Origin of the sequence: Pseudomonas sp. ICMP 460, from assembly GCF_002723595.1 — a bacterium.
GTDB classification, from domain to species: Bacteria; Pseudomonadota; Gammaproteobacteria; order Pseudomonadales; family Pseudomonadaceae; genus Aquipseudomonas; species Aquipseudomonas kitaguniensis.
Genome location: NZ_LKBR01000021.1, coordinates 1 through 57671 on the forward strand (window position 1 = coordinate 1; position 57671 = coordinate 57671).

Here is a 57671-nt window from a genome sequence, read left to right on the forward strand (position 1 = left end):
TCGCCTGCAGGATCAGGCCGACTGTCCAGCGCGCGGATCAATAACCTGCGCAGTTCACTGTGGGCACCGGGCTTGTGTGGGAGTGGGCTTGTGTGGGAGCCGGGCTTGCTCGCGATGGCCTCAACCCGGTGTAACTGATGGTCCGAGGTGCCTGCATCGCGAGCAAGCCCGCTCCCACAGTTGAGCGGGTTTGGCTTGGGGAGCTGGGGCTGCGCAGCGGCCCCAACGCCTGGCACCGTGGCGCGCCAGGCAAAACCAGGGCGGCTCACGCCACCCGGTTGCGGCCCGTTCCCTTGGCTTCGTATAGCTGCAAATCCGCACGTTTGAGCAGCGCCAGTGAATCCCGATCCGACGGCGTGGCCACGCCCACACCAATGCTCACGGTGACTTGGCCCACGCTTGGGAACATCGCCGCCGCGACTGCCGCGCGGATCTTCTCGGCAACTACGTCGGGGCTGTCAGGTTCTTCGACTTCGGGCAATAACACAGCGAATTCTTCACCGCCATAACGCGCGACGAAGTCGGTGGCGCGGGTGGCACTTTCGATCACGGCGGCGAGTTGGCACAGCACGTCATCACCGACGGCGTGGCCGTAGGTGTCGTTGACGCGCTTGAAGTAGTCGGCGTCGATCAGCAGCAGCGCGAAGGTGCGGCCGGTGCGCTGGAACAGCAGGCTGTACTCGGCGAGCTTTTCGTCGAAGCGACGGCGGTTGTACACGCCGGTCAGCGCGTCGTGAGTCGCCAGGCTCAAGAGGTCGGCGTTGGCCTGCGTCAGGTCGGCAGTGCGTTGCGCCACGGTGGCTTCCAGGGACGCGTTGGCCTCCTGCAACTCGCGCTCCTTGCTGAGCAACGATTGGGTCATGCTACTGATGGACTGGCCGAGTTGGGCGATTTCGAGCACCGCATGCTCTTGCGCGAACACCGCGCCGGGCTTCTGCTCCTGCACCTGTTTGGCGGATTTGGCCAACTGCTCGATAGGTCGGCTCAAAGTCGACGCCAGGTAGTACGCCACGATGGCGAACACGATGGCGGCAAGCATGCCCAACACCAACAATTTGTACAGCAGCTCGCGGGCTGGGTGCAGCGCTATTGCCAACGGCTGGCGCACCACGATGTACCACGACAGGTTGGCGTTGGAAGGGCTCGGCAGTGCGACCGCCGCAGTGACGTAACCATTGCTGGTGCTCCAGCCCGGCGGCGCGTGCAGGTTAATCTGCGGCATTTGCTCGCCCGCGAGCAGCTCGGGGTAAAGCACCTTGCCGTCGGCGTCGATGATCAGTGCTTCAAGTTTGAGCGCAGGGTTCTTTTGCATCACCGCCGAATCGACGATCTGGGTCACCCAGCGCCAGTGCGCGTGGGCGCCGAGTACACCAATCGTCTCGCCCTTGGCATTGCGAATCGGCGCGGCAAAGTCGATAAAGCGCAGCGGCTCGCCAGTGCTGGCACTCGGCAGCAGCTTGGCGAGCAACACCGCTTCATGTGGATCGCCGGTGTACTCGTTGCGCATGCCGGCCTGAAACCAGGGCCGCTGTTGCACCGATTGGTTGACCAGCATGCCATTGACTGCCTGGCGCACACGGCCCTCGGCGTCGGCCACGCCCATCCACGCATATTCGGCGCGCGATTGGGTGCGCAGCTCCATCAACGTCAGGATGTCCGGTGCATCCAGGTCGCCTTGGCGAAACCGCGGTGCCTTGCTCAGCAGCGACACTTCAAGCTGACGCTCACGCAACTCCACGGCCAATAACGCCGCGCTGGAGCGCGCGGTGTTGAGCAATGCGTTACCGCTGGCCTGCTTGACCTGCTCAGTGGCGATATGCCCGATGTAAAAGCCCACGATCAATAACGTCAGTAGTGATAAACCGGCAAACCATAAAGTGAGGTGGGTACGCAGGCTGGCTTTGATCATGGGTCACTGTCTAGGGCAGTTAAGTCTTTGCATGGTAGGCGTTATGGCAGGCAAAGTGCTAGCAGCGGTTATTACAAACGTTCAAGCATCGGCTTGATTTTGCTCAGTAGGCTTGGCCGACTTCTTTTTAATGCAGGTCGCTACAACATGAGCAGAACTCGTGGTCATCTAGAGTAAAATGAGTTTGTTTCACTATCGTTGCTTGCAGACAATGGCCGTCATCAAATATCGGCATTGGAGTTGTAAGTCATGGCAGTCGCTCATTCCCTCGGATTTCCGCGCATTGGACGCGATCGTGAACTGAAAAAAGCGCAGGAAGCGTTTTGGAAGGGTGAGCTCGACGAAGCCGGCCTGCGCGCCGTTGGCCGTGACCTGCGCAAAGCGCACTGGGCGCTGCAACAGCAAGCCGGCATCGAACTGCTGCCCGCCGGTGATTTTGCCTGGTACGACCAAGTGCTGACGCACTCGCTGATGTTCGGTGTGGTGCCTGAACGTTTTCGCCCAGCGGATGGCAAGGCCACGTTGCACACCCTGTTCGGCATGGCGCGTGGCGTCAGCGACAGTTGCTGCGGCGGTGCCCATGCGCAGGAAATGACCAAGTGGTTCGACACCAACTACCACTACCTGGTGCCTGAGTTCAGTGCCGACCAGCACTTCCACCTGGGCTGGGATCAACTCTTCGAAGAGGTGCAAGAAGCCCGCGACCTCGGCCACACCGTCAAGCCGGTGGTGATCGGCCCGCTGACCTACCTGTGGCTGGGCAAGGCCAAGGGCGGCGACTTCGACAAGCTCGACCTGCTCGACCGTTTGCTGCCGCTGTACGGTCAGATCTTCCAGCGCCTGGCCGAGCTGGGCGTTGAGTGGGTGCAGATCGACGAGCCGATCCTCGCGCTGGACCTGCCACAAACCTGGAAAAACGCGTTTGAGCGTGCCTATAACCAGATCCAGCGTGACCCGCTGAAAAAACTCGTGGCCACCTACTTCGGCGGTCTCGAAGAAAATCTCGGCCTGGCCGCCAACCTGCCGGTGGATGGCCTGCACATCGACCTGGTGCGTGCGCCGGAGCAGTACCCGACTATTCTTGACCGCCTGCCGGCGTACAAAGTGTTGTCGCTGGGCGTGGTCAACGGGCGCAACGTTTGGCGTTGCGACCTGGAAAACGCCCTGGCCACACTGCAACACGCGCATCAAAAGTTGGGTGAGCGCCTGTGGGTTGCGCCGTCCTGCTCGCTGCTGCACAGCCCGGTAGACCTGGGCCGTGAAGACTCGCTGGATACCGAGCTGAAAAGCTGGCTGGCGTTTGCCGTACAGAAGTGCGAAGAAGTGGCGCTACTGGCCAAGGCCGTGGGCCAGCCCGAAGCGCCTGAGGTACTTGCGGCGCTGGCGCAAAGCCGCGCCGTGCACGCCGCGCGCGCCGCTTCGCCACGTATCCACAAGCCTGCGGTGCAAGCCCGCGTGGCGGCGATCAGCGCCGAGCACAGCCAACGCCAATCGCCGTTTGCCCAGCGTATCCAGAAGCAGCGCGCCGGCCTTAAGTTGCCGCTGTTCCCGACCACCACCATCGGCTCGTTCCCGCAAACCGCGTCGATCCGTCTGGCGCGCCAATCGTACAAGGCCGGCAAGTTGAGCCAGGCCGACTACGTTGACGCCATGCACAGCGAGATCAAACACGCCGTCGAAGTGCAGGAAAACCTCGGCCTGGACGTGCTGGTACACGGTGAAGCCGAGCGCAACGACATGGTTGAGTACTTCGCCGAGCAACTCGACGGCTACGTATTCACCCGCTTCGGCTGGGTGCAGAGCTACGGTTCGCGGTGCGTAAAACCAGCGGTTATTTTTGGCGACTTGAGCCGCCCGCACGCCATGACTGTGGCGTGGACGCGCTACGCCCAGAGCCTCACGCACAAGGTGATGAAGGGCATGCTGACCGGCCCGGTAACGATGCTGATGTGGTCGTTCCCGCGTGAAGACGTGAGCCGTGAAGTGCAGGCCCGCCAGTTGGCCTTGGCGATTCGTGACGAGGTACTCGACCTGGAAGCAGCGGGCATCAAGATCGTGCAAATCGACGAAGCGGCTTTTCGCGAAGGCTTGCCGCTGCGCCAGGCGCAGTGGCAGCACTACCTGGAGTGGGCCACCGAAGTGTTTCGCTTGTGCGCTTCGGGTGTGCGCGATGAAACCCAGATTCATACGCACATGTGCTACAGCGAGTTTAACGATGTGATCGAATCCATCGCGGCGATGGACGCCGATGTGATTACCATCGAAACCTCGCGTTCGGACATGCAGTTGCTGGAGGCGTTTGAGGTGTTTGCTTACCCGAATGATATTGGGCCAGGCGTGTATGACATTCACTCGCCACGGGTGCCCGAGGTTTCGCAGATGGTTAACTTGCTGCGCAAAGCGGTCAAGCGGATTCCGGCGGAGCGGTTGTGGGTGAATCCGGATTGCGGGTTGAAAACCCGGGGTTGGTTGGAGACTGAAGCGGCGTTGGTTCACATGGTGGCCGCGGCGCGTCAATTGCGGGCTGAGGTGGCTGAGTAGATTGAGTGGTTGAAGCAGATCAAAGGCGGCTTTTGCCTACACAGCAGATCTGCTTCTGCTTTTTGTGGGAGCGGGCTTGCTCGCGATAGCAGTTTTACAGTTGATACATGAGTTGACTGACCACCGCCATCGGGAGCAAGCCCCCTCCCACAGTTTGACCGAGTTCGGCGTGTGATTTTGATCTGAGAGGCGCCCCGCAACGGGTAGACACCCAAAAGCCCAAACCCCATCAGGTCACAGGTATTTAAGCCAAGCAAGATCCCGCCGCCGCGCTTTGAGGGTGGCAAACCAGCGTACTGGCAAGTACAGCGCCAGCGGCAGTAACAGCGCGACCACCCACACCCCGCCAATGCCGTCGAATCCGAAATAGTCACCCTGGTTCAGCCCGAACACCGCCACGCACGCCACATACAGCACTTTAAGCACATACAGGTGCAGCAGATAAAAGAACATCGGCGCTGCCCCGAATACGCTCAATACCGCGATCCAGCGTCGATCTCCGGCGCGCTCAAACGCGCGTAACACCAGCAACCCAATCCCCAGCGTCAATGCCAGAAACAGCAGCGAAGGCGGGTATTTGGTCACGTTGAAAAAGCTCATCACTGTGTGCACGGCGCTTTCAGACGCCTGCCAGGGTTTTTCGCCATACCCATTGAGCGCGCGCAACAGCACGAACCCGAGCATTGCCCCCGCACCGGCCAACCACAGATAACGCTGACGCAACGCCGGCTGCACGCCATTGGCAAACCACGGGCCTATGCCGTAGCCCAAGGCAATCACGCCAATCCACGGCAGCACCGGGTAGGTGGTGCGCAGGCGCAGCGTGTCTGAGACGCTGATCCAGCTGCGTTCATGCAGGATCGCCCACCCATTTTGCGCCAGCGAACCCGGCGCAAAGTGCACGCCGTCCAGCAGGTTGTGCCCGCCGATGATCACCGCCGCGATGGCCAGCAGCAGCGGGCGCGGCAACCACACCAGCAGGGCGAGGGCGAGCATGCTGACGCCGATGGCCCAGATCACTTGCATATAGATCACGCTGGGCGGCATCTGGAAGGTCCAGGCGAAGTTGACCAGGGTGAACTCAAGCACCACCAGGAACAGCCCGCGTTTGAACAGAAACGCCGACACATCGCGGCGGCCCTGGTATTTCTGGCCGTAAAGCCAGGCGGACAAACCCGTTAGCAACACAAACACTGGCGCGCACAGATGGGCGAGGGTGCGGCTGATAAACAGCGCGGGCTCGGTGTCCTGAATGCTCATCGGGTCACTGACCTGGCGGTGCATCAAGAAGGTTTCGCGCACGTGGTCAAGCAACATAAACAGAATCACTAAACCGCGCAGGGCGTCGATGCAGAGCAGGCGTTGGCGTAAGGGAACAGCGTCATTCATGGGCAAGCACCATCGGCAAGGGCGAAAATTTGACGTTATTCTATAACATTAGGCGCCGCGATGCGTGCCACGCTATTCCCGCAAGGAATGCCCCCATAAAAACCCGGCATTGTCTTTATCGCGCCACATCTAATAGCGTGGGTTTTCACCCAGGGAGACCCGCCATGCGCCAGCAACCGATACGCCTTTATGTGGATACGCAGTTCACCAGCCCGTATGCGATGTCTGTGTTTGTCACCCTGCGCGAAAAAGGCCTGGCGTTCGACACGCATACACTCGACCTGGAAGCCGCGCAAAACCAGGCTGCGGACTTTGCCCAATTGTCGCTGACCCAACGTGTGCCGACGTTGGTTGAAGGCGAGTTTGCCTTGTCGGAATCTTCCGCGATCAGCGAATACCTGGAGCAGGCCTACCCCGCAACGCCGGTGTACCCGGCCGATCCCAAGCTGCGGGCGAGGGCGCGGCAGGTTCAGGCGTGGCTGCGCAGCGACTTGCTGCCGATTCGCCAGGAGCGTTCGACGCGGGTGGTGTTTTACGGGCAACAGGTGCCACCGTTGTCGCCGGTGGCTGAGGTGGCCGCGCGCAAGTTGATCAGTGCCGCGCAGGCGCTGTTGGTGGGCAACCCGGCATCCCTGTTCGGCGCGTGGTCGATTGCCGATGTGGACTTGGCGCTGATGCTCAATCGCTTGATTCTGGGCGGCGACAGCGTGCCCGCAGCATTGCTCGACTACGCCCGGCGCCAGTGGCAACGGCCGTCGGTGCAGGCGTGGGTCAACCTGCAGCGCCCGCCGCTCTAACGGTTTACAGCCATTCTTGAGAGACGCGCCGGTCGAGGTCTTCCCAATCGGCCATGCCCAGCACCCGTGTGGTGTTCAAGCCGCGCAGGTAACCGCGCAACTGCTGGGCGCTGGCGCTGCGCCTGGCGGCATCGGCGGCGACGTCCTGTAACACACTTTCATAGTCGACCAGGTAATCGGCGACCCGCTCACGAAACTCCGGCAATACAGCTTCGCGGATGCGGTCGAAGGTTTTCTGGTGGGGCTTCATGGCGTGGTCCTTATAGGTTTTATGGTGTCAGGCGGCGCAACACTATCGCTTCAGATAATAGTCACCATCATGCAACGCAAGTTCTGTTTTTACGCCAAAAGCGGAGAATCGCCACATCAAGACACGCTTCAAGGAAATGCGCGATGAGGATGATTATCCAGTTGGGTTTAATGCTGCTGATGCTTGGCACGTCGATGCTGGCCACCCCGGCAATTGCGGATGAACTGCGCACGGGCCATTTTCTGCCACTCACCGGTAGCGTAGACTCCCTGCGGCGCGAGCAGTCGGTGGGGGTGTTGTACAGCGAAAATACCCGCGAAAACCTCAGTTACCTTGAGCGCTACCACGCGATGGCCATGCAGGGCGCCAAGGGTGCCCTCGATGGGCGCATCCGCGATGCGTTCGTCAACAGCTCCGACCCGGAACTGGCAATTGATTGGTTAATGAGCTCGCTGCAGAGCAGTTTTCGCAGCGTGACGTTCTATCACAGCCTGGACGAGCTGATGCAGGCGCATCCCGATGTGGTGGTCATGCTCGATGCGCATAACCAATTGCTCACCCAGCGTAACGACCAGGTGGATGCGCGGTTTGTTGCGCGTTTCTATGACGCGAACCTGCACTATATCGCCAAGGCCGAAGGCTCGGTGCACAAGCAAGTGCCGTCGGTGTGGGTGCATGGCAAGGCGGCGCCCGAGATTGCCGCGCAGATTGAACAGCAGCGTGATGTACAGCAAGGCGCCTTGAAGCAGTTTGATGCGTCGCTCAAGGCGCTTGTCCGCGCAGGATGACGCGCGGATTGATGTGAACCCTATTGGTTATTTTCAGGAATGTGTATGCGCTCTTTTTTCGTCCCGGCCCTGGCGTTTGCCAGTGTGTTGCTGACCGGTTGTATGACAGCTCCCAATGCTCCGACCTTGACCCTGCTCACTGACAAAACCCCTGAAGGCTATGTGCAATGCATCGTGCCCAAGCTCGAAAAGCACCGCATCAGCTCGACCGTGACGCAGAACTCGCGCCACGCCAAGGTGCTGTTGACCAGCAAGATTGCGGCTGATGATGTGCTGGAGGCTTATAAGTCGCAGGACGGCACCAAGGTCTTTGTGTATGAGCGCAAGCCGTTGGCTTCGGCGCTCAAGCCGTCGCGGCTTGAGCAAGCAGCGCAGGATTGCAAGTAGGCTTGGGTGACACGGCTTAAAGTGCGGGCTTGCTCGCGATAGCGGTAGATCAGTCTGTAAATATATCAACTGATACACCGTTATCGCGAGCAAGCCCGCTCCCACATTTGGACAGGTGCAGGGCTTAACGTGTTGGCTCGTTGCTGAAGCTGTTCACGCTCTTGACCAGCCCTTTGGCCGCCAACGCTACCATTTCACCGCCTTTTTCCACCGTCGCCAGGGCCGGGTCCGACCCCATGCGCCCATCGGGGAAGCGTGCGCGAAAATCCAGCGCTTCACGGATCGGCCCGGTGTTGGCAATTTGTGGCGAATAGTCGGCTGACTTGATCGCGTGCGGATACGCCCACTGCGTCACCGCGATTTCCGACGGTGTGGCATGGCTGCCATGGCCAACCGGGAATTGACGGTGGGCCAGGTCGGTGACGCCTTCCAGGTCCCACCAGTTCATCAGCTTCAGCGCGAACCCGGCCGGGCGGCGGGCGAAGCTGGCCTCGGCGTACAGTTCGGAAAACGCCGCTTCAATGGTCGCAATGTTGCCGCCGTGGCCATTCAGAAACAGGATTTTCTCGAAACCGTGCCCGGCCAACGAGCGCACCCAGTCGCCAATCGCGGCGATGAAGGTGGAAGGGCGCAACGAAATGGTGCCGGGAAAACCCAAGTGGTGCTGGGCCATGCCGATATTGAAGGTTGGGCCGATCAGGATGTCGGCGTTCTTCTGCGCCTCATGGGCGATGATCTCCGGGCACATCCAGTCGGTGCCCAACAGGCCGGTGGGGCCGTGTTGTTCGTTGGAACCGATGGGAATCACCACCGTGCGGCTGCGTTCCAGAAACTGCCCGATCTCGATCCAGGTGGAGGTGTGTAAAAGCATGCGGCGCTCTCTTTTATCTGTGGGGACAGGCTAACCACCACGGAGTGTACGACTAGTTGCCACCTGTTGGGGTTTGCAGTTGAGGTACGTCGATGACTTCAACCAGCGCTGGTCCGGGTACCAGGAAAACATGAATTGCCCATCCTTGAGTTTATCCACCACCTGGCGCGCCACCTGCGGGCGTACGGCCGGGCAACCCTGGCTGCGGCCGATACGGCCTTCGCGCTTGCTCCAGGCGGAGTTGACGTAGTCGGCGGCGTGAATCACCAACGCGCGGTCGCGGGCCAGGTCGTTGAAGCCGGGTTCCAGGCCGTCCATGCGCAATGAATAGCCGTGGGTGCCGAGGTAACTTTCCTGGGTGCGGAACAGGCCGAGGCTGGATTGGTGGCTGCCTTCGAGGTTGGAGAACTGGGTGGCGAAGTTTTCCCCGGAGTTTGCGCCGTGCGCCACCAGGTCGCGCAATACCAGGGTCTGTTTGCGCAAATCGAAAATCCACAGCCGACGGGCGGTCGAGGGCTGCGAGTAGTCAATAACCGCTAGGCGATCGGAACGTTCCTCGCCGTTATTCACCGCGCACTGCACCGCGCTCAGGGCGCTTTTAAGTACAGTGGGATTGAGTTCTGGAGCCGAGCGCGCCAGGCTGCTATATAAGTTAGGCGTATTCCGATTGGCGGCGAGCGCAAGATTGCTCAACATCGCCAGGGTCAAGGTGATCAAGCCGAGACGGCGCATTAAAGTCAGCATCTACGGTACTTCCCCCGGCCGTGGATTGGAGCCAAGTCAATTGTTCAAAAAACACGCATGTTACTTGAGCCTTTGCCTGCTCGTTGCACCACTGGTCGCCACAGCGGATGAGTTGCCGCTGGGCGAGGTTGCGGTTATTCCTGCCAGCCCTGTGCAACAGGCGCTCGCGCAGTTGGCCAGCGTTTGCCCCGGCCTTGCCCCGCCTATCGATGCGGCGGCGCAATTGCGTTTGCAAGCGCTGTACCAGCAGCAGGGTGATGTGCCGCTGTGGTCTGACGAAGATCGGCGCCAGGCATTGCAGGCGCAGTTGCTGATGCTGGCCGACGATGGCCTGGACCCCGCGAGTTACAGCCTGCCCACCACCGGCGCCACGGGCAACGTGCTGTGCGACGATATCAGCACCAGCCAGCACTACCTGCAAGCCTTGCAAGACCTGCATTACGGGCGTTTGCAGCAATCGCGTTTCGAGCCACTGTGGCATTCGCAGCCGCCCGTGCGCGACTCGAATACCGAGGTGCTGGCCTTTGCCGCGAGCGGCTTGCACAACATGGCCCAGGCCTTCGATCAGGCGCGCCCCAGCGCCGATCTTTACCGTAGTTTGCGCAACGCCTATTCCAGCGTGCGCCTGCAACCGTTGCCGCATTGGGGGGCCGTCGCCGCTGGCCCGTTGTTGCGCCCTGGCATGGAAGACCCGCGCGTGCCGGAGCTGGCGCAGCGTTTGTACAGCGGCGGCTATTTGGCCAAGGCGCCCACCGGCAACGGCAAGCAGTATCAGGATGAACTGGTCAAGGCGGTCAAGGCCTTCCAGCTCAGCCACTCGTTGCAAGCCGACGGCGTGATCGGTGTGGGCACGGTGGCCGAGCTCAACATCAGCCCGGCGATGCGCCGCGACCAGTTGCGCATCAACCTTGAGCGGTTCCGTTGGCTGGCCCAGGACCTGGAGCCCGAAGGCGTGCTGGTCAACGTCGCCGCCGCGCAACTCAGCGTTTACCAGAGCGGCATTCCGGTGTGGCAAACGCGCCTGCAAGTCGGGCGTGCCGAACGCCAGACGCCGTTGCTTAAATCACGCATCACGCGGCTGACGCTCAACCCCACGTGGACGATCCCGCCGACGATCATGCGCGAGGATAAACTGCCGGCCATCCGTTTGAACCCGGAATACCTGCGCCAGCAGAACCTGCAGGTGCTTGACGCCGAAGGCAATGCGCTGGCGCCGGAGCAGATCGACTGGGCGCGCCCCGGCAACATTCTGTTGCGCCAGGAAGCTGGCCCGCGCAACCCGCTGGGCAAGATCGTGATGCGCTTTCCCAACCCGTACTCGGTGTACTTGCACGACACGCCGAGCCAGCCGCTGTTTACCAAGGGGCCGCGTGCGTTCAGTTCAGGCTGCGTGCGGGTTGAGCAGCCATTGCTGTTGCGCGACCTGCTGGTGACCCCGGCCGAACGCGCGCGCACCGATGAGCTGTTGGCCACGGGCGTGACCCACGAATTCAGGCTGGCAACGCCCGTACCGGTGCTGTTGGGCTACTGGACGGTGGAAGTCGATCGTCAGGGCGAGTTGGTGTATGCGCCGGATATTTATGGGCGCGACCTGGTGTTGATGAAGGCCATGGGCACAGTGCTTTGAAGCGTCAGCCGTAATCTGTGGTGTGGCGAGCGGGCTGTCGTGGCGAGCAGGCCTGTTGTGGCGAGCGGGCTTGTTGTGGCGAGCAGGCCTGTTGTGGCGAGCGGGCTTGCTCGCGTTGGGCTGCGTAGCGGCCCCTGTCATGAGGCACGCGATTTGTCAGGTAATCCTTAGCGTCTGGTTTGGGGCCGCTACGCAGCCCAACGCGAGCAAGCCCGCTCGCCACAGAATGCCTGCCACTCACAGAAAGCCCGCCATCCACAGAAACCCAGCACTTTACCCAGGGCTAACCCGCGCCAAAATCAGTGCAACAGCCTCTTGCGCCGTCAACAGCGCCGTATCAACCGTCAACGGCGTCTCATCCCAAGCCTCATAGTCATGCGCTGCTACTGATTGCCAACTCGGCGGCACCAGCCCGGGAATATCACTCGCGCGGCTTTCCACGCGGCGTTGGTGTTCTTGCCGATCAGAGCAAATCACCTGGATACCCAGCAACTCGACACCCGCCTGCCGGGCGACCACTGCCCACGCCTCGCGGCTTTCCCTTACAGGGTTCACACAATCGGCAATCACCGCGCGGCCCAAGCGCAAATTGCTCAGCCCCAACGCATTCGCCACGTCGTAGCCGCTGGCGCCGACATCACCGGCCAACACACCCGAACCGCGCAGCGCCTGCTCTATCACATCAATGCGCAGATAAACCGCACCCGTTCGGCGCGCCAGTTCGCTGGCAATCGTGGTCTTGCCGGTGCCGGGCAGGCCGCTGAATACAATAAGCATCATTAATCCTTTAAGACGAGGCCGGTCAGTCTAGCCGTGCTGACTTCAAATAGCAGGCGCTGATCCAATCCGCTGGCTGGGCCGCCAATTGCTTGGCCACCGGCAAATAACGCGGGTTCAACTGCGCCGCCAGCCAAAACAGCGTCGCGCCGCTTTTTGGCTCCCACGTACCGCTGTAGCCGGCTTCGCCAACGCCTGCACGGGCTTGGTCGAATGGCACGTGGGTGTGCACGAATTCCTGGTGGCTGCGTTGCCCATTGGCATACGGCACCAGCCAATCGAGGGCGGCGCCCAACGAGGCGCCATTTGCAGTGATGTTCAGCCAGTCGCCGCCGATGCCGTAGGGTTTGGCCGCCAAGGCCGCTTCCACCAGCGGCTCCAGGTCGTACACCACGTAATGCAGGGCATCGCGGTCGTGGAAGTCCGTCACCGAGCCGTCGGCCAGGATGTTATCGGCGACCTGCTGTTTAAACAGCTGGTGCGCCTGCTCCAGCATGGCCCGATCGCCCAATGCGGCAGCAGCCACGCTGATCAACTTGACGCGATGGCTCTGCCAATTATTGGTTTGAGTGGTTTTTTTTGGCCCCTGCACTTGCTGAATATGCGCGATGTAGCCGTTGCCCAGCGTGCTGATCAAGCGCCGGCTGGCGTCGCGGGTTTGCGCGCGCAAACTGTCGGCCGTGAGTGCATAGGCCGTGATCAGCATGTCGAGGTTGGTTTCGTCGATCGGGTTGAAGTCCGGCTGATACACCTCGGCCCACGCGGCGAGGTAGTCGTCAACTTGCTTGAGGTAACGCGGGTCACCATTCAAGCGCCAGGCCAGCGCCGCCTGACGCATCAGCGGCCAGTCCTTTTCGGCGGCAATGCTGGCGTCACGAATGCCCTGGTGAGGCAGCGTGCCTTCGGTGTGCACATGCGGCAGCGGCGCCGGCTGATCGGCCACATGCCGTTGGGCGGCGGCCAGAAAGGCTGTGGCCGCCGGGTTCGATGCAGCCGGTTGGCACAGGCTGGGCGGTTGCGCAGCCGCTGTGGTCGCGTGGTAAAACGCAGCCAGCAGTGCGGCCAGCGCGAGGTTGGTTTTTTTCATCGCAAGGTCTGCCAAACGAGGTCGCGCCCACGCTAGCACAGGGCCGAATCGGCGTTGATGAAACTGCCGTAAGCTCGGCGTTCCATTCAGCTCGCCGCCGCGCGCATCAAGTTCTAGAATTTCACGCTAAACGTGGTGCCGTTGGTCGCGCAGGAACTCACCGCCACATCGCCGCCATGCACCCTGGCCAGCTCGCGCACGATATACAAACCCAAGCCCACGCTGCGCACATCGCTGCCTTGGTCGGTGCCACGTGTCATCGGCTCGAACAGCACCGCTATCAGCGCTGCGGGGATCACCGCGCCATGGTTGTGCACCGAGATTTCGCAGCCGCCAGCGCCCAGACGCGAGGTGATGGTGATGGGCCTGTGCAGGTCGCCATACGCCACGCTGTTGGCCACCAGGTTGCCGATAATCTGCTGCACACGGTCGGCGTCCAGGCAGGCCTGGCCAGTGCCTTCGGCTTGATGCTCAAGCGTGGCCTTGGGAAACGCCACGCGCAGTTCGTCTACAGCGCGCTGAATCACCTCGTGCAAGTCCAGCGCCGCCGCCTTGATCGTGATGCCGTGGCCAACCCGCGCCTGGGTGAAGTCCAACAGGTCGGCGATCATGCGCTGGGCGCGTTCGGAGGATTGGGCGATATGGCCGAGTAATTGGCTCTCTTTGGGCGTGCGTTGGTCACGGCTGAGAAAGTCCGACGCCATGCGGATGGCCGTGAGCGGATTCTTCAAGTCGTGGCTGACGATTGCCACCATCTGCTCGGCAAACAACGCGCGGCGCTGGGCGATGGCATACGCCTCGCTCAACTCGGCCTGGGCCTGTTGCAAGGCGATTTCGGTGGCGGTGCGTTCCTGCAAGCGTGCTTCGGCCAGGTTGCGCGCGTTAAGCAACTCGCGTTCGTACTTGTCGCGGTCGGTGGTGCCGAACAGCGCCAGGTCGTAGACCACGGCGCCAGCCTGTTCGCGCTTGTTGCCATTGAGCAGCACGGTCACCTTGCGCCCGTCGCTGTGCAGCATGTCGAGCTTGACTTCGCTGACGCCGCCGCGCAGGCGCAGCATCGGCGCCAGGTGGGTCTGGTGGAAAATCCGCCCGCCCATCGTCAACAGGTCCTGAAAGCGCCGCCCACACAGCTCGGCCGTGCTGAACCCGAACCATTCGCTGAACCGCGCATTGGCTTGCAGGATCGTGCCGTCTTCGGCCGTGACGGCGAGGGCACAGGCGGCGCTGTCGAATAGCTCAGACGGCATCGGCGATAGCCCACGGGGCCAGGAAGGTTTCCATCGCCGCTGCGCACGCGTGCGGCACGCTCATGTGCGGGCAGTGACCGACGTTGTCGAGCAGGCAATACGTGCTGTTGGGCAGCACACTGTGCAGGTATTCGCCCACCGCCACCGGGGCAATCAGGTCGTCGCTCGATTGCAGGATGAGCACCGGCGTCGTCAGGCCGATCACGTCCTGGCGGTTGTCCGACATAAACGTAACACGCGCAAACTGCTTGGCGATGTGCGGCTCGGTGCGGCAGAAGCTGTCTGCCAGCTCTTCGCCCAGCGCCGGTTGGCCAGTGGCGCCCATGATCACCGGGGCCATGCTGCTCGACCAGCCGAGGTAATTGCTGTCGAGCGTGTCGAGCAACTCGTCGATGTCGTTACGCGTGAACCCGCCAACGTAACCGACGTCATCGATGTAACGCGGCGAGGGGCCGATCATCACATGCGCTGCGATTTGCCCTGGCGCCATGCGGTCGGCGAGGGTGCCGATCATCGCGCTGACCGAGTGGCTGACCAGAATCACCGGGCCTGCGCCGAACGCGTGAATAATCTCGTTCAAGTCCGACGCATAGCCGCTCAGCGAGCTGTACTTGACCGTGTCAAATGCACTCAGGTCCGACAGGCCAGCGCCTACCAGGTCGTACATGACCACGCGGAAGCGGTCGACGAATTGCGGCGCCAGGTAATTCCACAGTGTCTGGTTGCAGCCGAAACCGTGGGAAAACACCAGCGTCGCCGTGCCGTTACCCATCACACTGACATTGTTGCGGTGCTTCAGGTTCATGCGCGCTCTCGTAGATGGCGTATTGCTATGCGTGCGCGCAGTTTAGATAGTCGCGCGCGCGGGGTCACGCGTTATAGCGCCGATCAGACGAAGTCGGCACCTTGAGCGGCAGCATCAGGCCAGGACGATATAGTCGTTCTGCTGAATAATCGGCCGATGCGCGCCTTGCACCAAGTGAATATAGCGGCCGTCTGCCAGGTCAATCGGCAGGCAGTCGTCAATATCCATGACAGCGTCGGTGTGGGCCTGGGACCAGTGGCGCAATATCTGCTGCTTGCCCTTGCTGGTGGCTTCGCGTTTGTTGCGGGCGACCACCAACAGGTAGTGATGGGCCTCGCCAAACGCGTTGGCTTCATAGCCGCCGAGGTTGATGAAGTACAGGCGCTGCGCATCCGCCTGGGGCGCCAGGTGGCTGACTTCGACCTTCCAGCCGTCGACGCCATCGACCGCCATCCATGAATCGACATGCACGCCCTTGGGGCTGCCGAACCATTCCTCGCGCAGTTGCGGGTAAGTGGCTTGCAGCGTATCCGCCACCGCGAACACCACATCGTGAACTTCAATTTTAGCCCGCGGGTGTTTACCCCCGAGCATGACGACAAACAGCATTGCGGGTTCTTCCTGGCGACATGGCAAAGGCTAACGATACGTCGATTGAAGCCTTTTGTCCGGTCACTTTGATTAAGCAACTTGCAAAGTCGCTGTTTTTTAAAACTTTATAACGAACTGTTGGCGAGCCGTCATTAAACGGTCATCAAGTTTTAATTGATTTGGTTAATACCCCAGCTTACGGTTACCTGCTGGTTTTTTAAGCCTGCACTCATTTACGCTAGAGGCGTGTACTTATAAGGCCGGCTTATATTTTTCTGACTATTACATTACGAGGATAATATCGATGGCGTACACAGTGAAGCAGTATGGCTGGATTCGTGACTTACCCGATCACCGCGATCATTTGTATGCGGCGCCGCCCGCGATGTTGGCGGCACTGCCGCCTTTGGTTGATCTTCGCCCGCACTGCCCGCCGGTGTACGACCAAGGCCAGCTGGGCAGTTGCACCGCAAACGGGATTGCCGGGGCGATTCAGTTTGATCGCATGAAGCAAAAGCTTACGCCGCTGTTTGAACCCTCCCGGTTGTTCATTTATTACAACGAACGCGTGATTGAACACACCGTCGACTCAGACAGCGGAGCGATGATCCGGACAGGTATAAAGAGTGTCGGTGTGCAAGGCGATTGCCCTGAGTCGGAGTGGCCTTACGATATTACGAAGTTTAGCGTCAAGCCCCCGCAGAAGTGCTATACCGATGCAAAAAAATATAAGGCAATTCAATATCAGAAAGTGGCGCAAAACCTGAATCAGATGAAAGGCTGCCTGGCCGCCGGCTACCCATTCGTTTTGGGGTTTTCTGTTTATGAAAGTTTGGAAAGCAAGGAAGTGACAAAAACTGGCATTGTGCCAATGCCCGCATCGACCGAAAAAATGCTCGGAGGGCACTGCGTACTCGCGGTGGGCTATGACGATGCAAAGCAGCGTTTTATTATCCGTAATTCCTGGGGAGACGCCTGGGGAATGAAAGGCTACGGCACATTGCCGTACGGTTACCTCATGGATGAGAATTTAGCCTCAGACTTCTGGACCATCAGAATCGTCGCGGCCTAGCGTTTGTAATGGCGTGACCCGCGGGCAGAAACGGCGCCGTCCCTGGTGGCCGTTTCTGCCTCATCCTCGGCTCGCTGGCGACGGGGCTGCGCCAGTCGTCCGAGCCGCAAGTACCGGCCACTGCGTGCGTTCAGATGATCTTGCGATAGCTGAAACGCAGATCTTCCAAATACGTGATGATGATTTATCGAAGACGAGGCTGATTATTAGTGGCGTATGCACCCTTAGTTGCGAGGCCTGATCAAAACAGCATGCAGCCAACGTGGGAACTTTGTATTGATCCAAGTTTAAGCGCTGCTCGGCGGCTTTAAATGAAATGGCTTGCGCACAGGTGTGCAGTTATTTGCTCAGGCTGTTGCAGCGCTAGGCGCGTGAGTATCAGGATTAACTGAGTTATCGAGGCACGGCCAAGCTGCGCAATATCTTGCGCAGGGCTTTGTTTGCAAGGGCTGTAGGAAATTGCTTAAGTGCTGGCCGGGCACTTGCTGGATGCTTTTGGCATGGCTAAGGTTTGCTGGCTTGTGCAAAAGGTCTATGCAGCGTTAAACGCATCAGGCTGCGCATCTGAAGTTTTATGAGTGAGGCACTTATTATTCTGTCTCGGGCGTGGCGCAGTCATGGTTACTCAGGCGTGTTGTGTACTTATAACCTTGAACTTGGCGTATTGGCCTGTTCGCAAAATAATGCCTGCTCGCAAAATAATAGTGCCGGCAGCGATATACGTGTTTCAAGTAAGCACCCATTCCTGGAGTTGGAACTGGGCGGCCTGTAACAGATAACAAAAAACACGCCCGTCGAGCAGGCGCTGGCAGATGACGATTCCCGTGCTCGGCCATTGGCCGAGCTTGGGTTAAGCGCGCCCTGCGCCTGACATTCTCAGTAAAAGGACACTGACACCATGAACACCCGACCGCAGTTGCTACCGACCCCAATTGCTGACAAACACAGCATTCTCGACAGCATCATTGCGCAGACGTTTCTGAGCGTGGATGACGAGGCGTACGGCATTGCCAGGCGGGGTGTCGCTGCGTTTATCGAAGAGCTGCTCAAGCCGCAGAACCGCGGCGAGCCGGTGAAAAAACGCCTGGTTGATCGAATGATCGCCGAGATCGACGTGAAACTCAGCCTGCAAATCGATGAGATTCTGCATCACCCGGATTTCCAGGCACTCGAATCTGCCTGGCGCGGTCTTCAATTGCTCGTCGACCGCACCAACTTCCGTGAAAACATCAAGATCGAACTGCTGAATGTTTCACGGCGTGACCTGCTGGACGACTTCGAAGACTCGCCGGAAATCAACCAGTCCGGGCTCTACAAGCATATCTACAGTGCCGAGTATGGCCAGTTCGGTGGGCAGCCGGTGGGCGCGATTATTGGCAACTACTTTCTGTCGCCCGGCGCGCCGGATGTAAAGTTAATGCAGTACGTGTCGAGTGTGGCCTGCATGGCCCACGCGCCGTTTATTGCTGCGGCCGGGCCGGGTTTTTTCGGTTTGGACAGCTTTACCGACCTGCCAGACCTGAAAGACCTCAAGGATCATTTCGAAGGCGCGCAATTTGCCAAATGGCAAAGCTTTCGTCAGAGCGAAGATGCGCGTTATTTAGGCCTCACGGTGCCGCGTTTCCTGTTGCGAACCCCTTACGATCCCCGTGAATGCCCGGTCAAAACCTTTGCCTATCAGGAAAACGTGGTTAACAGCCACGAGCACTACCTGTGGGGCAATACCGCCTATGCGTTTGCCACGCGATTGACCGACAGCTTTGCCCGGTACCGCTGGTGCCCGAATATCATTGGCGCGCAAAGCGGTGGCACCGTGGAGGATTTGCCCCTGCATCACTTCCAGAGCATGGGTGACATCGAAACCAGGATTGCTACCGAAGTACTGGTTTCGGACCGACGCGAGTACGAACTCGCCCAGGAAGGTTTTATTGCCTTGACCCTGCGCAAGGGCAGCAATAACGCGGCGTTCTTTTCTGCCAGCTCGGCGCAGAAACCGAAAAGTTTCGGGGTGAGTGCCGAGGGCAAGGCCGCCGAGTTGAATTACCGCCTGGGCACGCAGTTGCCGTACATGATGGTGGTCAATCGCCTGGCCCATTACCTCAAGGTATTGCAGCGCGAGCAATTGGGTGGGTGGAAGGAACGTACCGACCTTGAGCTGGAACTCAATAAGTGGATCCGTCAGTACGTCGCCGACCAGGAAAACCCCAGCGCCGAAGTACGCGGGCGGCGCCCGTTGCGCGCTGCGCGTATCGCGGTAAGTGATGTTGAAGGCGAGCCTGGCTGGTACCGCGTCAACCTCAGCGTACGGCCGCACTTCAAGTACATGGGCGCGGACTTCACGCTGTCGCTGGTCGGCAAGCTCGACAAAGCATGAGAAAAGCTCAGGGGTTACCCGATTATCGCAGCCTTTTCGAGCGTCTCGAAGGCCGTGTGCCCGCTCAGGTCGACAGCCTGACGTCGGTGGCCAGGCATCTGCAGAACATGCTCGGCACGCGCGCCGGCAGTGTGTTGGCGCTGCCTGACTACGGGCTGCCCGACCTCAACGATATGCGCTTGAGCCTGCATGAATCATTAACCCAATCGCGCCTGTCGATTGAACGTTTTATCCAGGCCTACGAACCGCGTTTGAGCAAGGTGCGTGTCACCGGCGTGCCGGAGGCTTGCGACCCGTTGGCGCTGGCCTTTGTGATTGAGGCGGCGCTGGTCATCGACGGTGTGTTGCAAGCGGTTGTGTTCAATGCGCGGTTGAGTGGCGGTGGGCATGTCGAGGTATTACCTGATGGCCTTTAACCGCTTTTACCAAAGTGAGCTGAGTGCCTTGCGCACACAGGGACGGCGGTTCGCTGAACGCAACCCCGCCTTGGCGCCGTTTCTCGCCGATGCGGGCCAGGACCCGGATGTAGAGCGCCTGTTGGAAGGCTTTGCGTTCCTGACCGGGCGCTTGCGCCAGAAGCTGGCTGACGAGCTTCCCGAGTTGACGCATTCGCTGATGCATTTGCTGTGGCCCAACTACATGCGGCCACTACCGGCTTTCAGCATCTTGCAGTTTGAGCCGCTGAAGCACGCGTGCGCCACGGTGTGCGTTGATCGGGATACGACGGTTGAAAGTGTGCCGGTCAACGGTGAGCGCTGCCGCTTTCGCACCTGCTACGCCACCCAGGTCATGCCGTTGCAACTGAGCCGCCTGGAGTACCTGCCTCAGGGCACCCGGACACTGCTTAACCTGCGCCTGGAGATGAGCGCCGAGGGCCATTTCGGCGAGTGGTCATTCGACCGATTGCGTTTGCACCTGGCGGGCGAGCGAGCTGTCAGTCAGGGCTTGTACCTGAGCCTGTTGCGGCATCTGGACGGCATTCAACTGCTGCTGCTTGACCACGAGGGGCGCCCGATACACGCAGGCGATGGGCAAGCGTTATCGCTGCGCCTTGCCGCGAGCCAGGTACAGCCCGTGGGGTTTGACGCGGATCAGGCGCTGATTCCCTATCCGCCGAACACCTTTCACGGTTACCGGCATTTGCAGGAGTATTTTGCGTTTCCCGACAAGTACCTGTTCGTCGATGTGACAGGCTTCGATGCATTGCAATCGTTGCCGCATGAACTGCTCAAGCAGGCGCGGAGTGTGGAGCTGCGATTTGAACTGCGCACCGCGCAACATCAGCCGCAGTCGCCCAGCCTGGACAACGTAAAGCTGTATTGCACGCCAATCGTCAACCTGTTCAAGCAGGACGCGGTGCCGATTCGCCTCGACGGCAAGCACGATGAATACCTGCTGGTACCCGGTGGGTTTGCCCGCGGTAACGCCGAGGTGTTTTCGGTTGATCGCGTGACCGGCTGGCGCCCCGGCGGGCTGGGCTACCAAGCGTATGTGCCGTTCGAGTCGTTTGAGCATGACCGCGAAGGTGGCGGCTTGGCGGGTGCGCCCAGCTACAGCATTCGTCAACGCTCGTCGGTGCAGCACGCCGAACTGGATACCTGGTTGAGTGTTGGCATTGGCCCCAGGCAGGCTCAGGAAACGCTTTCGGTCGAGCTGACGTGCACCAACCACAACGTGCCACGGCAGTTGCAGGTGGGGCAGATCAACCAGTCGTGCGAGCAGACGCCGGCGTTTCTGTCGTTTCGCAATATCAGCGTACCGACCGCGAGTTTCGCGCCGCCGCTGGACCAGGACTTTCTGTGGAAGCTGATCAGCAACATGTCGCTCAACTACCTGTCATTGACCGACACCGGTGCCCTCAAAGTCATCCTCGAAACCTACGACGTGCCGAGTTATCACGACCGCCAAGCGCACAACGTCAGCCAGCGAAAGCTGGATGCGTTAAGCAGCGTCAGCCATGCAGCCGTCGACCGCATGTATCGCGGGCTGCCGATCCGCGGTTTACGCGTCGACCTGAACATTGACGCCAACGGCTTCGCAGGCCAGGGCGACCTGTTTGTTTTCGCCTCGGCCCTGAATGAATTTTTTGCCCTTTACGCCAACCTGAATTCGTACCACGAACTGCGGGTCACCAGCACACAAGGAGACGTGTATCTATGGCCACCCCGGATGGGCCAGCAGCCCCTGCTTTAACTGAACTGACGCGGGTGATTCGTGAGTACTCGCTGTTTCAGGCGGTGTTGCAGGTGATCGAACGCCTGCGCGACGCCCACCCGTTGCTCGATGACGACGCGCTGTACGACCACATCGAGTTCCAGGCCAACCCGGGTTTGGGCTTCCCAGCGCACGACATCGACCGCGTGGAGTTTTTTCTCGAACGTCATCAACTACGCGCGCGCCTTCGCCTCAACGTGCTCGGTTTGTTGGGTGCCGGCTCGCCACTGCCTGCGTTTTATCAAGAGCAGGCGGGCGGCGGCACCACGCGTGACTTTCTGGACGTGTTCCACCACCGCCTGCACCGGCTGATGTTGCCGATCTGGCGTAAATATCGCTATCGGGCGTGTTTTCGCGAGGGCGCCAGTGATGCTTTTTCCGAGCAGATGTTTGCGTTGGTCGGTTTGGGCAGTCGGCAGATTCGTGACGCTGCGCACCTTGACTGCAAGCGCCTGCTGCCCTGCCTCGGGCTGCTGAGCCTGCGCGCGCATTCGGGCGCGCTGATCGAAACCGTACTGCGTCACTACTTCACGCTCGGTTGTGTGTTCATCGAGCAATGGGTTGAACGCAGCGTGATTATCGACCACACGCAACGCAATCGACTGGGCGCGGCGAATAACGTGCTCGGCGAGGACCTGTTGCTGGGGCATCGGGTCGCCGACCGCAGCGGCAAATTCAGGCTGCATGTGCAGGGCTTGAGTTGGCAGCGCTTTCACCAATTTCTGCCTGACGGCAGCGCTTACAGGCCGCTGTGTTCAATGGTTCGGCTGACGGCAAGAGGCCCATTGGAATACGACGTACGCCTGGGGTTGGCCGCAGGCGAGGTGAGGCCTTTGCATATTGGTGAACGCAACGTCTGTCGCCTCGGGTGGACCAGTTGGCTGGGGCACGAGAGTGCCGACGGCGTGGTCACCCTCGCTGTAAATGCTCATTAGGGACTGATGCTTATGACCACTCCAGACCTGCAACAACGGCTTCGCACAGGGCCGGCCAGTAAGGGCCGCGCAGCTTGCGGGGAACGCTGAATGACCTATCTGTGGAACCTGCGCTTCGCCGCCGGCCGCATCTTCATGGGAGATACCTGATGCCTGACCGTCCGTGGCAAGCCTTGGTGCTTGTGCTGTGTTTGTTGAGCGGCTGTAACGCCAATTACGTGTTTGATGATGCTGACTATCGTCCCTTGGGTGACCCCCAAGTGACGCAGCGCGGCCAATGAAGAGGGGCCTGCCATGCAATTAATGCTTGAGGTGTGTGATACCGGAGGCCGTGAACCGTCACTGCGTAAAGTGTTTGACGGCGTAGGCGGCGTAGTAGGGCGGGGGGCGGGTTGCGACTGGGTTATCCCGGATCCCAGCCGGTTACTGTCAAACCACCACGGGTTGGTCAGCCACCGTGATCGGCGGTACTTTTTGACCGACATCAGCAGCAACGGTATCCGCTTCGTGGGTAGCGACAAGCCGCTGCAAAAAGGCCAGGCGCACTTGATCGTTGAGGGCGATGTGTTCCAGCTGGGGCCGTTCGCCATGCGTGCGCGGCTGGTTGAGCGCGTGGCCGAAAGGGTGCCGCTGCACGTTCAAGTGCCCTGCGCCGAACGCGCGGTAATCCCGCACGACGCGTACCTGGGCCTGGACCCGCTTCGCGAACTGGACCGCCAGCAGCAGCAAGCGTCCTCGGCTGAGCTGGATGCGTTGACCCCTGCAACCGGCGTCTGCGCGACATGGGCGCAGCGTGGCTCGGTGGAGCGGGAACACCTGGCGATCCCCACACTGGCAATCGCCCCGACGCTGGAACCCGTGCGGGCGGTTGTGCATGCGGCCCACGTCGACAAACCCTTCTGGGCGCAGTTCGCGCAGGCGCTGGGCATCTGCCTGGATACACTTGATACGGCTGGCCGTGAGGCGTTGGCGATCAACGCGGCGCGTGCGCTGAGGCACGCCATCAGCGGGCTGCAACAGACCCTGCGAACGCATCAGGAACTCAAGCATGAGCTGAACCTGGAAGGCACTGGCCCACCGCCCAAAAGCCATAACCCGCTGCATGAAAGTGTGGACGTCGAGGCGGCTTTGGCAGCGTTGCTGGGCACCGCCGAGGCGGCGCAACCGAGTGCCGAGGTGGCCATTGCGCAAGTCTGCCGTGAGCTGCAAGTGCACCAGGTCGCCCTGCTGGTAGCGAGCCGCACGATGGCGCGCACGGCGCAGGCGGCGTTTGCGCCTGGCCACTTGCTGCGTTGCTTTGAACGTGACGCCACGCCGTCCAGTTTTTTTACCGACGGGGCGCATTGGCGCGCCTACCAGCGGCACTACCAACGGCTGGTCGACGAGCAACCGTTGAGTGCGCAGTCAGCGCACCCGGACTTCATCAACGCTTACGAGGAGCAGGTGCGGTTGGCCAGTGCGTTGTTTGCCGGGTACCCGGGATGACGCTGATGAAGCGCGCCAGTGTTGCGCTGATGTGGGTCGGCATGGGCCTGTTGGCGGGGTGCAGCAACCTGTCACCGTTTTCGACGTTGACCAAACTCGACCTGACGTTGACCGCCAGCGAACAGCTTAACCCCGACCTCAACGGGCGCCCCTCGCCGGTGGTGGTGCAACTGCTTGAGTTGAGGCACCCGGTGGCCTTCGAACACGCGGATTTTTTCAGCCTGTATGAGCGTGCCGAGCGGGCGCTGCCCCAAGACTGGGCGCGCAGCGAGGAACTGGCGTTGCGCCCCGGCGAGCACGTGGCATTCAAGCTCAGGAGCGAGCCGCACAGTCGCTACGTCGGGGTAGTGGCGGCTTACCGCGACTTGCCCCATGTGCAATGGCGATGGGTACTGGCGTTGACCCCGCAGCAAGTAACGCGAGCCCATCTGGTGCTTGATGAGTCGGGTATTCGCCTGGCTGACCCACACGTTGGCCTGGCGGAGAAGTGATATGCAAGTTCATAAGGTCATCTGGCAGGAAGGCATGTTGCTGCGCCCGCAGCACTTGCAACACAGCGATCGTTACTACGATCAGCAGCTCAACCGCACCCGTTTGCTCGGCAGTGACGCCTGGGGTTTTCTGGCCCTGGACATCGACGTGCAGTACCTCGACATGGGCAAGCTGGTGGTCAATCACGCCAGCGGCGTATTGCCCGACGGCAGCCTGTTCGAACTGACCACGGCCATGCAACCTCTGGTGTTGGACGTGCCGGCCAGCTCGGGAAGGCAAGCGGTTTACCTGGCCCTGCCGATGGCGACCGGCAATCAGGTCGAAACCCGCACGCCGGGGCAGCGCGAGGTATTGGCGCGCTACATTGCCAGCGACATCGACGTCGGAGACTCAAATACCGGCCTCGATTCCAGTTGCCGGATCAGTTGTGCACGGCCCGATTTTCGCCTGTTGCTGGGCGAGCAGCCGAGTGATCAGGCCTACGTGAAGCTGAAAATTGCGCAGCTGTTGGACGCCTCCAGCGAACAGGGCATCAGAATCGATACCGATTTTGTGCCGACGTTCATCCACCTGCAGGGCTCGGGTTTTGTATCGGCATGCCTTAAGGAAGTGATCAGCCTGCTCGCCAGCCGGGGTGATGCGATTGCCGAGCGCCTTCGCGGCAAGGGCGCGACCGCGAGTGCCGAAGTGGGCGACTTTCTGATGTTGCAATTGATCAATCGCACCGAGCCGGTGTTGCGTCACTACCTGGCGCAGGCGCACGTGCGTGCCGAGGCGTTGTACCGCGAGCTGTTGGCCATTCTGGGCGAGCTGTCGACGTTTGCCAGTGACAGCAAACGTGCCTGCCTGGAGCTGCGTTACCTGCACGCTGACCAGGGCGCAAGCTTTCGCGCGCTGATGGCGCAGATGCGTGCGGTGCTGTCGATGGTCCTTGAGCAACACGCTATCGCGCTGCCGTTGCAGCAGCGCGAATACGGCGTGTTGGTCTGCCCTGTGAGTGATCTCAAGTTGCTCGGTACGGCCACCTTTATTCTGGCGGTCGCTGCCCAGTGTGACTCTGAGGAGCTTCGTCACCGTTTGCCGGCCCACCTCAAGGTTGGCCCGGTGGAGCGTATTCGCGAGCTGGTCAACCTGCACCTGGCGGGCATCAAGGTCAAGCCGCTGCCTGTGGCGCCGCGGCAAATCCCGTTTCACGCCGGTAAAACCTATTTCATGCTCGAACCGAGTGCGCGGGATGTCGGGCAGTTGCAGCAATCGGGTGGTTTTGCGTTCCATGTCGGCGGCGAATTTGCCGGGCTGACGCTTGACTTCTGGGCTATCAGGAATTGAACAGCATGCACCTGGAAAGTGAATACCCGCAGGATGAAAAAACCGTCTTGCTTGATCGTGATGGCCTCGGCCCGGCGCACGGGCCGCTAACCAACTTTGTCTCGCCGCCGCGTTTCGAGCAACTGGAAGACCGCATGATTTATGCCGCCGCCGTTCAAGGTGGGCAGCCTTTCAAGGTCGGCCTTAACAGCCTGGTCGCCGCTGCGTGGGGCGTGTTGTCCGAGGTGGTTGAACTGAAGGTCAGCGCCGGCCGGGAAAACCTGCAAGCGCTGAATGAGCGCCTGGCCGCGAGCATCAATCGCTTCGAAGCGCACGCGCTGCACGACGGTGTGGAGAACAGCCAGGTGATTTCCGCGCGCTATGTGCTGTGCAGCCTGATTGACGAAGCGGTGGTGACCACCGCATGGGGCAGTCGCAGCGACTGGTCGAAGATCAGTTTGCTGAGCCGCTTCCACAGCGAAACCTTTGGCGGTGAAAAGTGCTTTCAACTGCTCGAACGGCTGTCGCGCGACCCGATCAAGCACGTGGCAATCCTGGAATTGATTTACCTGTGCCTGTCGATGGGGTTTGAAGGCAAATACCGCGTCGCCGAGCGCGGCGCGGCGCAACTTGAAGCGGTGCGCGATGCGCTGTATCGGCAGATAAGGCAGGTGCGCGGCGACCCACTCGCGGTGTCGGCGCTGCCAGCCACGTCGAGGCAAACACGGCGCTGGCGGCTGCCGATTATCTCGGCCCACGGGTTTATGGCGTTCGCTGTGGTCGCTTTGCTGGCCATGTATTCGGGCGTTGCCTGGGTAGTGGGGCAAGAGCGCGACAGTGCGCTGCAGACCTTTCAATCTTCGGCGCCGGAACTGACTCCGACGCCTTTGTAACGCTGGGAACATTGAATGAACGCATTCTTCAAGGGCGCGTGCGCCCGGCTGCGCATAGTTTGGGTATGGAGCTTGCTACTGGTGCTGTCGAGCGCGGCGCTGGTCTGGTTTTTCGGGCCGCTGCTGGCGGTTGACGACCAGCGCTTCTGGCAAAGTTCCACAGCTCGCCTGTTAAGCATCAGCGCACTGTTTCTGCTGTGGGGGCTGGCGATGGTGAGGGTGAGTGCCCGCCATACCGTGCGCCCCGCAACTACCGAACAGCGCACACGTCATCCGCATCAGGGGCTGATAGAGGCTGAGCGCAAGCACGTGCGTGGCCGCTTCAAGGACGCGCTGCACAGCCTGAAAAGCGCGCGCCTGTACCCTGGGCGCAGCGCGCGCTGGCGCAATGACTTGCCCTGGTACTTGCTGATCGGCAAACAGGGCAGCGGCAAGACCCGTTTGTTGGCGGCGAGCGGGTTGCAATTGCCGCTGGACCCAATCGCAGCGCCCACCGCAGGCAGTGCCGCTGACTGTGACTGGTATTTTGCCGATCAAGGCGTTGTGGTTGAGAGCGCGGGGCGTTATGTGAGCCAACCCGACAGCGCGGTCGATGCGGCGGGCTGGTCGACCTTGTTAGGCCTGCTTAAATCCAGGCGCCGCGCACGTCCGCTGAATGGCGTGGTGGTGGCGTTGTCGGTGCAGACGTTGCTCGCGGGCAATGAGCATGACCTGCAACTGCATGCACGGCACATTCACACCCGCTTGCAAGAACTGCAGCAGACGCTGCATGCGGATGTGCCGGTGTATTTGGTGCTGACCCAGGCCGACCGCCTTCCGGGCTTTACCGAGTTCTTCGAAACACCTCTAGGCGCTGGCCAGGACGAGGTGCTGGGTGAACGTATCGCCATCAGCACAGCGGCGGTGCAAAGGGCGCAGGTGCGCCAAGCGTTCGAGGCGTTGTTGCAGCGTCTGAGTGGCGAACTGATCCAGCGCTTGCACCAGGAACGCAATGTCGAGCGGCGCGGGCGCATGCTCGATTTTCCGCAGCAGGTTGCACGCCTCAGCGAACGCTTTTATGGGTTTGTCGAGGTGGCGTTCTCCGCGCAGCGCAATCAACGCATCAATGGTTTGCGAGGTTTTTACCTCACCAGTGCGAGCGAGCGGCGTTCACGCTTTGCCCAAGGCCTGTTGAACCAGGTGATCTTCGCCGAAGCCGACCTGGCCGGGCTGAACGCGCGGGAGTATCGGCGCATCGGTTGGCGCCAAGCCGGGTTGGCACTCGCCGTAGGCTTGCTCATCGGGGCGGCAGGCCTGCTCTGGAAGCACAGCTATTGGTACAATCATCAGCGCCTGGAGCAACTGGCACAGTTAGGTAAAACCGGTATGCCTGCGCAGCCGGGGGCGGACGAGATGTTGAACTTATTGCCGATACTCGACGCGCGGCTGGCGGCGACGCGTGTATTTGCGGCGGTGGCAGAGGTGCCGCTGATTGAGCGCGCCGGGTTATTCCAGGGCGAGGTGACGCGCCCGCTGTTAGCCAGCGCGTATGAGCAAAGCCTGCAGCAGATGGGGGCGCACGTCGCCGCGCTCCTGGAAGTGCAGGTGCGCGCAAGCCTGGGCGATCGCGAGCGGTTGTTGGACAGCCTGCGTGCCTACCTGATGCTCAACCTGCGCGAGCGGCGTGATACCACGTGGCTGGCGGGGCGTGTGGCGAGCCACTGGTCTGAGCGTTTTGCCGGCGAGAGCGCAGTGCAGCGTCGCCTCAATGAACATTTCGGGCGGCTGCTTGAGCAACCGTTTGTGGCAACGCTGGATGATGCGCTGGTCGCCCAGGCGCGCCAAGTGTTACGCGGCGAGTCGCTGGCCGACGTGGTGTATCGCGTGTTGCGCGAGCAGTCGCGCAACCTGCAACCCAACCGTCTCGCGGACGGCACTGTGTTGACGACGCTCGAGGAGCCCATTGCGGGTTTTTACAGCAAGCGCTATGTGCAGTATTTCGACAAGCAAGGCCCGCGTTTGCTTAACGCGATTGTCCAGGATAACTGGGTACTGGGGCAGGCCACCGACCTCAATGCGCTGGAGCTGCGCCGGTTGATGGTCGAAGTCGAGCAGCGCTATTTCAGCGAGTACGCCGATGCCTGGAGCCGTGCGCTGAGCCGCATCAAGCTGCACGATACCGATGGCCTCAGGCAGGGCACCGAACAGCTGGCGAGCCTCACCTCGGCGCAGTCGCCCTTGGTGCTGCTGTTGCAACAGGTGAGTGAAAACACGCGCTTGGTGCCGGTGACTGAACGCCTGGAAGGGCAGCCCCGTGAAGCGGGCGATGATGCCGCGCGACGTGCGTTGCAGCGCCGTTTCGAGCCCTTGCATCAACTGCTCGATGAGCAGCAAAACCCGGGGGCAGCGTTGACTCAGGCGTTACGTCAGCTGGATGCATTGCACCTGCAACTGGCCGCGCTGAACCGCGAGGGTTCACCTGCGCAGGCGGCTTTTCAGATGGTCAAGCGCCGCATGGAAGGGCAACCCCATACGTTTGGCCAGTTGCGCGACAGCGCCGCGCGCTTGCCGTTGCCGCTCAAGGGCTGGATCGAAGGCCTGGCCGACGATAATTGGCGCCACCTGTTCGACGAAGCGTATGTGCATGTCAACCAACGCTACCAAAGTGAGGTGCACAGCCTGTATGCCAGGGCGATCCGCCAACGCTACCCGTTCAACGCCCACGCGAGCAGCGATGTGGCCTTGAGCGATTTCGAGGATTTTTTCAAACCGCAAGGCGTGCTGGCGCGCTTCCATGAAACGTACCTGCGGCCGTTTGTCAGCGTCGACGACGGGCGTTACCGGTTACGTAACCTGGATGGCCGCAGCCTGCCGATCTCGCGATCACTGCTGGACCAGTTGTCCAAGGCGCAGACCATTCGCCGGGGGTTTTTCAGCGAAGGCGAGGGCGAGATGACGGTTCGATTTACGCTGGCACCCTACAGCCTTGACCAAGCAGTGAGCCGGGCGGTGTTGAGCTTTGGCGGTCAACAGCTGGAATACCGACATGGGCCGATGGTGCCAGTGGCGTTCGAATGGCCGAGCACGGTGGAAAATGGTCGCAGCAGCCTGGTATTGGAACGCGGCGCTGCACGGGCGCTGGGCATCGAGAAAAATAGCGGCGCGTGGTCGCTGTTTCGCTTCTTTGACTTGATGCAAAACGAGCCGGCCAGCGGCCGCGATGCGCAGATACTCAAGTCCGACCTTGGCGGTTTGCGGGCGAATTATCTGCTGGTCAGCCAACGTATGCCCAGCCCGTTCCAGTTGGACACCTGGCGCACGTTCCGCTTGCCGGAGCAACTATGAGCCCGCGCGCTCTCGGCCGTTGCCGACGCACTGTTGGCCGGCGTTACGCACGGTGCTGGTTCGGGTAAGCGCGGCTCAGCCGGGCACATCATGCAGCTTGCAATATTCGTCCCAGCTCAACCCGGCCATCTGCGCGACTTCTTTGTGCACTTCCAGGCGCTGGGCTTCAAACTCCTCAGCAGAGTGCGCGGTCAGTTTCAGGGTCAGTTCCCACGCGAACAGGCCTTGCTGTTCCGCTTCGGCCTCGAAGGCTTCATGCAGGCGTTCAGCACGGTACTGCGCGAGGGTTTCGCCCTTGGCCTGCGCGGCCAACGGGTTGAGGGTGTCGAGTTGCGTGGCGACGTCCGGGTGCTCGTTCAAAAAACGGTCCAAGGCGCGCTGGTGATTATCACCGGGTTGCGACACGTGCGTGTTCCTGTTCAGGTAAGGCAGCGCTGGGCGCTGGGCGCTGAGCGTGGCGGGGTGAGGCACCGGGCGCTCGGTTTAGTTGGACGAATGCCGGTCGCTGGTCGACTCGCGGCGAACCGCACGGCGACGCGCGCGCTTTTGCGAGCGGCGCTGCATCCAGTGCTGCAGGGGCGTCAACGCGAAGAACATCAGGTACGCGGTGAGTATCAGCGCCAGGTCGATCCATGTCTCGGCAATCGGGCCGATAAACAGCTCGATAACCGCCTTGACCACAAATAACAACGCCATGCAGCCCAGCAGCTGCAAGGCGGTCAGAACCAAGGAGTGCATCTGGGTGCTTCGCTTGTGCTTTTTGATGAGCCTGTCTCCTTTGTGCCTGATTCCATTTCAGGCAATCTCCATTTCGGTCGCGAGTCCGAGCCGCCATGGCGTGTCACACCCGCGAAGACGGTCAATGGTAACCAATCGATTTGGCTTAGTAGATGAAAGATGTCAGAAAGTTCGCTTTTTTTTTGTGTAATCAGCTTAAAGGTCGGCGTGCTCTTTCAAAATACTCCAAGGTGCCGAGTAAAAGCCTTTCGCTGGGGCTATCAGGGCGTGTAGCTTGGCTGAAGATGGAGGCTGCCTGCTGCGGGCAGGGAGCAACGGGTAGAGGGACGGGTCATGGCGCAAACGCTGTTCAAACTTTTCCTCACTCAGCGCCTGGCGGCCTTGGCCAGCACTGAATCGTTGCGGGCTATCCGTGAAGGCTTGTTATGGATTTTGCCCTGCCTGCTGGTGTCGACCGGCTTTTTGATTCTGGCTGAGTGCGCCAGGGTGCTCGGCCTGGATGCGCACGTGGTGGCTTTTTTTTCCGGGCTGCATAACCAAATCAGCTCAGTGATCCCGTTGTTGGTGGCGGCTTCCATTGGTTACATGCTGGCTATCCAGTACCGCCTGCCACAATTACCGGTGGCCTTTTTGTGCCTGGCGCATGTGGCGATCGCCACGTTTGTGCTGCGTGACTACCCCAGGGCCGCCGCCACGTTTGTGCTGTTTATTGCTATCGCTTCGCCACTGCTGAATGTGCCGGCGATTGCCTGGCTGCACCGCTTTCGCTGGACCCGCCTGGTCAACGAAGACCTGGTAGGCCACAACCTGCGTGGCACGATCAATATGGTCCTGCCGGGGGTGATAACGGCGTTGGTGCTGGTCGCGCTGCTGTTGTCGCTGTTGCAGATTCCTTATGTGGCGCAACTGCAAGGGCCACAGGTACTCGATGTGCTGCAGTCGCCGTACGGCAGCGGCTTGTTCGTAACCTTGATGAATTCGCTGCTGTGGTTTTTCGGCATTCACGGTCTGTACGCCTTGCAACCGTTGTTTGACGTGCTGGACCAGGCCGTGGTGCTGAATGGCGTCGCGCTGGCCGCGAGTGAACCCGTCAAGTACGCGCTCAACAGTGGCTTGCTGGGCTGTTTCGCGTTTATCGGTGGTTCCGGCGGTGCGTTGTGCCTGCTGTTGGCGATCTTGCTGTTTTCCAGGAGCCGGTCCACACGCTTGCTGGCAATGGCGAGTTTGCCGCTGTCGTTATTCAACGTCAGCGAAGTGCTGCTGTTCGGCTTGCCGATTATTCTCAACCCGCGTTTGTTTATTCCGTTTTTGCTGGTGCCGGCATTAAACGCGGTGCTGGCATTGACCGTCGTGCACCTCGGTTGGGTCTCACCCGCGGTGGCCAGCGTACCGTTTAATGCGCCGGTGCTGCTGAACGCCTACCTCAGCACTCACGGGGACGTGGCGGCCGTGCTGCTGCAAGTGGCGCTGCTGGGCATCGGCACTCTGGTGTACGCGCCGTATGTACGTGCGCTGCACCGCCAGGCCAGTGAAGGCGGCACGGTGTACCTCAAGTCGTTTGACATGACCTTTCGCGGCCTTGAAGAGAAAGGCCGGTTGCTTGAGCTGGACCCGGTGTTGGCCTCGCACCAGACGCGCGCACGCGAGGCCAACGAGCTGAGCCGCATCCAGCAGATCAGCGATTACGAGTTCTACCTCGAATTCCAGCCCCAGGTGTCGACCCGCACGGGGTTGTGTACCGGCTGCGAAGCGCTGATGCGCGCCCGCGACAACCAAGGCACGGTGCATTCGCCGTGGGAGTTCCTTAAATGGCTGGAGCAGGCGCGGCTGATGCCGGACGTCGACGTGTGGGTGGCCTCGCAAGCGGTGCGCCAGTACGTGAAGTGGCAAAAGGACGGCTTTGCCTTGCCGATGACGATTAATATCTCCAGCGCCACCCTGAGGGACACGGTGTACGGCGACCGCCTCGTGGAAATACTCGCCCAGGCGCATGGGCAGGTGTCGGTGGAAATTACCGAGGCCGCGTTGGTCAGCGACATCCAGGCTACCCGCCAGACCATCGACAAACTCCAGGCGATTGGCGCCAAGGTGTATATCGATGACTTCGGCACCGGGTTTTCCGCGTTGAGTTATTTGCACCAATTTCCGGTTGACTTCATCAAGATCGACCGCAGTTTTGTGGTGGCCCAGCGCGACCCCAAGGGCGCTCAGGTGCTCACCGGCATGCTGCGTCTGTGTGAGGCGCTGAACCTCAGCGTGGTGGTCGAAGGCGTTGAGACCGCCGAGCAGTTGGCGTTTTTGACCACCAGCACTGAGTTGTTTATTCAGGGCTGGTATTTCAGCAAAGCCTTGCCCGGCGAGCAGTTGCCGGGCTTTGTACGCGAGCGTGCGGCGGCGCAGGTTTAAGCGGGCTGCGAGGCGTAGTCGCGCTGGGTCTGTTCGATTTCTTCGACCAGCCTGTCAATGTCCGCCAGCCGCGCGCGGTTGTCGTGGTCCCATGGGTGAAAGCCGGGTTTGAAGTAGTGCAGCCACGGCCGCAGCATGCGCGGGAACACACCCTTGGGCCCGTACAAAAACTTCAGCATGCGCCAGAAGCCCTTTACGTGCCCACCGGCCTTGCGGTCGGCGATCAACAGGCGCAGGTGAAAATCAAACACCACCAGCCAGAACAACAGCGTGGTGATCAACATCGTCCCGCTGCGCAATAAATAGCGCGCGGGGCCGGGCTTGATTACGCTGTTCCACACATCGAACGCCACGGCTTTGTGTTCGGTTTCTTCGAGGGCGTGCCAGTACCACATTTGCCGGTAACCCTTGAGCGACTCGCCAAAACGCGAGGGGTCGCTGAGCAGGATTTCCGCGAGCATTGCGGTGTAATGCTCAAGGGCGATGGTCACCGCCAGATTGAAGGCGGGCGGCAGGTGTTTTTTTTGCAGGTCGAGGATGGTTTTCAGGCGCCGGTCCAGCGTGTGCGCCGGCAGACCGGCGGCTTGCATCAGCTCGTTGTAGGCCACGTGTTCGCGGCTGTGCATGGCTTCTTGACCGATAAAACCCTGAATCTGCTTTTTTAACTCGGGGTCGTCGATGCGCTGGCGGTAGTGGCGCACGCTGTCCATGAAAAACAGCTCGCCCTGGGGAAACAGCAATGACAACGCATTGAAGAAATGCGTGATGAATGGCCCTTGTTCATGCCAGTTTTTGACGCGTTCGGCGGGCAAGGCAAAACGTACATCGCGACGGATGGGCAGCATCGTTAGTGCTCCTGTTCAGTGATGAGGTTTGTCATGGGTTTCAAACGCAGGCTTGGGCGGCTTGGCGGCCATGCGTTTGCTGGTGAACACCACCAGCGCCTGGTAGGCGGCGGGTAAACAGCGCGCGAGCAGGTCAAGGCAATACGCGTCGCGGCCAATCAGCACGCGGCGTTTGTTGTTGCGCACACCTTGCAGAATCACCTTGGCGGCGTGGTCGGCGTCGGTAATAAACAGCTTTTCAAAATCGGCGCGGGCCTGTTGCTCGCTGTGGATCAAAAAGCCGGTCATGTTCGCGTCGATACGGCTGCTGCGGCAGATGTCGGTGCGGATGCCGCCGGGGTGCACGCAGGTGGCGGAGACGCCGCAGCGTTGCAGGTCGAGTTCCTGGCGCAACGATTCGGTGAACCCGCGCACGGCAAATTTGCTGGCGTTGTAGCCACTCATGCCGGGCTGGGCAAACAGCCCGAACACGCTGGACGTGTTGACCACATGCCCGTCGCCGCTGGCTTTCAAGTGCGGCAGGAACGCCTTGGTGCCATGCACCACGCCCCAGAAATTGATACCGATTATCCATTCCAGGTCGGCGTAGTCCACGCCTTCGACGGTGCTCGACAGCGCCACCCCGGCATTGTTGAAAATCAGGTTGACCTGGCCGTGCTCAGCCACGCAGCGTGCGGCCCAATCCTGCATGGCCTGGCGCTCGGACACATCCAGCACCTGCGTGGTGATGGTCAGCGGCGACAGCGTAGCGGTCTTGATCAGCGCCACGGTCTGTTCGAGCCCCTGGCGGTTGTTGTCTGCCAGGGCCAGGTGGCAACCCTCGCGCGCCAGCGCCAAGGCCAGCGCGCGGCCCATGCCGGACGCCGCACCGGTGATGGCTGCCACGCGGCCGTTAAATGACTTCATGACAGGCTCCCCTCTGTGCTGGCCTGCGGCCTCGCGTCTGGGCGCGGCGGCGCGGTGACGGGCAGCGGGCGGGCGACATAGTCTTTGAGTGCGCAGTGCCGGGTCAGCTGCTTGAAGCGCCAGGTCGAGCCGGGCCACAGCGTGGTGTTTTTGCCGGTGCGCGGGTCGAGGTACCAGCTCTGGCAGCCGCCGGTGTTCCAGATGCTGCGCTTGAGTTTGCTTTGCAAGTGCTGGTTGTAGGCCTGCGTCACCGAAGGTTTAACCTCCAGCGTGGCGATGCGCTGCTGCTGCATGCGCCGCAGCGCATCAAGAATGTAGCTGACTTGCGCCTCGATCATCAGCACCATCGAGTTGTGCCCCAGGCCGGTGTTCGGCCCGACAATCAGGAACAGGTTGGGGTAGCCCGGCACGGTGGTGCCCTTGTAGGCGTAGGCGCCGTGTTGCCAGGTGTGCATCAGGTCGATACCGTCGCGGCCGATGATGCAACCGCTTGGCAACGGGTCGGAAGCCTGAAAGCCGGTGCCGAAGATCAGGCAGTCGGCCGGGTGCTTGATACCGTCGGCGGTGATCACCGCGTCGGCTTCGATGCGCAGCACGCTGTCGGTCACTACCTCGACGTTGCTGCGCGAGAGTGCCGGGTAGTAATCATTGGAGATCAGCACGCGCTTGCAGCCGAGGGTGTAGTCCGGCGTCAGGGTTTTGCGCAGGGAAGGGCGCACCACTTGCTTGTGCAGGTGGCGCAGGGCGATTTTCTGCGCCATTTTCATCAGTTTCGGGTGCAGCGAAAAGCCGACCACGCGGCCTTCCAGCGCCCAGTAAAAAGCCCCGCGCACCAGGCGTTGCGTAAAGGGCAAGTGCTTGAAGGCCCAGCGCTCAACGCGCGAAATCGGCCGGTCCGGCTTGGGCATGATCCACGGCGGTGTGCGCTGGAACACGTCCAGATGCGCGACCTGCGCGGCGATTTGCGGCACGAACTGAATCGCACTGGCGCCGGTGCCGATCACCGCCACGCGTTTGCCCTTCAACGAATAGGCGTGGTCCCACTGCTGGGAATGGAAGCGCTTGCCCTTGAAGCTCGCAAGCCCCGGAATATCCGGCAGCGCCGGGCGCGACAAGCCGCCCATGCCCGACACCAGCACGCGCGCGCTGACCTGGCGGCCATCGCTGAAGCTCAGGTGCCAGCGTTGCTCGCGCTCATCAAACACCGCCCGTTGCAGGGCCATGCCGAAACGCAAGTAGGGCGCCAGCGCAAAACGCTGCGCGCATTGCTCAAGGTAGGCGCGGATCTCTGCTTGCGGCGCGAACTGCCGCGTCCAGTCGGGGTTCGGCGCAAAGGAAAACGAATACACGTGCGACTGCACATCGCAGGCGCAACCGGGGTAATGGTTGTCGCGCCACGTGCCGCCAAGGCTGTCGGCCTGTTCGGCGACAAAGAAGTCGGTGAAGCCGGCCTCTTTGAGTTTGATCGCCATGCACAGGCCGGCAAAACCGGACCCGATGATGGCGATGTCGATTGCATCGCGGTGGGCATTCATCGGCAGAGCCTCGTGAGTAAGCGCCTCGTGGACATCGCATGTGCTCGCTGTTTGTCAGTTGCCTTTAGATAAAACACCATTGTCAGCAAAAAATGAAATAAATATTTGAAAAAATATTTTAAATATAAAAATTTCACCTACGCTATGAGCCTGTCCGGCCAGCGCAACGGCGCCGGGAAACAGAGGGCCAAGCGATGGCTGTCGAATGGTTAAGTGCTGCGGGAGCTGCAGTGGGCGGGCTGGCCGCCGCAAGTGCGCTGTTGTGGGCCTTCAGCGCCCGGATCACACGGCGTATTGAAGCGGCGGTGCCGATCAACGGGCGCTTCGTGGTGGTGGGCGGCGAGCGCTTGCATTACTGCGAGGAGGGCAGTGGGCCGCCACTGGTGATGATTCACGGGCTGATGGGCAACAGTCGCAACCTGACCTATGCCTTGTCCGGCCAGTTGCGTAAGCGTTTTCGGGTGATCACGCTTGACCGTCCGGGTTCGGGCTATTCCACCCGGCACGCGGGCACGGCCGCCGACCTGCCGGCTCAGGCCCGGCAAATTGCCGCGTTTATCAACGCGCTGGGCCTGGATAAACCGTTGGTGCTGGGCCACTCCCTCGGCGGTGCGCTGGCCCTGGCACTGGCGCTTGACCATCCGCATGCCGTGGGCGGGTTGGTGCTGGTGGCGCCGCTGACCCACCCTCAACGCCGGTTGCCGCTGGTGTTTCTGGGCTTGGCGGTGCGCCCGGCGTGGTTGCGGCGCTGGCTGGCACACACGCTGGCGCTGCCCATTGGCCTGCTGACCCAAGCGTCGGTGGTCAAGGCTGTGTTCGCGCCCGATGCCGCGCCGGCAGACTTCGCCACACGCGGCGGCGGCTTGCTCGGCATGCGCCCCAACACCTTCTATGCAGCCTCAACCGAGATCAACCAGGTCAACGCTCACCTGCCGCAGATGGTCGAGCGCTACCCGCAACTGACCCTGCCGATTGGTTTGATTTATGGCGCGCGCGACAAAGTGCTCGACTTCCAAAAGCACGGCCAGGCGCTGGCGAGCAAGGTGCCGGGCGTCAAGCTGCAGGTGGTCGAAGGGCGTGGCCATATGCTGCCGATCACTGCCACAGAACGCGTGGCGGCACTCGTGGAACAGGTTGCCAGGCGCGTGCGGCCGGTGCTTCAGCCACCTGATCAAACGGTCGAAAAAAAGACTGCCGAGTCAGGTTAAAAAGCCTCGGAAAAATAGTTGACGACCTAACGATTCCGCGCTATTTATTTAAAAAAATATTTCAATATAAAATTTGAAACAGTTTTTGAAATGCCGAAGAGCGAATAAAATAATGAAAAAAACGCCTTTTATCGCCTGCTCGAATGCCCGTCATTGTGTTGGCCTGCCGACCCGCTGCGTGCGGAGGCTGGCATGAATCAGACGCTCGCTACCGCGCACCGCTGGACCGACGGCAAGCGCCACCTGTGGTGGCTGGGTATCCTGCCGCTGGCGACGCCCTTGTTGTCTGGCGCGCTGGCCATCAGCACCGGCCTCCAGCCATTGTGGTGGGTCGGCGTGCTGGTGATCTTCGGCGTGATCCCGCTGATCGACGGCCTGCTCGGTGAAGACCGCAGCAACCCGCCCGAGTCCGCCGTCAGCCAGCTCGAATCACAACGCTACTACCGCTGTATCGTCTACACCGGCGTGCTGTTGGTGATCCTGTCCGTGGTGATTACCGGCTGGCTGGCCGCTGGCGGTATCGACTGGATCATCAACGGTGGCCTGCTGCGCGCCAGCGCAACGCTTGAACCGTCGAATTGGCTGGCGCAAACCGCTGCGGCGGTTACCGCACGCACACAGGTGCACGGCGCAATCAGCGGCTTCACTTACCTCGGCATGGCGATGTCCACCGGGGCTGCCACGGGCATAGCCATCAACACCGCGCACGAGCTGGGGCACAAACCCAAACCGTTGGAAGTATTGCTGGCCAAGGTCACCCTGGCGCCGACGTTTTACGGGCACTTCTACACCGAACACAACCGTGGCCACCACGTGCGCGTCGCCACCCCGGAAGACCCGGCCAGCTCGCGTTTGGGCGAAAGTTTTTGGGCGTTCCTGCCGCGCTCGGTGTGGTTCAGTGCGGTGTCGGCGTGCAACCTTGAGCGCGAACGCCTGCGCAAACTCGGCCTGCCGGCATTGCATTGGAACAACGCGGTGCTCAGCGCGTGGCTGTACAGCGTGGTGTTGTGGGGCGCGATGATTGCCTGGCTGGGCACGGCAGTGATTCCGTTCTTGATTATCCAGGCGCTTTACGGTGTGTCACTGCTGGAAGTGGTGAATTACGTCGAACACTACGGCCTTAAACGGCAGACGTTGCCCAACGGTCGTTATGAACGTTGCTCGCCTCTGCACTCGTGGAACAGTAACCGCATTGTCACCAATATCTTCCTGTTCCAACTGCAGCGGCATTCCGACCACCACGCCAACCCCACGCGCAGTTATCAGTCGTTACGCCACTTTGATGAGTCGCCGCAACTTCCGTTTGGTTACGCAAGCATGATTGTGTGGGCCTATGTGCCTTACTTGTGGCGCCGGCGCATGGACCACCGCGTGGTTAATCATTACGGCGGCGATATAACGTTGGCGCATATCCAGCCGTCACAACGCGTGAAGTACCTGAAGAAGTACAGCAACCGTGCCCAACCGTTTTAAACGTTGCCCCGACAACAACAAGTTCCAGGGAAGGACATCGCTATTATGCAAAGCCCTGCCATGTTTACCGCGCACATCGTGTTGGCCGCCTTCAGCCTGATGGTTTACCACTCGGCCCACGCCGCGCGTATCGAGCCCGCCGGCAGCGCCTTTACCGCGCAAGGGCCGATCAGCTTTTCCAAGGGCGCGCTGATCAGCGCCGACTGCACCATCAAGCTGGCCGGCAAGGTGGCGGCCGACGGCGCATCGGTGAATGTCGAGCATGTTGAGTTCGACGGCGGCCTCAAGTGCAGCCGTGTCGAAGCGATCAACTTGCCGTGGGTGTTAGTCGCCAAGGATAAGCACAGCGGCGCCATGTCGAACATCAGCGTGGAGGTTCATGCGTTTGGTTTGGGCGGAAAGTGCGGCCCGTCGACGGCCGAGGGTACGTGGGATAACACCCGCGCAACGTTACAGGCGACGAATGTACCGATTGGCAAAGACTGCATGATCAAGTCCGTCTCGATCAAGATGCCGGCGAACTTTAAAGTCCTCGATTAAACGCATCCGAAGAGTGTTGTAGCGGTAATTGAATTGAAGTTTGGCTGGAAAGGGATGTTCTGCAGATTCACCGTGACCTCTCGTTCATGGCCATTACCCCTGGCGAAATGACTCGCCATAACCTGTGAGGAAAAAACAATGAAAAGCTTGAAAACCCTCGTTTGTGCCACCTCCTTTGCTCTGTGCGTTGGCGCGGCTTCCTTGGCCAGTGCGGCGTCGGTGTCCCCGGAAGGGCCGTTCTCGACCAGCCCGGGCACCCTCGTGGTCAAGTCGCCTTCGTCGTTCGGCGCAGCCGTGACCTGCGGCATCACGTTTACCGGCACCGTCAGCGGTGGTGTCGCGTCCATCAGCGGCGCAGCGCTGACCGGCGGCGGGCTGTGCGCGTTGCCGACGCTGACCAACCTGCCTTGGGTGTTGACGGCGGCCACCGGCACCACCGGCACCGTGACCAACGTCGGCTACAAGATCACTTCGGTTCCTGCCACCAACTGCGGCCCTACCACCATTGCAGTGGCGTGGGCGCCAGGCACCAAAACCCTGTCGGCAGCCAATCAGTCGCTGAGCGGCAACTGCAGCGTGGTGTCGCTGAGTGTGGTGGCCCCAACGCTGACGGTTAACCCGTAAGCGCGTAACGCCGTGAAGGGCTGATCACCCGTTCAAAGTCCGGTGCCTCACGTGGGGCATCGGCAGGGCTTGCAGGCGAATAATAATAAGGAGTACCGCATGAATAACAACAAACAACACGCGCACACGTTACTCGGACTGGCCCTGTTGGGCGGCTTGATCGCCAGCGTGCCGGTGCAGGCGGGCGGGTTCTCCACGCCCACCTACGGCGCGCCGGGCTGGGGCCGTGCGTTTGGTGGCGGCTCGCTGTTCAAGAACGATCCGAGTGCTGCGTACAACAACCCGGCGGCGATGGCGTTTATCGATTCCAGCATTGCGCAGCAAACGGTCGACTATGCACGCGTCAAGGTCAAATACAGCGGCCAGGCCTTTGACTATGCCGGCAACCCGGTGACCCATACGCCGGTGCTGGATGAGCTTGGCAATACCGGCGACCCGGTGTTGAACAACAACAACGGCGGGCAAGGCGGGTTTACTGCGTGGCTGCCGACCGGTTTTCTGGTCATCCCCATGGGTGAACGTTTTGCCTTCGGCCTCAGCCAGGTGGTGCCGCAAGGCATGCGCACAACCTGGAATGAAAACTCCAAATTTCGTGACTTTGCCGTCGATACCAAAATCGAGACGGTTGGCCTCACCGGCTCGCTGTCGTTCAAGGTCAATGACCAGTTTTCTATCGGTGGTGGTGCCATTGTTCAGCGTAGCCAGGGCTTCGTCAGCCAGAACGTTGACCTGTTAGCCGCCGCTGCGGTGTCGCCAGGCTTGGGCGGTTCGGCGTTTCCTTCCGGCGTGGGTGAGTCGTTGATCCGCGTGAAAGTCGATAATATTTCTGTGGGCTGGTTCGGCGGGGTGGTTTGGAAACCCACCGAAAAAGACACGTTGGGCGTGAACTATCACGCCAAAATCAAAAACAAGCTGACCGGCAAATACAATATAAGAACCGACGCAATCGGCAGGAATGCCACCACCGCGCCCATCGGGCCGAATGGCGAAACCCTGGTGGAGTTGGCGTACCCCGGCCTGAAGTTGTTCCCGGACGGCGCGCACGCGAGTACCCAACTGGATATTCCGGCCACCGCATCGCTGGATTGGGTGCACCAGTTCAACGACCGTTGGACGCTGGGCGTCAGCGCCACCTGGACCGAATGGTCGTCGTTCCAGGACCTGACGCTCAAATCGCAAGGCGAGACGATTGTGGCGATTCCCTACAACTACAAAAACGCGTGGATGACCTCCATCGGCGGCGACTATAAAGCCACCGACGCGCTGACATTGCGCGCCGGTGTTGCGCATGACCAGACGCCCACACGCAACTCGACGCGTGACCCACGAATCCCCGATGGCGACCGTTACTTCCTCGCGTTTGGTGCCGGTTACGCCATCAAGGCGGTGCCGGGGCTGTCGGTGGATGCGGCGTATTCGCACCAATTTGTCGAGAAGGTCAACCTCAAGACCCAGAACGTCGACCGCCTCGGCGCCGGCCAACTGGACGGTAAAGCGGAGTCGTCCGGCGACGTGGTCAGCGTGTCGGCCACCTACGCATTCTGAGGCGGTGGCGGCGCTGAGCGCCGCTTGATTCATCGTTGGGCTAACGTTGAGGTGTGCCATGGTTATCTGTTTATTGGCGGGTTGCGCAGCCGCGATTGCGCTGGCGTATCGACAAGCTGCCGCAGGCCTTTGGTTGTGCGCCGCGCTGATTTGGCTGGCGGCAGGCTACGCCTTCAACGTGGTCGCCGCGCTGGGTATTGGCGTCGCGGCGTTGGTGGTGCTGCTGCCTGCGTTGTTGTTGGCGATCAAGCCGCTGCGCCGCGTGCTGTTGAGCCGCAAGGCGTTGGGCCTGTTTCGCACGGTGATGCCGACGATGTCCGACACCGAGCGCGCCGCCATCGAGTCCGGCACCGTGTGGTGGGACGCCGAATTGTTCAGCGGCGCACCGAACTGGCAGCGCCTGCTGCACGCCGCGCCCGCCAGCCTCAGCGCCGAAGAGCAAGGCTTTCTCGACCACGAGGTCGAAACACTCTGCGACCTTTCCAATGATTGGGAAACCACCCAAGTCTGGCAAGACATGGCCCCGCAAGCCTGGCAGTACACCAAGGACGCAGGCTTTCTCGGCATGATTATTCCCAAGCAATACGGCGGCAAGGGTTTCTCCCACTACGCGCATTCGCAAGTGGTGATGAAGCTGTCGACACGCTGCTCGGCGGCGGCGATTTCGGTGATGGTGCCCAACTCTTTAGGCCCGGCCGAACTGCTGCTGCATTACGGCACCGATGCCCAGCGCAACTACTACCTGCCGCGACTGGCGCGCGGTGAAGACATCCCGTGCTTTGCGCTGACCAGCCCGTATGCCGGCTCTGATGCCGGTGCGATTCCAGACGTCGGTATCGTCTGCAACGGCGTGCATGAAGGCGAGCCGGTGCTGGGTTTCAAGCTGACGTGGGACAAGCGCTACATCACCCTTGGCCCAATTGCCACGGTGCTCGGCCTGGCGTTTCGCGCCGAAGACCCGCACGGTTTGCTCGGCCAGCCCGGATCGCTGGGCATCACCTGCGCGTTGATCCCGACGGCGCATCCCGGTGTCAACACGGGCCGTCGCCACTGGCCGCTGAACGCGGTGTTTCAGAACGGCCCGACCACCGGCAAAGACGTGTTTATCCCGTTGGAATGGGTGATCGGCGGCCGCGAACAAATCGGCAATGGCTGGCGCATGTTGATGGAATGCCTGGCGGCCGGGCGTGCGATTTCGTTGCCATCGGCCAACGTCGGCCTGGGCAAAATCGCCGTGCGCGGCACCACCGCCTATGCGGCGATGCGTAAACAGTTCGGCCTGCCCATCGGCAAATTTGAAGGCGTGCAGGCGCCGTTGGCGCGCATGGCCGGGCATTTGTATGCGTGCGATGCGGTGCGCAAAGTCTCGGTGGCGTGTTTGGATGCCGGTGAAAAACCTTCGGTGATCTCGGCCATCGCCAAGTACCACGTCACCGAGCGCGCGCGGATCATCGTCAACGACGGCATGGACATCGTCGCGGGCAAAGGCATCTGCATGGGCCCGAATAACTTCCTCGCCCGCGCCTACCAGCAAAGCCCGATTGCGATCACGGTGGAGGGCGCGAACATCATGACCCGCTGCCTGATCATCTTTGGCCAAGGGCTGATTCGCTGCCATCCCTACGTGTTCCGCGAGATGGAAGCCGCGCGCAACCCGGATCGGCGCAAGGCCCTCGAAGCCTTCGACAGCGCACTGTTTGGCCACATCAGTTTTGTCATCGCCAACAGCGTGCGCGCAGCGGTGCATGCGCTGACCGGCGGGCGCCTGCTGCGCGCACCGGCCAACACCGACCCGGCGCTGGCGGCTTACTATCGCCAGGCCAATCGGCTGTCGGTGGTGCTGGCGCTGCTCTCGGATGTGTCCATGGGCGTGCTTGGCGGGGCGCTCAAGCGCAAGGAAAGCATCACCGGGCGCCTGGGCGATATGCTGTCGCAGTTGTACATCGTGTCCTGCGTGCTTAAACGCTTTGAGGACGACGGCCGACCGCAGGCAGACCTGCCGTTGGTGCGCTGGTCGGCGCAGGACGCGTTGTTGCGTGCCCACGAGGCCTTGGCCGAAGTGCTCGACAATTACCCTTCAAAAGCCGCAGCGGTGGTGGTGCGCGGTTTGAGCTTTCCGTTCGGTATTGCCCTGCGCAAACCCTCGGACCGCTTGTTGGCTGAAGTCGCCGAGGTGGTGCAAACGCCGGGCGAAACCCGCGAGCGCTTGCTGGCTGATGCCTACCTGCCACGCGCAGAAATCGACAAGCTGGCTTACGGCGAATTGGGCTTTTGCCTGTTGCCGCAGGTTGAACGGATCGAGTTGCGGCTCAAGTCCGCCGTCAAGCAAGGCGTGATCGAACCGATGCCGATTTCCGCCACGGCGTTTGCCGGCTGGCGCATCAAGGCGCGGGCGCTGGAGTTGATCAGCGACGACGAAGACAACGTGTTAAGCCGCTACGTGGAGTACGCCGATTACGCCATACAGGTCGACGACTTCGCGCAGGACTTCGGCTTGCTTGAGGCCTTGCAGCAGCGCCAGCAGGCGCTGGCCAAACCTGCCGCCAGGCACCGGGCCAGCGCAAGCGCAACGGCCTCCGTCAACCCATAATGGTTGCCACGCTCTGCGCCTGGCTGACACCAAGGAGACTGTGATGAACGCGATCAGCCTGGAACGCCGCGAACGGATTTGGTTGAGCGCTTACCTGCCAGGCGTGCCGGCGGATATTGAGGCTGACATCGAGGCCTACGCCTCGCTGCGCGAGGTGTTCCTGGAACACCTGGATAAATTCCACGCGCGCGTGGCCTACGTCAGCATCGGCACCGAAATGAGCTATGCCGAGTGGAAGCTGCAAGGCATCGCCTTCGCCGCGTGGCTACAGAGCCAGGGCGTGAACAAAGGCGACCGCGTGGCACTGATGATGCCCAACTGCTTGCAATACCCGATCTGCCTGTTGGGCAGCATTCTGGCCGGTGCGGTGGTGGTCAACATCAACCCGCTGTACACCGCGCATGAACTCAAACACGTGCTCAAGGACAGCGGCGCCTGCACCTTGGTGATCTTTGAAAACTTCGCCCACACCCTTGAAAAAGTCATCGATGGCAGCAGCGTCAAACGTGTGGTGGTGGCGGCTATCGGTGATTTGCTCGGCACGTTTAAAGGCGCGGCGCTGAACTTTGCCCTGCGCCGTGTGCAAAAGCAGGTGCCCGCTTTCAACCTGCCAGGCGCGCTGCGCTTCAACCACGTACTGAAGCAGGGGCGGGCGCTCAACCTGCGTGCGGTAGCCCTGCACCGCGAGGACCTGGCCTTCCTGCAATACACCGGCGGCACCACCGGCGACGCCAAGGGCGTGATGCTCAGCCACCGCAATATCATCGCCAACCTGTTGCAAGCCAAGGCGTGGGTGGGTGATCAGTTGGACCAGGAGCAGCAGCAAACCAACGTTACCTTGCTGCCGCTGTACCACATCTTTTCGCTTACGGTGAACTGCCTGATGTTCATGTGCCTGGGCGGGCGCAACATCCTGATCGCCAACCCGCGTGACGTGAAACGCGTGCAGATGATCCTGCGCAAAGAGCGCTTTAACGGGATTGCCGGGGTTAATACGCTGTTCAACGGTTTGCTCGAAAACAAGCAGTTTTGCGCGCGGGACTTCTCTGACCTGCGCATGGTCATCGCCGGCGGCATGGCCACGCACACCGCAGTGGCCAAGCGTTGGAAGCAGGTCACCGGGCTGCCGATCATTGAAGGTTACGGGCTGACCGAATGCTCGCCGGTGGTGAGTATCAGCCCCATCGACATCGCCCGTATGCGTGAGATGGAATTTACCGGCAGCATCGGTGTGCCCTTGCCGTCGACGTGGGTGCGCTTTGTGCGCGAGGACGGCGAGCTGGCCGAGATCGGTGAGCCGGGTGAGCTGCAGGTGCGTGGGCCGCAGGTGATGCAGGGGTATTGGAACCGCCCGCAGGAAACTGCTGACGTGTTGGACGGTGAGGGTTGGTTGTCGACCGGTGATATTGGTGTGATGGACGCGCGTGGGTATATCCGTTTGGTCGACCGTAAAAAGGACCTGATTCTGGTCTCGGGGTTTAATGTGTACCCCAATGAAATCGAAGACGTGGTGGCGCTGCACCCCGGTGTGGGCGAGGTGGCGGCCATTGGGGTGGACGACGGGGTGGCGGGGCAGCGGGTGAAAGTTATTGTGGTGCTTAAGGATTTGGCGGTGACTGAGGAGCAGATTCTGGCGCACTGCCGGGAGTATTTGACCGGGTATAAAGTGCCCAGGTATGTGGAGTTTCGCGGTACCGAGTTGCCCAAGACGACCGTGGGCAAGGTGTTGCGGCGGGTGTTGCGTTAGGTTGTTTTTTTTAGTGGGGGTGTATATCCGGTGTTTTTGTGAGGGCTGGTAGGGGTTCCGCCCTTACGGCGGGTCACTTTTGAAAATCCGGAAGCCGGCCCAGTCAAAAGTAACCAAAACGCTCTTGCCCCACCACTCGGCACCTCGCTTAGGCTCGGTGTGCCCGCCCGCAGGCTTGAATCCGTGGGCCGCCGCGATGGGCCATCCTTGGCCCAGCGCGGCTAACCCGGCGTCCTGCCGGGTTACCCACGGATTCAAGCCTGCGTGCGGCCAGCGTGGTTTAACGGGGCGCCTTAGATCAAGATCAAGATCAAGATCAAGAGCAAGAGCAAGAGCACGGCGGCCTGAAAGCCGACCTGAGTGGTTGAAGCGGATCAGAAGCAGGTCAAAGGCGGGTCTTGAGTACACAGCAGATCTGCTTTTTTTGCTTTTTGTGGGAGGGGGCTTGCTCCCGATTGCGGTGTGTCAGATAAATATTATTCAACTGACACACTGCAATCGGGAGCAAGCCCCCTCCCACAGTTTGACCACATTCGGCTTGGGGGATTGGGTTGGCTTTCGGGCCGCCTGCTTAGATGATCGTTCCCACGCTCTGCGTGGTAATGCCGCTCCGGACGCTCTGCGTCCGGCTTTTTCAGCCATAGAATCTCCCACATTTGACCGCATTCAGCGTGGGAGATTGGGTCGGCTTTCAGGCCGCCTGCTTGTGATTGTGACCTTGATCTAAGGCGCCCCGTTAAACCACGATGGCCGAACGCAGATATTACGGAGCGGGTAAACCGGCAGGACGCCGGTTTAGCCGCGACGGGGCAGGGACGCCCCGTCGCGGCGGCCCGCTGCGTCATATCGGAGTGAGGGCATGCCGAGCCACAGCGAGGCACCGAGTGGTGGGGCAAGAGCGTTTTGGTTACTTTTGCGCTGTTCAAAAGTGACTCGCTGTAAGAGCGAAACCGATATAAGCCGTTACCCAAATAACGGATATGTACTCAGCAAACTATTTCCAAACCTGCACATTCACAAGGTTCTTCGGCCGCTCCCCACCCAGCGCCGCCAGCAGGTTATCCACCGCGCACCGCGCCATCGCTTCACGCGTCTCGTGCGTCGCCGAACCCATGTGCGGCGTGGCCACCACATTGTTCAACCGCAACAACGGCGAGTCATGATTCAACGGCTCACGCTCAAACACATCCAACCCCGCCGCACGAATAGTGTTTTGCTGCAGCGCCTCGATCAGCGCCGCTTCATCCACCACCTTACCGCGCGAGATATTGATAAAGATGGTCTGCGCGCCCATCAGCGCGAACTGCTCGGCGCCGATCAACTTTTCGGTTTCAGCCGTCAGCGGCAAAGTCAGGCAGACAAAGTCGGCCTGTTGCAGCAAGTCGTTCAAGCTGCGGTATTGCGCGCCGAAGCGTGCTTCTACCCGTGGTTTGGGCGAGTGGCTGTGATAAATCACCGGCATGCCAAAGCCGAAATGCCCACGCTGGGCCAGGGCTTCACCAATGCGGCCCATGCCGATAATGCCGAGGGTTTTGCCATGCACGTCACTGCCAAAATGCGCGGGGCCGATGTTCTTGTTCCATTGGCCGGCACGCACCATGTTCGCCAGTTCGACCACGCGGCGTGCGGTGGCCAGGATCAGCGCAAAACCGGTGTCGGCGGTGGTTTCGGTGAGCACGTCCGGGGTGTTGCTGAGCAGAATACCGCGCCGGGTCAGGTAGTCGATGTCGTAGTTGTCGACGCCCACCGACACGCTGGCCACGGCTTGCAGTTTGGGCGCCAGGTCGAGCAGCTTGGCATCCAGGCGCAGGCTGGCGCCCAGCAGGCCATGCGCGGTGGGCAGGGCTTCACGCAGTTTGGCCAGGCCGGGTTCGTCCAGCGCGTCGATCAGCGTCACGTCGGCGTGCGCATGCAGGCGCGCCATTAATGGCGCGGAGAGTTTTTTGTATAACACCACAGATTTTTTCATCAGGCTTTTACCTTTAATTCGAGGCTGTGCAGCGGCGCGCGGGCACGGTCGCTGGCGCCGGGCTGGAGGAAAATCGTCAGCACCACGGCCACCATCAGTGCGCCACTCATCAGCAGGTACGAAGCGCCGGGCGAGCCGGTGCTGCTGTTCAGGTAACCCACCAGGTAGGAGCCGCCGAACGAGCCGAGCGCCCCCATGCTGTTGATCAAGGCCATGGCACCGCCGGCGACGTTGGCCGGGAGAATCTCCGGCACAATCGCGAAGAACGGGCCATACGGCGCGTACATGCAGGCGCCGGCAACCACCAACAGGCTGTAGGACCACCAGAAATGTTCGGCGCCCAGCGCGTACGACGCATAGAACGCGATGGACGCAACCAGCAGCGGCGGCCACACAAAGCGTTTACGTTTTTGAAGTTTGTCTGAACCCCAGGACACCGCGAGCATGCCGAGCACCGCCGCCAGGTACGGCAATGCCGACAGCCAGCCGGCTTCGACCATGTCCATCTGCAAACCGGCCTTGAGGATCGACGGCAGCCACAGCACAAAGCCGTACACGCCGATGCTCCAGCAAAAAAACTGCAGCGCCAGAATGATCACCTTGGGTGAGCGGAAGGCTTCGGCGTAGTTCTTGACCGCCTTGATCCCGACTTGCTCGGCAGCCAGCGCGTTTTCCAGGTCTTGTTTATGCTGCGCGCTCAGCCATTTGGCGTCTGCGGGTTTTTCGTCGGCGTACTTCCACCAGATAAACGCCCAAATCACTGCCGGTATGCCCTCAATGATAAACATCCAGCGCCAGCTGAAATGCTGCACCAGATAGCCCGAGACCACCGACATCCACAGCATGGTCACCGGGTTGCCGAGGATCAGGAAGGTATTGGCCCGCGAGCGTTCGGCCCGCGTGAACCAGTGGCACAGGTACACCAGCATGGCCGGCATCACCGCCGCTTCAACCACGCCGAGCATGAAGCGAATCGCGATCAGCATGTAGGCGTTGGACACCACGCCGGTCAGGGTGGCCAGGCCGCCCCACAAAATCAGGCTGACGAAAATCAGCTTTTTAACGCTGCGCTTTTGCGCGTAGATCGCCCCCGGCACCTGGAAGAAAAAGTAGCCAAGAAAGAACAACGCGCCGAGCAGCGACGACATGCCGGGCGTGATCATCAGGTCTTCGGCCATCCCGGAGGCGGCGGCAAAGCCATAGTTGGCGCGGTCCAGGTAGGCCAGGCTATAGGTGATAAACACGATGGGCATGATGTACCACCAACGGCGGGTGGCGAGTTTCACGGTTTCCATGGAATGGCTCCTGAGCTTGTTGTAGTTGTGGCAACAGGTAACGGGTTAAACAACGCAGGGCGTGGGCAGCTCCGAGCGGGTCGGCAAACCTTCCATGTCACCGCGGCTTTGCACGGCGCGGCTGCCGATCCAGTTGCCGCGCTGTACCGCCTCGGGGAAGCTTAGGTTTTCGAGCAGGGCGCTGATCATGCCGACGGCAAAACCATCACCGGCGCCGACCGTGTCCACGACCTTTTCCACCGGGAACGCGGCGACAAAGCCCTGGTCCATGTGCGTGCGGTAATAGGCGCCATCCGGCCCCAGCTTGATCGCCACGGCTTCGGCGCCCTGGTCGAGGTAGAACGCGGCGATGTCGGCCGGGTCGTCGAAACCAGTCAGCAAGCGGCCTTCGCTCAAGCCCGGCAGCACCCAGTCGGCGAGGCCCGCGAGGGCGTTGATGCTGCGGATCATCTGCGCCTGGCTGGCCCACAGTGATGGGCGCAGGTTTGGGTCAAACGACACACTGCGTCCGGCCTTGCGCATCTGCGTCATCAGCTCTACCGACAGCGCGTGCGTGGCCTCGGACAACGCCGGCGGAATGCCGGTGGCGTGCAGGTGCCGCGCTTGCAGCAACGCCGGGCTGATGCCGGCGATCGACAAGTGGCTGGCGGCCGAGCCTTTGCGGAAATACTCAACCTGCGGGTCAGCGCCGGTTTCTTCGCGCGATTTAAACTGAAAGCCGGTGGGGTGCAGCGGGTCGACCGCCACGTGACGGCAATCCAGGCCTTGTTTTTTCAGCGTGTCGACCACAAAGCGCCCGAGCGAATCGTTGCCCACGCGGCTCAGCCAGGCCACCTTGAAACCCAGCCGCGACAGGCCGATGGCGACGTTGCTGTCGGCCCCGGCAATGCGTTTGTGGAACTGGGAGACAGCGGCCAGGTCGCCGGTCTGTTCGGCGACAAACATCGCCATGGTTTCACCAAACGAGAGGATATCGATCTCAGACATGCGCATTCTCCGCACGGGGTTGGCCAAGCAGGGCGAGGGTGGCGACCTGGTGCGCGGTGACCTTGATCAAGTCATCGCCTTGCAGCGGGAACTCCACGGCCCGGGTAATACCTTGAGTCATATGGTTGAGCAGTTGTTCCCACACAAGCAAGTCGGTGGCGCCGGGCGGCAAGGCGACCAGCTTGCCGTCCTGGCGCAAGGCCACCGCCTTGCAGTGCAGGTAATCCACGTGCCGGCCCAACAGGCGGGCGGCGGTGAGCGCAGATTGGTCTTGCCACTGCCAGTTGCCGATGTCGAACGTCATCCTGACCGGCAAGCCCAGGCGCTCAACTTCGCTGAAGAAGCGTTGCATCGGCTCGATGCGCCCGCCGTGCAGGGTCTGGTCGTTTTCCACCAGCAGCTTGACCGGGTGGCGGTTGAGCAGGGCGTGCAGGCTTTGCAGGTCGTTGGTGTCGGTAAAATAGCCGAGCGAGACTTTCAGCCAGCGCGAGCCGAATGCCTGGGCGCGGTCCAGGGTGGCGGCGAGTTCGGCGTTCGGCTGGGCGCGCCCGGCGACCCAAAGTTCCAGCGGCGAGGAGTACAGCGACTCCAGGCCGTGCTCGGCGGCGGCCTGGGCGAGGGCGGCGGGCTGTTCGGTGGTCAACAGTTCTTCACGCCACTCGATGCGCTGGGCGCCGGCGGCACTGAGCAAGGTAACGAAACTCAATTGGCCCTGTTGGCGCACGAGGTCGGCGCCGTAACTGGAAAGGCTGATGGAGACGGGGGATTTAAGCATGGTTGTTAACCTCTGAAACCGGTTTCATTTTTTATAAAAAATTATTTGAATTGGGTTGAGCCACGAATAATCAGTTGCGGCAGGAAATCCAGGGTGCGCGTCGGCGCGTCATCGCCGCGCAAGCGTTTGAGCAGGCAGTCAAACGCACTGGCGCCAATCGCGGCGGTCGGTTGGGCGAGGGCGGTGATGCCGTTGCTCACCAGCGGGTACCAGTCGAGGTCATCCAGGGCGATCAGGCCGACCTCTTCAAACAGGCTGCAGCCCAATGTTTTGAGCGCGCGGGTACAGGCCAGCGCGGCAACGCCATTGGCGCAGAACACCGCCTTGGGGCCGGGCTTGGCGAGAAAACGCTGCAAGCGGTTTTCCAGGTCGTCATTCAGTTCAAGCACTGCGCCGGTCAACCCCGGACGCGCGGCAATCTCTGCCTCGAAACTGACTTGGCGCTCCAGGCGTGAACTGGTGCCATCGGCGGCTTCGCTGACCAGCAATACGTCGCGATAACCCTGCTGCTGCAGGTGCTCGACCGCCATGCGCACGGCTGCCGGGTTATTCAGGCCCACCAGGTCGCTGTGCAGCGGCTCGACCTTGCGGTCGATCAGCACCAGCGGCATTTCTTGCTGCAGTTCGAGCAGTTGATCCAGGTGATGGCCGAGCGTATTCACGATCAGCCCTTCGATGTTGTACGAACGCAGCGCGGCCAAATGCTGGCGCTCCTGCTCGTCATCGCGGTCGGTGTTGCACACCACCAGGCTGTAGCCATGTTGGCGGCAGGCGGTTTCGACGCCGTGCATCACGGCAATCGAATAGGGGTTGCGTATGTCCGCCACCAACATGCCGATCAAGCGCGTGCGGCCGCGTTTCAGGCCGCGGGCCATTTGGTTGGGGCGGTAGCCGAGCTCGCTGATGGCCTGCTCGATACGCAGGGCAATGGCGTCGGAGAGCAGGGCGCGGTCATCACCGATAAAGCGCGACACGCTGGCTTTGGACACGCCGGCAAGCTCGGCTACGTCAAGCATGGTCACGCGGCTGCGCTGGGCGGCGGAAAAAGGGGTCACGGTGGCAGGCCTTTCTTATTGGACGTTGTGGTGCTGTGAAACCGGTTTCAGGAAACCTCAAGCGCGAAAGCACGTCAAGTTTATTTCAGTGCAACGGTGCGATCAGCAGCGGGCTCAGCCCGACGAATGGAGGCGTTACCTGTTAGTTCTGACAGTATCCGAAGCGCGGCGTTGGGTATTCAATCTTGTCTAACGTAGTTCGTTACAGCGATGCACCCACGCGGCGGAGAACACCATGGTTAACGCTTCAGCGGATAATATGAACAGCCTGGCTGCGTCGCAAGTTCCGACATTGCCCGCGCTTGAGATAGCGCATGCACTGCCCGATGGTTTGATCCCATTACAATTTCTTTACAGCGACCTGCCCGTCAAGTTAATGGAACCTTGGCTGCAGTTGCCCGGCGAAGGCGAGAGCGACTTTGTGTTTTTTTGTTGGCACGTCGACGGCAGCGTTGCTTTTGAACTTGAGCCGATAGAGTTGCGCGGGCCTATTACCCGAGATCAATTCCCGCTTGAAATAAAAATCCCTCAATCCTATTTTCAAAATAATGCGGTGGTGAAGCTCTCTTATCGTGTCGTTAACCTGTTTGCAGACAGCGAGGTGCATGAGCGTTCGTTAGTCAAGACTATTATCATCGACCGGGTTGCGCCCGGCGGCGGCGAAATTTTAAAAGCGGGCAGGTTTCTACTCGATCCTATTACCGAGGTCGATTCAAGTAGTCAGCTATCAACGGCGGTCGAGGTGCCCGGTGACTACCTGGATCGAAAAGCCGGTGACACGCTGTTAGGTTATTTAAGTGACCGTGATACGCCGCCCACGCGCTCGGCATTTTCCGAACAAGCCTATGCCGCTACCCACGGGCCCATGCTGTTCACTATTCCAATGGCTGAGATTCGCAAGTTTGCCGGCTCGCCCAAGGTCTATTTCATTTATCGCATTCGTGACCGTGCAGGCAATGTCTCCACTCAGTACTCGTTGGTTGCCAGTACCCACCTGCAACTGAATGCGCCGCCCGCCAATCTATCAATACCGGAAGTGCCGGCGTATGAGTCAGACCTGCTGGTTAATCGGGAAGACGCGCGTAACATTGTTTCGGTCAGGGTGCGCCAATACGACAACCGGTTGTCGGGTGACCAGTGTGTTATTGAGTGGGACGGTATCAAGCTCCCGGCGGTGCCTGTAGATACGTTGCCGCACACGGTACCGGTGGCGTGGAGCGTGTTGATCGCCAAAGGCGCGAATCTGCGCCGCATTATCGACCTGCCGGTGCGCTACTACATCCTGCGTGCAGGCGATAAGCTGGGGCCAGGGGTAGGCTCCCCGGTGAAAAGGGTCACGGTGGACATGACGATTGCGGGCCAGGAAAACCCTCAGGCGCCCGCACTATTGAACCGCCAGTTAGCCCTGGTGAATATCCATGGCGCGGCTTCCAAGATCCCCAATCGTCTGGACATCGCCGATGCCAACCAGCCGGTGAGGGCTTCGTTAATCTTGTTCGACAACCCCGTACCGGGCGAGCAGGCTTTGCTTTTCTGGCCGGGTCAGGCGGCACCGGTAGCGACCTATCGGGTGAAGGCCGGTGATGTGGGCGGGACAGTTGTCTTCTTTGATAACGATGTTGCCTGGTCGGTGATTCAGGCGGGTGGCAGTAATTCGTCCACCCTGGTTAATTACCAGACTGACAATGGCGTCAACCAACAGTCGTCGCTTGACCAAACGGTGTTCGTCAACCTGACCCCTGCGATCAATTATGTAAAGGCCAGTTTTCCTCAGTCTTTACAGCACATTAACAAGCAACTTAATTGCCAGACCAAACCGCCGATCTGGCAGGGCATAGAAGTCTTGGTTAACCCGGCGCCGAATGCGTTGCGGGCGGGAGACGAAATGGTCTGCACCTGGAAGGGTTATTTAAATTACCCGACAACTAACCCGATTGCTTCAACGGTGTATGTATTCAGATATATCTGGGGCGTTGCCGATGTGGTGCATAGTTTCTGGGTAGATGACTATGAAAATCTAATCAGGCCGTTGCGTCACTTTGCCGGTGCCACGGCTCAATACAGTGTGTTCCGAAAAGGCATCCTGCTGGGGACTTCAGCCCTCGCTTATGTGCAAATTGACCGTCGGTACAACACCAGCAACTACTGCGGTCCCAACGGCATAGGCGCAGAACCCAATTAAGCACTTGTCGACCTTAAATCACCGAAGCGCACAGGGCGCCAGACGCTCTTTATGAACAGTTTCTTTACCTCCAGCCAGTGTGTTGGTGGGCACAGAAAGAAGTAAGGCTATCAGGGTCAACAGCGCGTTAATGCATGTTGACTGTATGGGGTTGTTCGGCATTCATATCAAATCATGATGGAGACTATGAAATGAGCACCAAGCTATCTGCAAGAGCTGCGGCACTACTTGCCGGTCCGGCGACACTGGACCCGACCACCATCGTAGAGGCGCTGAACCCCGTGACGGGCCTTATTTCAGCCGCGACCGCCGTAGTGGGTATAACCGTTAAGTGTCCCTTGGGTGCGGTATCAGACGATCGTGACTGGATCGTGCTTCAACAACAAGACCTCAGCAAGCCGCTGCCCAACTGGATTCCGATATATGGCCCTGTCCAGTTCATGCTCCCGGCTGCCGGCAACTCTATCGACATATCTGTTCCGGCCCCGATAGGTTCGGGAGGGTTCGTGCATGGTCAATTTGAGATCCAGCACCTGCTGTTCGTGAACTCGTTTGATGACACGGGAGCAGAAAGACCCAGCGACGCGCTGGAGTTTTCGAAAGGCACACCTTTCAAGGTCGACAGGATTGCGCCATACGCCAGTCTCATTGGTCGTGATGTGCCACCCGTCGCGGTATACACGGGCACGCTACCGGTGGGTGCGCCGCTTACCCAAAGTATCATTAACGCCGACGGGGGGCTGCCCTTCACCATTCCCGACAACACCTACGCGCTGCCGAGCGGGCAATGGGAACTGGGCGATACTCTGCGGTTTTACTTCAGCCAAGGCTTGGTCCCACTGCCGGCCTTTGAGGTGGGTGGGACAGTCCCGCCACGGTTGATGCTGCAAACCGGCAACAGGTTTACGGTGCCTGCAAGCGCGATCGTCGGCAGTGGCAACTGGAATTTTTTCTACACCATCACCGATGCTGCGGGGAACGTAAGTCGGCCATCAGTTGTTCGCACCTTCCTGGTGGCGCTGTTGCCTGCGCCGGCGCTACTGGAGATTTTCCTTCCGTTGGCACCGGCACCGGAAGGTGGCAGTCTCGATAACCTGCTCAATATTGCTGACTATATTGCCATTATCGAGGCGCACATTCGAACTTACTTGAACCATCAGCCAGCCTTGGATCAATGTCAGTTGAAATGGGGCACACAACCGTTCACGGCGGTATCTGCGACGTTCACGAACTTCCCGTTAATCTATTCGGGAGGCGCCCTTAACCCTTTGATCATTGCTGACTATGCGAAAAGGAGAGGGCCGCAGCCGACTGCCGTACAATATCGCATTGTACGAAACGGTGAGACCTTCGATTCTCCAATCAAAACGATCAACGTCGACTTGAGCGTGACGGGGCCGGAAAACCCGGGAGAGCCTGGCAGCCGCAACCCGGCGCTGAACCAAGCGCATATCTTTGGCGAAGGTTCGCTGGTGCCGGATGTGCTGACCGCCGATCATGCCAATAAACCTGTTACGGTGCAGATCGTACTGTGGACCGCCGCCGATTTGCCGGCGCCTGGGCAATGGATTCATGTTGTAGGAAACGACGGCATCGCGGTTCTGCCGCCCTTTGAAATCACCGTTCAACTTCCCGGTGACACGATCACATTTGCAATCCCATGGGCCTCTAACTTAATCAAGTTTAACGGTCCCCAAAACATTCATTATTTTGTTGCACCGTCGGCAACGCCTGCGCTCACCGACAACCTCAATAGAGCGCCGGATACTCCGATCACAGTGACCGATGTGGTGACGATTACCCTGGCACCGCCGCAGTTTGTACGTGTGCTTGGCACCGGCCCGAGCACCATATGGAACTGCGATTCGTTCGGGCCAAGGCCGCAAGTGACCCCGGCTGATTACGACGGTAGGGTCTTCGTGCCGGCGGACGCGCGGCTTGTGCTGGGGGCGACGCTGACCTTGAGTGTTCGGGTAGTCGCTCCGCGTACCGGGATTCCGACAGCCGACCAGACTCGGACTTTCACTCAAATCATTACACCCGCGATTGTCGCCAGTGGTTTCACGTTTATCGTGCCGTTCGGTTTGCTCAAGATCGCTCGATTGGGACGCGTCGAGGTCACCAGCATTGCTCAGCTTACAGGCAGTATCAGCGGGCGCGGTAATGCCAGCGTGAACTAACGCTCGGCGTTGTCGAATTCGTATTGCGACTTTAGCCCACTCACGCCATAACTCAGCGCCTTGGAACGGCGCTTAATTAAACGGACGTTATGACTCCGCCCTTCTCTTTTAGAGGGCGGCGGAAGTCACTGACAATATTCTGCTTGATAGACCACGGTATACACAGTTTTTTACCAGGAGCTTAAGGGATTATTCCTACAGAATGTCGGATGTTTACTCCTTAATCTGTGCGCCTCAGAGGTAAGGCCTCACTCCCACAGAGTGGCCGAACCGTTTTTGTAGGCCTCACCTGAAGAGTGATTGACTATGTCGCCACTGAATACATTCGAACTCAAACCATTAAGTGCGATGATGAAAGTCCCCACCATTACATTCTGTCTGTTGGCGGCGATGCAGGGGCAAGCGCAAGCGGCGCAATTGAACGGTGAACAAAAAACTATCAACGCCACTGAGCAATCTACGGACTGGCAATTATTCAATACGTCCACCCTGCACATGAACAGCGCAACAGCAAAAACTATTGCACTGACAGACTCTGCGTTAAACATGAACCGCGGCAGCCTGGCCAGTGATATTCGTGCAACTGCGGGTTCCACCGTTAATATCAACGCGTCGAAAGTGTCCTCGAACAACCCGCTGTTCGGCGCCTTGCGCCTGGAACAAAGCGCGGCCTTTATCAAAGACAGTACTGTCACCAACGGTCACGGAGTAGGCCTGCAGGCACTGGGTGCTGCGGGTACTGCGAACGGCTCGTCTGTCGAGGCGAGCAACAGTGTCATCAGCGGGGCCGGCGGCGGTGCAGAAGCCACCAGCGGCAGCGTGTTGAACTTCACGCAAAACACCCTCGTACACGGCACCGGTGCTGGCAGCGCTGGTCTTGCCTTGCAGGGTGCTACGGCCACGGCCAGCCAAAGTACTATCGTCGGCCAGGGCAACGGCGTGTCGTTCACCCGTGGCCGTTTTGATACCACTGACGGCAAGTTGGTATTGGATCAATCCGTCGTAGAGGGTAAAACCGGTTCCGCCATCTCGGTCAGGGGCACGCAAGGTCGAACTCCTGTGGTGGCGATCGAGGTGCGCAACGGCTCCACGCTGACGGGCGGCAACGGTAATCTGCTGACTGTCTCTGGCGGCGGTTCGGCAACGATGATGGTTGATAACAGC

General features: G+C 60.4%; 47 protein-coding genes and 1 pseudogene (1 of these 48 running past the window's edge). 27 read left to right on the forward strand and 21 right to left on the reverse strand.

Features of this window, described 5'->3' with window-relative positions; genetic code table 11:
- Window positions 1–265: 265 nt before the first annotated feature.
- Entirely contained in the window at window positions 266–1909 is a 1644-nt protein-coding gene (locus AO240_RS15650) for a sensor domain-containing diguanylate cyclase (protein ID WP_099237243.1), read from the reverse strand.
- 249 nt (window positions 1910–2158) lie between these two features.
- Between AO240_RS15650 and metE the strand changes: the two genes are divergently transcribed.
- Window positions 2159–4450, forward strand: coding sequence for a 5-methyltetrahydropteroyltriglutamate--homocysteine S-methyltransferase (gene metE / locus AO240_RS15655; RefSeq protein WP_099237244.1), 2292 nt, complete (start codon window positions 2159–2161; stop codon window positions 4448–4450).
- 234 nt (window positions 4451–4684) lie between these two features.
- Here the strand turns inward: metE and AO240_RS15660 are convergent, their stop codons facing one another.
- Window positions 4685–5839, reverse strand: a complete 1155-nt coding sequence (locus AO240_RS15660) for a DUF1624 domain-containing protein (protein WP_099237245.1) — start codon at window positions 5837–5839, stop codon at window positions 4685–4687.
- A gap of 164 nt (window positions 5840–6003) precedes the next feature.
- Between AO240_RS15660 and yfcF the strand changes: the two genes are divergently transcribed.
- Entirely contained in the window at window positions 6004–6636 is a 633-nt protein-coding gene (gene yfcF, locus AO240_RS15665; RefSeq protein ID WP_099237246.1) for a glutathione transferase, read from the forward strand.
- Between the two features lie 4 nt (window positions 6637–6640).
- Here yfcF and AO240_RS15670 read toward each other — a convergent pair whose 3' ends face one another.
- Window positions 6641–6886: a hypothetical protein gene (locus tag AO240_RS15670; protein WP_099237247.1), complete on the reverse strand. Its 246-nt coding sequence runs from the start codon at window positions 6884–6886 to the stop codon at window positions 6641–6643.
- Between the two features lie 143 nt (window positions 6887–7029).
- On the opposite strand from AO240_RS15670, the gene AO240_RS15675 reads away from it, so the two are divergent.
- Both AO240_RS15675 and AO240_RS15680 read left to right on the forward strand, forming a co-directional pair.
- On the forward strand, window positions 7030–7674 hold the full coding sequence (locus AO240_RS15675; protein ID WP_099237248.1) for an ATPase: 645 nt from the start codon (window positions 7030–7032) through the stop codon (window positions 7672–7674).
- A gap of 45 nt (window positions 7675–7719) precedes the next feature.
- Entirely contained in the window at window positions 7720–8061 is a 342-nt protein-coding gene (locus AO240_RS15680; protein WP_099237249.1) for a hypothetical protein, read from the forward strand.
- 124 nt (window positions 8062–8185) lie between these two features.
- On the opposite strand, the gene AO240_RS15685 is transcribed toward AO240_RS15680, so the two are convergent.
- Together AO240_RS15685 and AO240_RS15690 are read right to left on the reverse strand one after the other, a co-directional pair.
- A complete protein-coding gene (locus AO240_RS15685; RefSeq protein ID WP_099237250.1) occupies window positions 8186–8932 on the reverse strand; it encodes a creatininase family protein in 747 nt (248 codons plus the stop codon).
- A 30-nt stretch (window positions 8933–8962) separates the two neighbouring features.
- Window positions 8963–9676 (reverse strand): murein L,D-transpeptidase catalytic domain family protein, encoded by a 714-nt coding sequence (locus AO240_RS15690; protein WP_099237251.1) that lies wholly within the window; start codon window positions 9674–9676, stop codon window positions 8963–8965.
- 40 nt (window positions 9677–9716) lie between these two features.
- Between AO240_RS15690 and AO240_RS15695 the strand changes: the two genes are divergently transcribed.
- A complete protein-coding gene (locus tag AO240_RS15695; protein WP_099237252.1) occupies window positions 9717–11303 on the forward strand; it encodes a murein L,D-transpeptidase in 1587 nt (528 codons plus the stop codon).
- Between the two features lie 273 nt (window positions 11304–11576).
- Here the strand turns inward: AO240_RS15695 and AO240_RS15705 are convergent, their stop codons facing one another.
- The 5 genes from AO240_RS15705 to AO240_RS15725 form a co-directional block, all read right to left on the reverse strand.
- The gene (locus AO240_RS15705; RefSeq protein ID WP_099237254.1) at window positions 11577–12080 is read right to left on the reverse strand and encodes an AAA family ATPase; all 504 of its coding nucleotides are present in this window, start codon (window positions 12078–12080) and stop codon (window positions 11577–11579) included.
- Window positions 12081–12105: 25 nt separating this feature from the next.
- Window positions 12106–13167, reverse strand: a complete 1062-nt coding sequence (locus tag AO240_RS15710) for an alginate lyase family protein (RefSeq protein WP_099237255.1) — start codon at window positions 13165–13167, stop codon at window positions 12106–12108.
- A gap of 113 nt (window positions 13168–13280) precedes the next feature.
- Window positions 13281–14414, reverse strand: a complete 1134-nt coding sequence (locus AO240_RS15715; protein WP_099237256.1) for a PAS domain-containing sensor histidine kinase — start codon at window positions 14412–14414, stop codon at window positions 13281–13283.
- The gene (locus AO240_RS15720; protein WP_099237257.1) at window positions 14404–15219 is read right to left on the reverse strand and encodes an alpha/beta fold hydrolase; all 816 of its coding nucleotides are present in this window, start codon (window positions 15217–15219) and stop codon (window positions 14404–14406) included. Before AO240_RS15720 ends, AO240_RS15715 begins: the two co-directional genes overlap by 11 nt.
- 114 nt (window positions 15220–15333) lie before the next feature.
- Window positions 15334–15828 carry a DUF1543 domain-containing protein gene (locus AO240_RS15725; protein WP_099237258.1) on the reverse strand — a complete coding sequence of 165 codons (495 nt, stop codon included), beginning with the start codon at window positions 15826–15828 and terminating at the stop codon, window positions 15334–15336.
- 286 nt (window positions 15829–16114) lie between these two features.
- On the opposite strand from AO240_RS15725, the gene AO240_RS15730 reads away from it, so the two are divergent.
- Window positions 16115–16882 carry a C1 family peptidase gene (locus AO240_RS15730; RefSeq protein WP_099237259.1) on the forward strand — a complete coding sequence of 256 codons (768 nt, stop codon included), beginning with the start codon at window positions 16115–16117 and terminating at the stop codon, window positions 16880–16882.
- A gap of 76 nt (window positions 16883–16958) precedes the next feature.
- Here AO240_RS15730 and AO240_RS29145 read toward each other — a convergent pair.
- A pseudogene (locus AO240_RS29145) lies at window positions 16959–17057 on the reverse strand (type VI secretion system tube protein Hcp); the annotation flags it as partial.
- Between the two features lie 723 nt (window positions 17058–17780).
- On the opposite strand from AO240_RS29145, the gene tssC reads away from it, so the two are divergent.
- From tssC to tssM, 10 genes are all read left to right on the forward strand, one after another.
- Entirely contained in the window at window positions 17781–19256 is a 1476-nt protein-coding gene (tssC, locus tag AO240_RS15745; RefSeq protein ID WP_099237260.1) for a type VI secretion system contractile sheath large subunit, read from the forward strand.
- Window positions 19253–19672, forward strand: coding sequence for a type VI secretion system baseplate subunit TssE (gene tssE / locus AO240_RS15750; RefSeq protein ID WP_099237261.1), 420 nt, complete (start codon window positions 19253–19255; stop codon window positions 19670–19672). Before tssC ends, tssE begins: the two co-directional genes overlap by 4 nt.
- Window positions 19662–21449 carry a type VI secretion system baseplate subunit TssF gene (tssF, locus tag AO240_RS15755; protein ID WP_099237262.1) on the forward strand — a complete coding sequence of 596 codons (1788 nt, stop codon included), beginning with the start codon at window positions 19662–19664 and terminating at the stop codon, window positions 21447–21449. The genes tssE and tssF overlap by 11 nt, the downstream gene beginning before the upstream one ends.
- A complete protein-coding gene (tssG, locus tag AO240_RS15760) occupies window positions 21413–22405 on the forward strand; it encodes a type VI secretion system baseplate subunit TssG (protein WP_099237263.1) in 993 nt (330 codons plus the stop codon). Before tssF ends, tssG begins: the two co-directional genes overlap by 37 nt.
- A gap of 149 nt (window positions 22406–22554) precedes the next feature.
- Window positions 22555–22686 carry a hypothetical protein gene (locus tag AO240_RS15765; RefSeq protein WP_058414045.1) on the forward strand — a complete coding sequence of 44 codons (132 nt, stop codon included), beginning with the start codon at window positions 22555–22557 and terminating at the stop codon, window positions 22684–22686.
- Window positions 22687–22699: 13 nt separating this feature from the next.
- A complete protein-coding gene (gene tagH / locus AO240_RS15770; RefSeq protein ID WP_099237264.1) occupies window positions 22700–23890 on the forward strand; it encodes a type VI secretion system-associated FHA domain protein TagH in 1191 nt (396 codons plus the stop codon).
- 5 nt (window positions 23891–23895) lie between these two features.
- Window positions 23896–24381 (forward strand): type VI secretion system lipoprotein TssJ, encoded by a 486-nt coding sequence (gene tssJ / locus AO240_RS15775; RefSeq protein WP_099237325.1) that lies wholly within the window; start codon window positions 23896–23898, stop codon window positions 24379–24381.
- A 1-nt stretch (window position 24382) separates the two neighbouring features.
- A complete protein-coding gene (gene tssK / locus AO240_RS15780; RefSeq protein ID WP_099237265.1) occupies window positions 24383–25711 on the forward strand; it encodes a type VI secretion system baseplate subunit TssK in 1329 nt (442 codons plus the stop codon).
- A 5-nt stretch (window positions 25712–25716) separates the two neighbouring features.
- Window positions 25717–26583, forward strand: coding sequence for a type IVB secretion system protein IcmH/DotU (gene icmH, locus AO240_RS15785; protein WP_099237266.1), 867 nt, complete (start codon window positions 25717–25719; stop codon window positions 26581–26583).
- Window positions 26584–26598: 15 nt separating this feature from the next.
- Window positions 26599–29907, forward strand: coding sequence for a type VI secretion system membrane subunit TssM (tssM, locus tag AO240_RS15790; RefSeq protein ID WP_099237267.1), 3309 nt, complete (start codon window positions 26599–26601; stop codon window positions 29905–29907).
- A gap of 75 nt (window positions 29908–29982) precedes the next feature.
- Here the strand turns inward: tssM and AO240_RS15795 are convergent, their stop codons facing one another.
- Window positions 29983–30312, reverse strand: coding sequence for a DUF6388 family protein (locus AO240_RS15795; RefSeq protein ID WP_099237268.1), 330 nt, complete (start codon window positions 30310–30312; stop codon window positions 29983–29985).
- A 78-nt stretch (window positions 30313–30390) separates the two neighbouring features.
- On the reverse strand, window positions 30391–30645 hold the full coding sequence (locus AO240_RS15800) for a hypothetical protein (protein WP_099237269.1): 255 nt from the start codon (window positions 30643–30645) through the stop codon (window positions 30391–30393).
- A 333-nt stretch (window positions 30646–30978) separates the two neighbouring features.
- On the opposite strand from AO240_RS15800, the gene AO240_RS15805 reads away from it, so the two are divergent.
- Window positions 30979–33051: an EAL domain-containing protein gene (locus AO240_RS15805; protein ID WP_099237270.1), complete on the forward strand. Its 2073-nt coding sequence runs from the start codon at window positions 30979–30981 to the stop codon at window positions 33049–33051.
- On the opposite strand, the gene AO240_RS15810 is transcribed toward AO240_RS15805, so the two are convergent.
- The 3 genes from AO240_RS15810 to AO240_RS15820 are packed head-to-tail and all read right to left on the reverse strand — an operon-like array spanning window position 33048 to window position 36337.
- Complete coding sequence (locus AO240_RS15810) at window positions 33048–33896, reverse strand: metal-dependent hydrolase (protein WP_099237271.1); 849 nt, start codon at window positions 33894–33896, stop codon at window positions 33048–33050. The two genes, AO240_RS15805 and AO240_RS15810, sit on opposite strands and share 4 nt — an antisense overlap.
- A gap of 15 nt (window positions 33897–33911) precedes the next feature.
- A complete protein-coding gene (locus AO240_RS15815; RefSeq protein WP_099237272.1) occupies window positions 33912–34802 on the reverse strand; it encodes an SDR family oxidoreductase in 891 nt (296 codons plus the stop codon).
- Window positions 34799–36337, reverse strand: coding sequence for an NAD(P)/FAD-dependent oxidoreductase (locus AO240_RS15820; protein WP_099237273.1), 1539 nt, complete (start codon window positions 36335–36337; stop codon window positions 34799–34801). The genes AO240_RS15815 and AO240_RS15820 overlap by 4 nt, the downstream gene beginning before the upstream one ends.
- A 194-nt stretch (window positions 36338–36531) precedes the next feature.
- Between AO240_RS15820 and AO240_RS15825 the strand changes: the two genes are divergently transcribed.
- The 7 genes from AO240_RS15825 to AO240_RS15855 all read left to right on the forward strand — a co-directional run bounded on the left by AO240_RS15825 (window position 36532) and on the right by AO240_RS15855 (window position 46064).
- Window positions 36532–37545 carry an alpha/beta fold hydrolase gene (locus AO240_RS15825; protein WP_099237274.1) on the forward strand — a complete coding sequence of 338 codons (1014 nt, stop codon included), beginning with the start codon at window positions 36532–36534 and terminating at the stop codon, window positions 37543–37545.
- Between the two features lie 192 nt (window positions 37546–37737).
- The gene (locus AO240_RS15830; protein ID WP_099237275.1) at window positions 37738–39018 is read left to right on the forward strand and encodes an alkane 1-monooxygenase; all 1281 of its coding nucleotides are present in this window, start codon (window positions 37738–37740) and stop codon (window positions 39016–39018) included.
- Between the two features lie 45 nt (window positions 39019–39063).
- Window positions 39064–39558, forward strand: coding sequence for an alkane oxidation protein activator PraA (gene praA / locus AO240_RS15835; protein WP_099237276.1), 495 nt, complete (start codon window positions 39064–39066; stop codon window positions 39556–39558).
- Between the two features lie 138 nt (window positions 39559–39696).
- Complete coding sequence (praB, locus tag AO240_RS15840; protein WP_099237277.1) at window positions 39697–40182, forward strand: alkane oxidation protein activator PraB; 486 nt, start codon at window positions 39697–39699, stop codon at window positions 40180–40182.
- 99 nt (window positions 40183–40281) lie between these two features.
- Window positions 40282–41727: an outer membrane protein transport protein gene (locus AO240_RS15845; RefSeq protein WP_099237278.1), complete on the forward strand. Its 1446-nt coding sequence runs from the start codon at window positions 40282–40284 to the stop codon at window positions 41725–41727.
- A 58-nt stretch (window positions 41728–41785) separates the two neighbouring features.
- Window positions 41786–44317 (forward strand): acyl-CoA dehydrogenase, encoded by a 2532-nt coding sequence (locus AO240_RS15850; protein ID WP_099237279.1) that lies wholly within the window; start codon window positions 41786–41788, stop codon window positions 44315–44317.
- A gap of 43 nt (window positions 44318–44360) precedes the next feature.
- A complete protein-coding gene (locus AO240_RS15855) occupies window positions 44361–46064 on the forward strand; it encodes an AMP-binding protein (RefSeq protein WP_099237281.1) in 1704 nt (567 codons plus the stop codon).
- 994 nt (window positions 46065–47058) lie between these two features.
- On the opposite strand, the gene AO240_RS15865 is transcribed toward AO240_RS15855, so the two are convergent.
- Genes AO240_RS15865 through AO240_RS15885 form a run of 5 tightly spaced genes read right to left on the reverse strand, consistent with a single transcriptional unit; the run spans window position 47059 to window position 52145 of the window.
- A complete protein-coding gene (locus tag AO240_RS15865) occupies window positions 47059–48033 on the reverse strand; it encodes an NAD(P)-dependent oxidoreductase (RefSeq protein ID WP_099237283.1) in 975 nt (324 codons plus the stop codon).
- Complete coding sequence (locus tag AO240_RS15870) at window positions 48033–49328, reverse strand: MFS transporter (protein ID WP_099237285.1); 1296 nt, start codon at window positions 49326–49328, stop codon at window positions 48033–48035. Before AO240_RS15870 ends, AO240_RS15865 begins: the two co-directional genes overlap by 1 nt.
- A gap of 45 nt (window positions 49329–49373) precedes the next feature.
- Entirely contained in the window at window positions 49374–50315 is a 942-nt protein-coding gene (locus AO240_RS15875) for a sugar kinase (protein WP_099237286.1), read from the reverse strand.
- Window positions 50308–51090, reverse strand: coding sequence for a sugar phosphate isomerase/epimerase (locus tag AO240_RS15880; RefSeq protein WP_099237288.1), 783 nt, complete (start codon window positions 51088–51090; stop codon window positions 50308–50310). The genes AO240_RS15875 and AO240_RS15880 overlap by 8 nt, the downstream gene beginning before the upstream one ends.
- A 41-nt stretch (window positions 51091–51131) precedes the next feature.
- A complete protein-coding gene (locus AO240_RS15885) occupies window positions 51132–52145 on the reverse strand; it encodes a LacI family DNA-binding transcriptional regulator (RefSeq protein ID WP_099237290.1) in 1014 nt (337 codons plus the stop codon).
- 235 nt (window positions 52146–52380) lie between these two features.
- On the opposite strand from AO240_RS15885, the gene AO240_RS15890 reads away from it, so the two are divergent.
- The 3 genes from AO240_RS15890 to AO240_RS15900 all read left to right on the forward strand — a co-directional run.
- Window positions 52381–54327 (forward strand): hypothetical protein, encoded by a 1947-nt coding sequence (locus AO240_RS15890; protein WP_099237292.1) that lies wholly within the window; start codon window positions 52381–52383, stop codon window positions 54325–54327.
- 191 nt (window positions 54328–54518) lie between these two features.
- Entirely contained in the window at window positions 54519–56507 is a 1989-nt protein-coding gene (locus AO240_RS15895; protein WP_099237294.1) for a hypothetical protein, read from the forward strand.
- 306 nt (window positions 56508–56813) lie between these two features.
- Window positions 56814–57671 carry the start of an autotransporter outer membrane beta-barrel domain-containing protein gene (locus tag AO240_RS15900; RefSeq protein ID WP_099237295.1) on the forward strand. Its footprint extends 1407 nt past the window's final position, so only the first 858 of its 2265 coding nucleotides appear in the window; its start codon is at window positions 56814–56816; its stop codon lies beyond the right edge, outside the window.

Bases quoted from the DNA above. Each gene is read 5' to 3' on its own strand.
- tagH (WP_099237264.1), top strand. From the start codon at position 22,700: ATGCAATTAATGCTTGAGGTGTGTGATACCGGAGGCCGTGAACCGTCA.
- AO240_RS15680 (WP_099237249.1), top strand. From the start codon at position 7,720: ATGCGCTCTTTTTTCGTCCCGGCCCTGGCGTTTGCCAGTGTGTTGCTG.
- AO240_RS15660 (WP_099237245.1), bottom strand. From the start codon at position 5,839: ATGAATGACGCTGTTCCCTTACGCCAACGCCTGCTCTGCATCGACGCC.
- AO240_RS15865 (WP_099237283.1), bottom strand. From the start codon at position 48,033: ATGAAAAAATCTGTGGTGTTATACAAAAAACTCTCCGCGCCATTAATG.
- tssK (WP_099237265.1), top strand. From the start codon at position 24,383: ATGCAAGTTCATAAGGTCATCTGGCAGGAAGGCATGTTGCTGCGCCCG.
- AO240_RS15715 (WP_099237256.1), bottom strand. From the start codon at position 14,414: ATGCCGTCTGAGCTATTCGACAGCGCCGCCTGTGCCCTCGCCGTCACG.
- AO240_RS15850 (WP_099237279.1), top strand. From the start codon at position 41,786: ATGGTTATCTGTTTATTGGCGGGTTGCGCAGCCGCGATTGCGCTGGCG.
- AO240_RS15830 (WP_099237275.1), top strand. From the start codon at position 37,738: ATGAATCAGACGCTCGCTACCGCGCACCGCTGGACCGACGGCAAGCGC.
- AO240_RS15800 (WP_099237269.1), bottom strand. From the start codon at position 30,645: ATGCACTCCTTGGTTCTGACCGCCTTGCAGCTGCTGGGCTGCATGGCG.
- yfcF (WP_099237246.1), top strand. From the start codon at position 6,004: ATGCGCCAGCAACCGATACGCCTTTATGTGGATACGCAGTTCACCAGC.
- AO240_RS15875 (WP_099237286.1), bottom strand. From the start codon at position 50,315: ATGTCTGAGATCGATATCCTCTCGTTTGGTGAAACCATGGCGATGTTT.
- praB (WP_099237277.1), top strand. From the start codon at position 39,697: ATGAAAAGCTTGAAAACCCTCGTTTGTGCCACCTCCTTTGCTCTGTGC.
- AO240_RS15670 (WP_099237247.1), bottom strand. From the start codon at position 6,886: ATGAAGCCCCACCAGAAAACCTTCGACCGCATCCGCGAAGCTGTATTG.
- AO240_RS15890 (WP_099237292.1), top strand. From the start codon at position 52,381: ATGGTTAACGCTTCAGCGGATAATATGAACAGCCTGGCTGCGTCGCAA.
- AO240_RS15705 (WP_099237254.1), bottom strand. From the start codon at position 12,080: ATGCTTATTGTATTCAGCGGCCTGCCCGGCACCGGCAAGACCACGATT.
- AO240_RS15765 (WP_058414045.1), top strand. From the start codon at position 22,555: ATGCCTGACCGTCCGTGGCAAGCCTTGGTGCTTGTGCTGTGTTTGTTG.
- praA (WP_099237276.1), top strand. From the start codon at position 39,064: ATGCAAAGCCCTGCCATGTTTACCGCGCACATCGTGTTGGCCGCCTTC.
- AO240_RS15870 (WP_099237285.1), bottom strand. From the start codon at position 49,328: ATGGAAACCGTGAAACTCGCCACCCGCCGTTGGTGGTACATCATGCCC.
- tssC (WP_099237260.1), top strand. From the start codon at position 17,781: ATGAACACCCGACCGCAGTTGCTACCGACCCCAATTGCTGACAAACAC.
- AO240_RS15810 (WP_099237271.1), bottom strand. From the start codon at position 33,896: ATGCTGCCCATCCGTCGCGATGTACGTTTTGCCTTGCCCGCCGAACGC.
- tssM (WP_099237267.1), top strand. From the start codon at position 26,599: ATGAACGCATTCTTCAAGGGCGCGTGCGCCCGGCTGCGCATAGTTTGG.
- AO240_RS15720 (WP_099237257.1), bottom strand. From the start codon at position 15,219: ATGAACCTGAAGCACCGCAACAATGTCAGTGTGATGGGTAACGGCACG.
- AO240_RS15730 (WP_099237259.1), top strand. From the start codon at position 16,115: ATGGCGTACACAGTGAAGCAGTATGGCTGGATTCGTGACTTACCCGAT.
- AO240_RS15725 (WP_099237258.1), bottom strand. From the start codon at position 15,828: ATGCTGTTTGTCGTCATGCTCGGGGGTAAACACCCGCGGGCTAAAATT.
- AO240_RS15650 (WP_099237243.1), bottom strand. From the start codon at position 1,909: ATGATCAAAGCCAGCCTGCGTACCCACCTCACTTTATGGTTTGCCGGT.
- AO240_RS15855 (WP_099237281.1), top strand. From the start codon at position 44,361: ATGAACGCGATCAGCCTGGAACGCCGCGAACGGATTTGGTTGAGCGCT.
- AO240_RS15710 (WP_099237255.1), bottom strand. From the start codon at position 13,167: ATGAAAAAAACCAACCTCGCGCTGGCCGCACTGCTGGCTGCGTTTTAC.
- AO240_RS15675 (WP_099237248.1), top strand. From the start codon at position 7,030: ATGAGGATGATTATCCAGTTGGGTTTAATGCTGCTGATGCTTGGCACG.
- AO240_RS15815 (WP_099237272.1), bottom strand. From the start codon at position 34,802: ATGAAGTCATTTAACGGCCGCGTGGCAGCCATCACCGGTGCGGCGTCC.
- AO240_RS15820 (WP_099237273.1), bottom strand. From the start codon at position 36,337: ATGAATGCCCACCGCGATGCAATCGACATCGCCATCATCGGGTCCGGT.
- tssG (WP_099237263.1), top strand. From the start codon at position 21,413: ATGGCCACCCCGGATGGGCCAGCAGCCCCTGCTTTAACTGAACTGACG.
- tssJ (WP_099237325.1), top strand. From the start codon at position 23,896: ATGAAGCGCGCCAGTGTTGCGCTGATGTGGGTCGGCATGGGCCTGTTG.
- icmH (WP_099237266.1), top strand. From the start codon at position 25,717: ATGCACCTGGAAAGTGAATACCCGCAGGATGAAAAAACCGTCTTGCTT.
- metE (WP_099237244.1), top strand. From the start codon at position 2,159: ATGGCAGTCGCTCATTCCCTCGGATTTCCGCGCATTGGACGCGATCGT.
- AO240_RS15895 (WP_099237294.1), top strand. From the start codon at position 54,519: ATGAGCACCAAGCTATCTGCAAGAGCTGCGGCACTACTTGCCGGTCCG.
- tssE (WP_099237261.1), top strand. From the start codon at position 19,253: ATGAGAAAAGCTCAGGGGTTACCCGATTATCGCAGCCTTTTCGAGCGT.
- AO240_RS15685 (WP_099237250.1), bottom strand. From the start codon at position 8,932: ATGCTTTTACACACCTCCACCTGGATCGAGATCGGGCAGTTTCTGGAA.
- AO240_RS15690 (WP_099237251.1), bottom strand. From the start codon at position 9,676: ATGCTGACTTTAATGCGCCGTCTCGGCTTGATCACCTTGACCCTGGCG.
- AO240_RS15825 (WP_099237274.1), top strand. From the start codon at position 36,532: ATGGCTGTCGAATGGTTAAGTGCTGCGGGAGCTGCAGTGGGCGGGCTG.
- AO240_RS15845 (WP_099237278.1), top strand. From the start codon at position 40,282: ATGAATAACAACAAACAACACGCGCACACGTTACTCGGACTGGCCCTG.
- AO240_RS15880 (WP_099237288.1), bottom strand. From the start codon at position 51,090: ATGCTTAAATCCCCCGTCTCCATCAGCCTTTCCAGTTACGGCGCCGAC.
- tssF (WP_099237262.1), top strand. From the start codon at position 19,662: ATGGCCTTTAACCGCTTTTACCAAAGTGAGCTGAGTGCCTTGCGCACA.
- AO240_RS15805 (WP_099237270.1), top strand. From the start codon at position 30,979: ATGGCGCAAACGCTGTTCAAACTTTTCCTCACTCAGCGCCTGGCGGCC.